The organism is Arthrobacter sp. UYEF20, from assembly GCF_040546335.1.
Lineage (GTDB): Bacteria > Actinomycetota > Actinomycetes > Actinomycetales > Micrococcaceae > Arthrobacter.
This window is the reverse complement of sequence record NZ_JBEPNP010000002.1, coordinates 229,184-284,277: the sequence shown is the minus strand read 5'-3', so window position 1 is coordinate 284,277 and position 55,094 is coordinate 229,184. Positions and strand designations below refer to the sequence as shown.

Annotated in this window: 54 protein-coding genes and 1 pseudogene (1 of these 55 cut by a window edge); 24 read left to right on the top strand and 31 right to left on the bottom strand. The window is 68.1% G+C overall.

What is annotated here, in order from left to right; translation table 11 throughout:
• Window position 1 precedes the first annotated feature (1 nt).
• The gene (locus ABIB26_RS03815; RefSeq protein WP_354239734.1) at window positions 2–841 is read right to left on the bottom strand and encodes a hypothetical protein; all 840 of its coding nucleotides are present in this window, start codon (window positions 839–841) and stop codon (window positions 2–4) included.
• A 148-nt stretch (window positions 842–989) separates the two neighbouring features.
• Between ABIB26_RS03815 and ABIB26_RS03810 the strand changes: the two genes are divergently transcribed.
• A complete protein-coding gene (locus ABIB26_RS03810) occupies window positions 990–1,664 on the top strand; it encodes a DUF1684 domain-containing protein (RefSeq protein ID WP_354239732.1) in 675 nt (224 codons plus the stop codon).
• Window positions 1,665–1,668: 4 nt separating this feature from the next.
• Window positions 1,669–2,151 carry a GtrA family protein gene (locus ABIB26_RS03805; protein WP_354239731.1) on the top strand — a complete coding sequence of 161 codons (483 nt, stop codon included), beginning with the start codon at window positions 1,669–1,671 and terminating at the stop codon, window positions 2,149–2,151.
• Between the two features lie 78 nt (window positions 2,152–2,229).
• On the opposite strand, the gene ABIB26_RS03800 is transcribed toward ABIB26_RS03805, so the two are convergent.
• From ABIB26_RS03800 to ABIB26_RS03780, 5 genes are read right to left on the bottom strand one after another with little or no spacing between them, the layout of a single operon-like run.
• Complete coding sequence (locus ABIB26_RS03800; RefSeq protein ID WP_354239729.1) at window positions 2,230–3,390, bottom strand: cysteine desulfurase family protein; 1,161 nt, start codon at window positions 3,388–3,390, stop codon at window positions 2,230–2,232.
• An 8-nt stretch (window positions 3,391–3,398) separates the two neighbouring features.
• Entirely contained in the window at window positions 3,399–4,364 is a 966-nt protein-coding gene (gene nadC, locus ABIB26_RS03795) for a carboxylating nicotinate-nucleotide diphosphorylase (RefSeq protein WP_354239727.1), read from the bottom strand.
• Window positions 4,361–6,244, bottom strand: coding sequence for an L-aspartate oxidase (locus ABIB26_RS03790; protein WP_354239725.1), 1,884 nt, complete (start codon window positions 6,242–6,244; stop codon window positions 4,361–4,363). Before ABIB26_RS03790 ends, nadC begins: the two co-directional genes overlap by 4 nt.
• Window positions 6,241–7,566, bottom strand: coding sequence for a quinolinate synthase NadA (gene nadA / locus ABIB26_RS03785; RefSeq protein ID WP_354239723.1), 1,326 nt, complete (start codon window positions 7,564–7,566; stop codon window positions 6,241–6,243). The genes ABIB26_RS03790 and nadA overlap by 4 nt, the downstream gene beginning before the upstream one ends.
• Entirely contained in the window at window positions 7,563–8,273 is a 711-nt protein-coding gene (locus ABIB26_RS03780; RefSeq protein WP_354239722.1) for an NUDIX hydrolase, read from the bottom strand. Before ABIB26_RS03780 ends, nadA begins: the two co-directional genes overlap by 4 nt.
• 240 nt (window positions 8,274–8,513) lie before the next feature.
• On the opposite strand from ABIB26_RS03780, the gene ABIB26_RS03775 reads away from it, so the two are divergent.
• Window positions 8,514–9,128, top strand: a complete 615-nt coding sequence (locus ABIB26_RS03775; RefSeq protein ID WP_354239720.1) for a maleylpyruvate isomerase N-terminal domain-containing protein — start codon at window positions 8,514–8,516, stop codon at window positions 9,126–9,128.
• 21 nt (window positions 9,129–9,149) lie between these two features.
• Here the strand turns inward: ABIB26_RS03775 and ABIB26_RS03770 are convergent, their stop codons facing one another.
• Window positions 9,150–9,623: an Lrp/AsnC family transcriptional regulator gene (locus ABIB26_RS03770; RefSeq protein WP_354239718.1), complete on the bottom strand. Its 474-nt coding sequence runs from the start codon at window positions 9,621–9,623 to the stop codon at window positions 9,150–9,152.
• Window positions 9,624–9,810: 187 nt separating this feature from the next.
• Here ABIB26_RS03770 and ABIB26_RS03765 point away from each other — a divergent pair, with 187 nt between their 5' ends.
• The 8 genes from ABIB26_RS03765 (at window position 9,811) to ABIB26_RS03730 (ending at window position 17,465) form a co-directional block, all read left to right on the top strand.
• Complete coding sequence (locus ABIB26_RS03765) at window positions 9,811–11,223, top strand: amino acid permease (protein WP_354239717.1); 1,413 nt, start codon at window positions 9,811–9,813, stop codon at window positions 11,221–11,223.
• Window positions 11,224–11,496: 273 nt separating this feature from the next.
• Window positions 11,497–11,859, top strand: a complete 363-nt coding sequence (locus ABIB26_RS03760) for a PadR family transcriptional regulator (RefSeq protein ID WP_354239715.1) — start codon at window positions 11,497–11,499, stop codon at window positions 11,857–11,859.
• Window positions 11,859–13,208: a permease prefix domain 1-containing protein gene (locus ABIB26_RS03755; protein ID WP_354239853.1), complete on the top strand. Its 1,350-nt coding sequence runs from the start codon at window positions 11,859–11,861 to the stop codon at window positions 13,206–13,208. The genes ABIB26_RS03760 and ABIB26_RS03755 overlap by 1 nt, the downstream gene beginning before the upstream one ends.
• Window positions 13,209–13,806: 598 nt before the next feature.
• Entirely contained in the window at window positions 13,807–14,037 is a 231-nt protein-coding gene (locus ABIB26_RS03750) for a hypothetical protein (RefSeq protein WP_354239713.1), read from the top strand.
• Window positions 14,038–14,225: 188 nt separating this feature from the next.
• Complete coding sequence (locus tag ABIB26_RS03745) at window positions 14,226–15,275, top strand: thiamine pyrophosphate-dependent enzyme (protein WP_354239711.1); 1,050 nt, start codon at window positions 14,226–14,228, stop codon at window positions 15,273–15,275.
• Window positions 15,268–16,311, top strand: a complete 1,044-nt coding sequence (locus tag ABIB26_RS03740) for an alpha-ketoacid dehydrogenase subunit beta (RefSeq protein WP_354239709.1) — start codon at window positions 15,268–15,270, stop codon at window positions 16,309–16,311. Before ABIB26_RS03745 ends, ABIB26_RS03740 begins: the two co-directional genes overlap by 8 nt.
• Window positions 16,304–16,633 carry a biotin/lipoyl-containing protein gene (locus tag ABIB26_RS03735; protein WP_354239708.1) on the top strand — a complete coding sequence of 110 codons (330 nt, stop codon included), beginning with the start codon at window positions 16,304–16,306 and terminating at the stop codon, window positions 16,631–16,633. The genes ABIB26_RS03740 and ABIB26_RS03735 overlap by 8 nt, the downstream gene beginning before the upstream one ends.
• Before the next feature lie 4 nt (window positions 16,634–16,637).
• Window positions 16,638–17,465: an alpha/beta fold hydrolase gene (locus tag ABIB26_RS03730; protein ID WP_354239706.1), complete on the top strand. Its 828-nt coding sequence runs from the start codon at window positions 16,638–16,640 to the stop codon at window positions 17,463–17,465.
• 295 nt (window positions 17,466–17,760) lie between these two features.
• On the opposite strand, the gene ABIB26_RS03725 is transcribed toward ABIB26_RS03730, so the two are convergent.
• The 3 genes from ABIB26_RS03725 to ABIB26_RS03715 form a co-directional block, all read right to left on the bottom strand.
• Window positions 17,761–19,092 carry an MFS transporter gene (locus ABIB26_RS03725; RefSeq protein WP_354239704.1) on the bottom strand — a complete coding sequence of 444 codons (1,332 nt, stop codon included), beginning with the start codon at window positions 19,090–19,092 and terminating at the stop codon, window positions 17,761–17,763.
• Between the two features lie 182 nt (window positions 19,093–19,274).
• On the bottom strand, window positions 19,275–20,729 hold the full coding sequence (hpaB, locus tag ABIB26_RS03720; protein ID WP_354239702.1) for a 4-hydroxyphenylacetate 3-monooxygenase, oxygenase component: 1,455 nt from the start codon (window positions 20,727–20,729) through the stop codon (window positions 19,275–19,277).
• Between the two features lie 81 nt (window positions 20,730–20,810).
• Window positions 20,811–21,350, bottom strand: a complete 540-nt coding sequence (locus ABIB26_RS03715) for a flavin reductase family protein (protein ID WP_502913617.1) — start codon at window positions 21,348–21,350, stop codon at window positions 20,811–20,813.
• Window positions 21,351–21,537: 187 nt separating this feature from the next.
• Between ABIB26_RS03715 and ABIB26_RS03710 the strand changes: the two genes are divergently transcribed.
• Window positions 21,538–22,254 carry an IclR family transcriptional regulator gene (locus tag ABIB26_RS03710; protein ID WP_354239700.1) on the top strand — a complete coding sequence of 239 codons (717 nt, stop codon included), beginning with the start codon at window positions 21,538–21,540 and terminating at the stop codon, window positions 22,252–22,254.
• Window positions 22,255–22,337: 83 nt separating this feature from the next.
• On the opposite strand, the gene ABIB26_RS03705 is transcribed toward ABIB26_RS03710, so the two are convergent.
• The 4 genes from ABIB26_RS03705 to ABIB26_RS03690 form a co-directional block, all read right to left on the bottom strand.
• Window positions 22,338–23,720 carry an MFS transporter gene (locus ABIB26_RS03705; protein ID WP_354239698.1) on the bottom strand — a complete coding sequence of 461 codons (1,383 nt, stop codon included), beginning with the start codon at window positions 23,718–23,720 and terminating at the stop codon, window positions 22,338–22,340.
• 128 nt (window positions 23,721–23,848) lie between these two features.
• Window positions 23,849–26,965, bottom strand: coding sequence for an AAA family ATPase (locus ABIB26_RS03700; RefSeq protein ID WP_354239696.1), 3,117 nt, complete (start codon window positions 26,963–26,965; stop codon window positions 23,849–23,851).
• A complete protein-coding gene (locus tag ABIB26_RS03695) occupies window positions 26,962–28,140 on the bottom strand; it encodes an exonuclease SbcCD subunit D (protein WP_354239694.1) in 1,179 nt (392 codons plus the stop codon). Before ABIB26_RS03695 ends, ABIB26_RS03700 begins: the two co-directional genes overlap by 4 nt.
• Window positions 28,141–28,209: 69 nt before the next feature.
• Complete coding sequence (locus tag ABIB26_RS03690) at window positions 28,210–29,166, bottom strand: MIP/aquaporin family protein (protein ID WP_354239692.1); 957 nt, start codon at window positions 29,164–29,166, stop codon at window positions 28,210–28,212.
• Between the two features lie 198 nt (window positions 29,167–29,364).
• Between ABIB26_RS03690 and ABIB26_RS03685 the strand changes: the two genes are divergently transcribed.
• Window positions 29,365–30,540, top strand: a complete 1,176-nt coding sequence (locus ABIB26_RS03685; protein WP_354239690.1) for an ADP-ribosylglycohydrolase family protein — start codon at window positions 29,365–29,367, stop codon at window positions 30,538–30,540.
• A 70-nt stretch (window positions 30,541–30,610) separates the two neighbouring features.
• On the opposite strand, the gene ABIB26_RS03680 is transcribed toward ABIB26_RS03685, so the two are convergent.
• A complete protein-coding gene (locus ABIB26_RS03680; RefSeq protein WP_354239688.1) occupies window positions 30,611–31,105 on the bottom strand; it encodes a DUF4395 domain-containing protein in 495 nt (164 codons plus the stop codon).
• Window positions 31,106–31,186: 81 nt separating this feature from the next.
• The gene (locus ABIB26_RS03675) at window positions 31,187–32,206 is read right to left on the bottom strand and encodes a 3'-5' exonuclease (protein ID WP_354239686.1); all 1,020 of its coding nucleotides are present in this window, start codon (window positions 32,204–32,206) and stop codon (window positions 31,187–31,189) included.
• 140 nt (window positions 32,207–32,346) lie between these two features.
• Here ABIB26_RS03675 and ABIB26_RS03670 point away from each other — a divergent pair, with 140 nt between their 5' ends.
• The gene (locus ABIB26_RS03670; RefSeq protein ID WP_354239849.1) at window positions 32,347–33,114 is read left to right on the top strand and encodes a VTT domain-containing protein; all 768 of its coding nucleotides are present in this window, start codon (window positions 32,347–32,349) and stop codon (window positions 33,112–33,114) included.
• A 121-nt stretch (window positions 33,115–33,235) separates the two neighbouring features.
• Here ABIB26_RS03670 and rdgB read toward each other — a convergent pair whose 3' ends face one another.
• The 6 genes from rdgB to clpS form a co-directional block, all read right to left on the bottom strand.
• Window positions 33,236–33,898 carry an RdgB/HAM1 family non-canonical purine NTP pyrophosphatase gene (gene rdgB / locus ABIB26_RS03665; protein ID WP_354239684.1) on the bottom strand — a complete coding sequence of 221 codons (663 nt, stop codon included), beginning with the start codon at window positions 33,896–33,898 and terminating at the stop codon, window positions 33,236–33,238.
• A complete protein-coding gene (rph, locus tag ABIB26_RS03660; protein ID WP_354239682.1) occupies window positions 33,895–34,653 on the bottom strand; it encodes a ribonuclease PH in 759 nt (252 codons plus the stop codon). The genes rdgB and rph overlap by 4 nt, the downstream gene beginning before the upstream one ends.
• A gap of 379 nt (window positions 34,654–35,032) precedes the next feature.
• A complete protein-coding gene (locus ABIB26_RS03655; protein WP_354239680.1) occupies window positions 35,033–35,830 on the bottom strand; it encodes an MBL fold metallo-hydrolase in 798 nt (265 codons plus the stop codon).
• Window positions 35,827–36,882: a glutamate racemase gene (murI, locus tag ABIB26_RS03650; RefSeq protein ID WP_354239678.1), complete on the bottom strand. Its 1,056-nt coding sequence runs from the start codon at window positions 36,880–36,882 to the stop codon at window positions 35,827–35,829. The genes ABIB26_RS03655 and murI overlap by 4 nt, the downstream gene beginning before the upstream one ends.
• Before the next feature lie 59 nt (window positions 36,883–36,941).
• Complete coding sequence (locus tag ABIB26_RS03645) at window positions 36,942–37,508, bottom strand: DUF2017 domain-containing protein (RefSeq protein WP_354239677.1); 567 nt, start codon at window positions 37,506–37,508, stop codon at window positions 36,942–36,944.
• Entirely contained in the window at window positions 37,501–37,869 is a 369-nt protein-coding gene (clpS, locus tag ABIB26_RS03640; protein WP_354239675.1) for an ATP-dependent Clp protease adapter ClpS, read from the bottom strand. Before clpS ends, ABIB26_RS03645 begins: the two co-directional genes overlap by 8 nt.
• A gap of 37 nt (window positions 37,870–37,906) precedes the next feature.
• On the opposite strand from clpS, the gene ABIB26_RS03635 reads away from it, so the two are divergent.
• The 4 genes from ABIB26_RS03635 to ABIB26_RS03620 all read left to right on the top strand — a co-directional run bounded on the left by ABIB26_RS03635 (window position 37,907) and on the right by ABIB26_RS03620 (window position 40,754).
• Window positions 37,907–39,235 carry a nicotinate phosphoribosyltransferase gene (locus ABIB26_RS03635; RefSeq protein WP_354239673.1) on the top strand — a complete coding sequence of 443 codons (1,329 nt, stop codon included), beginning with the start codon at window positions 37,907–37,909 and terminating at the stop codon, window positions 39,233–39,235.
• Window positions 39,236–39,940 (top strand): isochorismatase family protein, encoded by a 705-nt coding sequence (locus tag ABIB26_RS03630; RefSeq protein WP_354239671.1) that lies wholly within the window; start codon window positions 39,236–39,238, stop codon window positions 39,938–39,940. It abuts the gene before it with no gap.
• 123 nt (window positions 39,941–40,063) lie between these two features.
• A complete protein-coding gene (locus ABIB26_RS03625; RefSeq protein WP_354239669.1) occupies window positions 40,064–40,414 on the top strand; it encodes a hypothetical protein in 351 nt (116 codons plus the stop codon).
• A gap of 22 nt (window positions 40,415–40,436) precedes the next feature.
• Complete coding sequence (locus tag ABIB26_RS03620; protein ID WP_354239667.1) at window positions 40,437–40,754, top strand: ferritin family protein; 318 nt, start codon at window positions 40,437–40,439, stop codon at window positions 40,752–40,754.
• 745 nt (window positions 40,755–41,499) lie between these two features.
• Here ABIB26_RS03620 and ABIB26_RS03615 read toward each other — a convergent pair.
• Complete coding sequence (locus ABIB26_RS03615; RefSeq protein WP_354239665.1) at window positions 41,500–42,003, bottom strand: MarR family winged helix-turn-helix transcriptional regulator; 504 nt, start codon at window positions 42,001–42,003, stop codon at window positions 41,500–41,502.
• A 96-nt stretch (window positions 42,004–42,099) separates the two neighbouring features.
• Here ABIB26_RS03615 and ABIB26_RS03610 point away from each other — a divergent pair, with 96 nt between their 5' ends.
• The 5 genes from ABIB26_RS03610 (at window position 42,100) to ABIB26_RS03590 (ending at window position 46,224) form a co-directional block, all read left to right on the top strand.
• Window positions 42,100–42,774 (top strand): NADPH-dependent F420 reductase, encoded by a 675-nt coding sequence (locus tag ABIB26_RS03610; RefSeq protein ID WP_354239663.1) that lies wholly within the window; start codon window positions 42,100–42,102, stop codon window positions 42,772–42,774.
• Window positions 42,775–42,820: 46 nt separating this feature from the next.
• Window positions 42,821–43,864, top strand: a complete 1,044-nt coding sequence (locus ABIB26_RS03605; protein WP_354239661.1) for an LLM class flavin-dependent oxidoreductase — start codon at window positions 42,821–42,823, stop codon at window positions 43,862–43,864.
• Between the two features lie 353 nt (window positions 43,865–44,217).
• Window positions 44,218–44,619: a Fic family protein gene (locus ABIB26_RS03600; RefSeq protein ID WP_354239847.1), complete on the top strand. Its 402-nt coding sequence runs from the start codon at window positions 44,218–44,220 to the stop codon at window positions 44,617–44,619.
• 268 nt (window positions 44,620–44,887) lie between these two features.
• Window positions 44,888–45,574 (top strand): hypothetical protein, encoded by a 687-nt coding sequence (locus ABIB26_RS03595; RefSeq protein ID WP_354239659.1) that lies wholly within the window; start codon window positions 44,888–44,890, stop codon window positions 45,572–45,574.
• 362 nt (window positions 45,575–45,936) lie between these two features.
• Window positions 45,937–46,224, top strand: coding sequence for a hypothetical protein (locus ABIB26_RS03590; RefSeq protein WP_354239657.1), 288 nt, complete (start codon window positions 45,937–45,939; stop codon window positions 46,222–46,224).
• Between the two features lie 215 nt (window positions 46,225–46,439).
• On the opposite strand, the gene ABIB26_RS03585 is transcribed toward ABIB26_RS03590, so the two are convergent.
• Window positions 46,440–47,957, bottom strand: coding sequence for a SulP family inorganic anion transporter (locus ABIB26_RS03585; protein ID WP_354239655.1), 1,518 nt, complete (start codon window positions 47,955–47,957; stop codon window positions 46,440–46,442).
• 177 nt (window positions 47,958–48,134) lie between these two features.
• On the opposite strand from ABIB26_RS03585, the gene ABIB26_RS03580 reads away from it, so the two are divergent.
• Complete coding sequence (locus ABIB26_RS03580; RefSeq protein ID WP_354239653.1) at window positions 48,135–48,548, top strand: MerR family transcriptional regulator; 414 nt, start codon at window positions 48,135–48,137, stop codon at window positions 48,546–48,548.
• A gap of 8 nt (window positions 48,549–48,556) precedes the next feature.
• On the opposite strand, the pseudogene ABIB26_RS03575 reads toward ABIB26_RS03580, so the two are convergent.
• The 7 genes and pseudogenes from ABIB26_RS03575 to ABIB26_RS03545 form a co-directional block, all read right to left on the bottom strand.
• Window positions 48,557–49,030, bottom strand: a pseudogene (locus ABIB26_RS03575) (nucleoside/nucleotide kinase family protein); the annotation flags it as partial.
• A 101-nt stretch (window positions 49,031–49,131) separates the two neighbouring features.
• Window positions 49,132–50,919, bottom strand: a complete 1,788-nt coding sequence (locus ABIB26_RS03570) for a DEAD/DEAH box helicase (RefSeq protein WP_354239651.1) — start codon at window positions 50,917–50,919, stop codon at window positions 49,132–49,134.
• Between the two features lie 267 nt (window positions 50,920–51,186).
• Entirely contained in the window at window positions 51,187–51,504 is a 318-nt protein-coding gene (locus tag ABIB26_RS03565; protein WP_426978578.1) for a DUF3039 domain-containing protein, read from the bottom strand.
• Window positions 51,505–51,608: 104 nt separating this feature from the next.
• Window positions 51,609–52,391: a glucosamine-6-phosphate deaminase gene (gene nagB / locus ABIB26_RS03560; RefSeq protein WP_354239647.1), complete on the bottom strand. Its 783-nt coding sequence runs from the start codon at window positions 52,389–52,391 to the stop codon at window positions 51,609–51,611.
• 120 nt (window positions 52,392–52,511) lie between these two features.
• Window positions 52,512–54,083 (bottom strand): transporter, encoded by a 1,572-nt coding sequence (locus ABIB26_RS03555; RefSeq protein WP_354239645.1) that lies wholly within the window; start codon window positions 54,081–54,083, stop codon window positions 52,512–52,514.
• The gene (locus ABIB26_RS03550) at window positions 54,065–54,886 is read right to left on the bottom strand and encodes an ABC transporter ATP-binding protein (protein WP_354239643.1); all 822 of its coding nucleotides are present in this window, start codon (window positions 54,884–54,886) and stop codon (window positions 54,065–54,067) included. Before ABIB26_RS03550 ends, ABIB26_RS03555 begins: the two co-directional genes overlap by 19 nt.
• A gap of 125 nt (window positions 54,887–55,011) precedes the next feature.
• Window positions 55,012–55,094, bottom strand: the end of a protein-coding gene (locus ABIB26_RS03545) for an NADH:flavin oxidoreductase/NADH oxidase (protein WP_354239641.1). 1,018 nt of this gene lie beyond the right edge of the window; the window shows 83 of its 1,101 coding nt (coding positions 1,019–1,101); its start codon lies off the right edge, out of view — the gene reads right to left on this strand; it ends in the stop codon at window positions 55,012–55,014.

Sequence of the window (55,094 nt, the reverse complement as noted above, 5' to 3'; positions counted from 1 at the left end):
ACTAGTTTTTGACCTTCAGAGACATTAGCATCCGCTGGACGTTGGCGAATTCAGAGCCCTGGTTGACGTATTTGGCTGCCTGGCCGAGGGTGTCGAAGGCCTTTGCCGGGGCCACCTTTTGGTCCGGGGCGAGGACCTTCAACACCGTCAGGTCGCCGAAGGAGTAGTCGCCCTTGCCCTCGGGGCCCCGGACCAGGTTCTGCAGCCCGCAGGACTTTCCCCCGGCGCCGCCCACAACGTTGGTGATGCCGTAGGAGCCGAAGTACTTGTAGCCCTGGATCACCCGGAACACGACGTGGGGGTCGATCGTCCCTTCGCCGCCGCGGTGCGGCAGTTCCACCGGCACGCTGCTCACGACGACGTACGGTTTGGCCGCGTCATCGGGGCAGGCCGGGACCGGCTGCGGCTGGAGTCCGGTCTGCAGCGTGGCGACGTAGCCACCCTTGGCGTCCTTGACCTCCACCTTGAGCGCGCCGGGCAGGCTTCCCGGCTCCGGTGTCACGGACTGGGCAATCCATTCCTGCGGGAGCTCGAAGCTCACGGACTTCGCGGGATCGGTGAAGACCTTCCAGGCCGACGCCGTCGAACCGGGGGCCGCCGAGCCGGACGCCGCCGAGCCGGACGCCGTCGAGCCGGTCCCGGGGGCCGTGGCTTCCGGCGAAGCGCCGGGTGAGGCGGTGCCCGCGGACGGATCCGCCGACGCCCTGCTTGCGCCCGGGCTGCCGCCTGCCGTCCAGGCCGGTGTGCCCTTGCCGTCGCTGCTGCAGCCCGAAAGTGTGGCAGCGGCGACCGCCAGCACCGCGGCGATCCGGATCCGGAGGGAAATAGCCGTCCCAGTCATGCTGCCAGCGTAGCCCGGTCCGGGACGGCTCTGGGGAGGCGGCGTCTTGCATGCGCGAAAGTCCATGTCCGGCGGCGTCCTTGCCGGGCCTGAGCCGGGCATTCGGCGCTAGAGAATGCCGCGGAGAAAGAGGGATACGCTTGGGGGCATGGCGGAACAGCATTTTGACGGAACGCATTTTGGGGATCAGGACAGCGTGGCGGACATCTCCGCCGTCGACATCGCGGACTGGCGGCTCCGGACCTTTGCGCTCTATGCCAGCGTGCGGAAGCTCGCCGCGGAGGACCCCGCCGAGGCCCACACCTACTGGCGTCACGAGCGGGACCGGATGTTCGGCACGCACCCCGCTTCGCCGCTCACCGCCGAGGCCAAGTCAAGCTTCGGCGGGCTCAACACCGCCCACTACGATCCGATCTACCGGTTCCACATCCCGCTGACGAGCGAGGGCGCCGGGCGCGAAATGAATGTCGAGACGGGGACTGACGGCCTGGTCCGGTTCGTCCGGCTGGGCACCTTCGACCTTCCCGAGATGGGCCAGCTCGCCGTCTGGAAGCTGACCGGCTACGGCGGTGGCATCTTCGTGCCGTTCCGTGACGCCACGGCCGGGCAGCCCGGCGGCAGTTACGGCGCTGGGCGCTACCTGCTGGACACCATCAAGGGTGCCTTCCACGGCGTCCGCGGATCCGGCCCGGAGGCCGAAATCGTGGTGGATTTCAACTTCGCCTACAACCCGTCCTGCGCCTACAACGAGGCGTGGGCATGCCCCCTCGCCGGCCCCTCCAACCGGCTTGCCGTGGAGATCCCGGTCGGCGAACTGTACTGAGCGGATGGATTCCCAGCTCGCACAGCAGCCCCCTCCCGCCGCCGTCGTCCGCAGCCCGGCCCGCCGCCACCGAGGGATACTCCGCTATCCGCTGGTCCGGCAACTGATCCGGTTCACCGGCGTCGGCATCGTCTGCACCGTCACGTCCCTTGCGCTGTATGCCTTCCTCCGGCCGTGGATCGGCGCCCAGCCGGCCAACGCGGCGGCCCTCATCCTCACCTCGCTGATGAACACCGCGCTGAACCGCCGCCTGACGTTCAAGATCACGGAGCGCCGGCGGATGAAACGCGACCATCTCAACGGGCTGATCGTGATCCTTGTGGCGCTGCTGATCACCGGCGGCAGCCTGGCCATCCTGCACTGGTTCAACCCGGACGCCACCGTGGCCGATGAGCTGTGGACCACCACGCTTTCCGGTTTCGTGGCCACGGCCGTGCGCTTCACCATGCTGCGGCACTGGATCTTCCGGCGGGCCCGGCACCGCTGAGCCTCCTCTTCCCGCCCCCAGTGCCCCCAACTGACTGGCAATTGTTGCCGTTTTGAGCCCCCAAAACGACAACTACTGCTAGCTAGTTGGGCCCAGCGCCCGGACGCTTCCGACGGCGGTGCTGACCGCGGCCGCCGCTTCGTGCAGCTCGGCTGCCGTGATGGTCGAATCGAAGCTGAAGCGCACCGCTGTCTGCGCCACTGCGGCCTCGATGCCCAGAGCGAGCAGCACCGGGGACGGCTCGTCCGAACCCGCCGCGCAGGCGGAGCCGCTCGAGCAGATGACCCCCTGGCGCTCGAGTTCCAGCAGCACGGACTCGCCGCTGGTCCCGGGGAAGCAGAACGACGCCACCGAGGGAAGCCGCTCGGTGCGGTGCCCGGTGAGGACGGCGCCCGGGACACCCGCCAGCACGCTGTCGATGAAGTCATCCCGCAGGGAAGCAACCCGGGCAGCCAGCTCAGGCTGGGACCCCCGGACCAGGGTAAGGGCCGTGGCGAGGGCCACGGCTCCGGCAACGTTCTCGGTGCCCGAGCGACGCCCGCGCTCCTGCCCGCCGCCGTGGATCACCGGTTCCAGCCGGATCCGGCTCCGCACAAACAGGGCGCCGTTTCCCTTCGGTGCGCCGAGCTTGTGGCCGGAAATACTCAGCGCGTCCACGCCGAGCGCGGCGGTATCCAGCGGCAGCCAGCCGGCGGCCTGGACGGCGTCGGTATGGAACGGGATGCCCTGCGCGCGGGCCAGTCCGGCAAGCCGGGCGATGGGCTGCACCGTGCCCACCTCGTTGTTGGCGTACATGATGCTGACCAGGGCGGTCTCCGGCCGGAGCACCGCGGCGAGGGCTTCCTCGGTGACGCGGCCGTAGGGGTCCACCGGGACCACGTCGACGGCGAAGCCGTGCACCCGCTCCAGATACCGGGCCGATTCCTCCACCGCGGGGTGCTCGACGGCGCTGATCACCACCCGGTCCAGCCGCGGGTCCGCGGCGCGGCGTGCCAGGGCAAGGCCCTTGACCGCCAGGTTGTCCGCCTCCGTGCCGCCGGAGGTGAAGACCACCTCGCCCGGGCGGCATCCCAGTGCCTTGGCCGTGGCTGCCCGCGCCCCGGCGAGCGCCGTGGCGGCGGCATCACCGAGGGAATGGTGGCTCGAGGGGTTGCCGAACTCGCCGGTGAGGTAGGGCCACATGGCCTCCAGCACCTCACGGCGGACCGGAGTGGTGGCGGCGGCGTCCAGGAAGATCATGACGGCCCTCAGCCGGCCGTCTGTTCCGTGGCAGGAACGGGCTCCAGCTCGATGTCGAGCCCGAGGTCCAGTGCGGCGACGCTGTGCGTGAGCCCGCCGATCGAGATGACGTCCACCCCGGTGGCGGCGATGCCGGCCACGGTGGCCAGATTGACGTTGCCGCTGGCTTCCACCCGCGCACGCCCGCCGACCAGCGCCACCCCTGCAGCGAGCTCCGCCAGGGAAAAGTTGTCCAGCATGATCGTGTCCACTCCGGCGGCCAGCACCGGTTCGATCTGCTCCATGCTGTCCACCTCCACCTCGAAGTGCGTGGTGTGGCCCAAGCGGGCCTTGGCATCCCGCAGCACCGCCGTGAGCTTCGAGGGGTCTCCCCCGGTGAGGACGGCCAGGTGGTTGTCCTTGGCGAGCACGGCGTCCGAGAGGCTGAAGCGGTGGTTCGCGCCGCCGCCGCAGCGGACGGCGTAGCGTTCCAGCACGCGCAGCCCGGGCGTCGTCTTCCGGGTGTCGGTGATCCGCGCGCCGGTGCCGTCCACAAGCGCCACGAACTCCGCCGTCTTCGTGGCGATGGCGGACATCCGCTGGACCAGGTTCAGGGCCACGCGTTCGGCCAGCAGGACGGCGCGGGCGTTCCCGTGGACCCTCGCCAGCGGCGTTCCGGCGGCAAAGGGCGCACCGTCCGCGACCAGGAGTTCGACGGCGGCGCCGGCGTCAGTCAGCTTCATCGCGGCGGCAAACACCTCGCCGCCGCTGAACACGCCGGGCACCCGTGCGGCCAGCACCGCCGTCGCGCGCGCGCCGGCGGGGATGAGCGTCTGGGAGGTGATGTCCCCGTACGGTGCGTCCTCCTGCAGGGCGGCGCGCAGCACGGCGTCGACGGCGGAGGCCGGCAGCGTGCCGGCGAGCGCCTGCACCGACAGCGGGTCCGGACGGGCAGCGGTGGTTGGGGTGCTTGCAGCGGCAGCGGGTGCGCTCATGAGGAGATCCTTTGCTTGGAACGGGAGCCGGCGGCGTACCGGTGGCCGGACCTGCCTGCCGCCGACGTTGAGTGGGCAGGGGCAGCGAGCACGTCCCGGAGGGTGGCGTTGCCGGTGGCGTCGGCGTTGGCGTCGGCACGGTAGTGGGCACCGACGGAGCCGTTCCGGTTCCGTGCCGCGTCCACGAGCAGTTGCGCGGCCAGCAGCAGGTTGCGGTCCTCGTGCTCACGCGGGTCCCCTGCGTTCGTTACGATCTCGGGACGGACGACGGCGGCCCAGGCAGCAAGGGTGGCCTGGGCTTCTCGCAGTTGCTCGCCGCTGCGCAACACTCCAGCGTGCGCGGTCATCAACCGCCCCAGAGCGTCCCGATAAAACGGCCCGGGACCCGGCACCGACTTCACAACAACCTCGGGGGCAATCGGTGGGGTTCCTCCCTCGGCAACGTCACGCGACAGCGCTGCGGAAGCGTGCGTCCAGGGGAGGCCGCCCGCGGCCGTGGGCCCACGCGATCCGGGTTCCCTGGCCGAGCTTGCGAGGCTAGGGCGATCGTGGGGAGCACGGGGAGCAGTGCCGTCGTGCGACGGTTGGTCACCCAGGAAGTCCTCCACCGCGCGGCGCCCGAAGACGAGGCCCTCCAGGAGTGAATTGCTCGCCAGCCGGTTGGCGCCCTGGACGCCGGTGCAGGCCACCTCGCCCGCGGCGTACAGCCCCGGGACGGAGGTCCGTCCCCAGAGATCCGTGGCCACACCGCCCATCCAGTAATGGGCCGCCGGGGAGACCGGCAGCGGTTCGGTGGCCCAGTCGTAGCCGGCCGCGCGGGTGCCCGCGTTGATGGTGGGGAAGCGCCGGGCGAGGAACCCCGGCCCGCGGGCTGCCTCGACGCCCCGGGCGTCCAGATAGACCGGGCCGTCCGCCGCCGCGCCCGTCGCGGCCAGATGCAGGGCGATGCTGCGGGAGACGACGTCGCGCGGGGCCAGTTCCGCGTCCGGGTGGTAGTCCGGCATGAAGCGGTAGCCGGCCGCGTCAAGCAGCACGGCCCCCTCGCCGCGGACCGCTTCGGAAATCAGCAGGGCCGGGGGCCCGCCCGGGACCTCGGCCGCGGCCAGGGTGGTGGGGTGGAACTGGAAGAACTCAATGTCCCGCACGGCTGCGCCCGCACGCCACGCCAGGGCAAGGCCGTCGGCGGTCGCCACGGAGGGGTTGCTGGTCCGGGCATACAGCCGACCGGCCCCGCCGGTGGCGAGCAGCACCGCGTCCGCGGCCAGCTGCTTGGGTTGTCCGTCGGCGAGGTAGGCGACGCCGGTGGCGCCCCCCGTCCCGCTCCCGGTCAGGAGCTCGGTGACGAAAGCGCCGGTCTCGACCTGCAGCCTTCCCTCGGCTGCCCGCTTCAGGACGGCGGCCACGAGTCCGCGGGCGATGCAGGCACCCGTCGCGTCGCCGCCGGCGTGCAGGATGCGGGGGGCCGAATGGGCGGCCTCGAGCCCCAGTGCCGGGCCGCCGCCGGGACCGGCGTCGAAGTGCACGCCGAACCGCCGGAGTCCCGCGATGTCCCGGACGGCTTCGGTGCACAGGATCCGCACGGCCTCGGGGTCGTTCAGCCCGGCCCCGGCCGCAAGGGTGTCGGCGATGTGGGCAGCCACCGAATCGCCGGGGAAGGCCGTCCCGGGCTCCAGCACGGCCGAAACGCCGCCCTGGGCGTAGAAGGTGTTGCTCTGCTCGAGCGTGCCCTTGCTCAGGAGCACCACCTCGACGGCGGGGCTGCCGCCAGCGGCGTGCCCGGCGTCGGAAGCTGCCGCGTCGGAAGCTGCCGCGTCGGAGGCGAGCAACGCGGCGTAGAGCCCGGCGATCCCGCTGCCGACGATCACCAGCCGTCTGGTCACGGCCGTGCCGCCAGCATGCGCTCGAGGGCAACGCGCGCCGGGGCCGCGACGGCTTCTTCCACGGTGATGCGGTTGATGACCTCGCCCCGGACGAGCGCCTCCAGGACCCAGGCGAGGTAGCCGGGGTGGATGCGGTACATCGTGGAGCAGGGGCAGATCACCGGGTCCAGGCAGAAGATGGTGTGCTGCGGGTACTCCGCGGCCAGCCGGTTGACCATGTTGATCTCGGTGCCGATCGCAAACGTGGTCGGTTCGGTCGCGGCGGCGATGGCCTTGCGGATGAAGTCGGTGGACCCGGCGGAATCGGCGGCATCCACCACCTCCATGGGGCATTCGGGGTGGACGATCACCTGGACACCCGGGAACTCGGCGCGGGCCTTCTGAATCTGGCCCACGTTGAAGCGCTTGTGCACCGAGCAGAAGCCGTGCCACAGGATCACCCGGGAATCGAGCAGGGCCTGCTCGTCGTTGCCGCCGAGGTCCTTGCGCGGGTTCCACATCGGCATCTGCTCCAGCGGCACGCCCATGGCCTTGGCGGTGTTGCGGCCCAGATGCTGGTCCGGGAAGAACAGCACGCGCTGGCCGCGCTCGAAGGCCCACTCCAGAACGGTCGCGGCGTTCGAGGAGGTGCAGACGATCCCGCCGTGCTCGCCGCAGAAGCCCTTGAGGGCGGCGGAGGAGTTCATGTAGGTGACCGGGATGACCGGGACCCGGCCGTCGGCGTCGGGCTCGGCGCCGAACAGTTCCTCGAGCTGTTCCCAGCACTCGGTCACGGAGTCGATGTCCGCCATGTCCGCCATCGAGCAGCCCGCGGCCAGGTTCGGCAGGATGACGGCCTGGTCCGGCCGGGACAGGATGTCCGCGGTCTCGGCCATGAAGTGCACGCCGCAGAAGATGATGGCCTCGGCGTCGGGCCGGGTCAGGGCGGCGTTGGCGAGCTGGAAGGAATCGCCCACGAAATCCGCGTATGCCACCACCTCGTCGCGCTGGTAGAAGTGGCCCAGGACAACGGCGCGGTCCCCGAGCGTCGCCTTGGCGGCCCGGATCCGGACGTCGAGTTCGGCGTCGCTCGCGAGCTTGTACTCCTCCGGGAGCTGGCCCTGCCGCGGGGTCGAGGCCGGGGCGACGTCGGCGCTGGAGGCGCCGGGTCCGTAGGCGGGCACGCCGGCGAGGGCCTCGGCGAGGTCGTAGTCCCAGGGCCCGCGGGCCAGTGCCGGGCTGCAGGTGGAGGCGGCTGTTGCAATGCCCTTGGCGCTGCTGGCGGCCAGCGCGGTGGCCTGTTCGCGCGTGATCAGCTGGATGGCCGTGTTGACGCTGCTCATGGTGTGCTCCTGTTGTCTGGGTCAAGGCCTGGGCGGCCGGAAAAGCGGTAGAGGCGGGGCGGCCGGTGTTTGCCGCCCTGCAGGTACTGGTCGGTTTCTTCGATCTCCGGTGTGGCTTTGACCTGCCGGCGGAAGTTTGCCGGATCCAGCTCGCGGTCCAGGACGGCCTCGTAGACCTCCCGGACCTGGGCCAGGGTGAAGTATTCGCCCAGCAGGTGGTACGCGATGGACCCGTAGGCCATCTTGTTGCGCAGCCGCCAGAGGGCGTAGTCGATGATCGTGTTGTGGTCGAAGGCCAGGCCGCCGAGTCGGTCGGCCCGGAACCACTTGACGTTTTCGGATTCGTCCGCGAGCGCGGCCTCGGTGGGCTGCACCAGGGCCCAGTACACAATCGATACGACGCGCTGGGTGGGCGAGCGGTGCAGGCCGCCGAAGGCGTAGAGCTGTTCGAGGTAGCTAGGCGCCAGGCCGGTGGTCTCGCGCAGGTTCCGGGAGGCGGCGTCCTGCAGCGACTCGGAGTGCGTCAGCGGTCCGCCGGGCAGTGCCCACATTCCCTTGAACGGCTCGCGGATCCGGCGTACCAGCGGGATCCAGAGGGTGGGGCGTCCGGAACGCTCGCTCGGGCGGAGCGCAAAGATCACGGTGGAGATGGCCAACGACGGCGGTGCAAGCTGACGCTCGGCGACGTTGGCTGCTGCTGTGTACACGGTGATTCACCCCGCATCCTTAGGTTCCGGGCGGATCCCTGGGGACTGCCCGGACGGCCCCGGCCCGACCGCCGGAGGAGTTATAGTCAAATTGACTAGAACTAATTCTAGGGCCTGATGGCCCGGGCGCAAAATGTTTCAGCGCACACGTCGCGGGCAGTGCCGCGAGCACAGGGCTTGAACGCAGGGGTTGAGCGCAGGGGTTGCGCCACCCGCCGGCATCCGTATAACTGTTCAGTTATGGACACTGAAGCAATCAAATCCTGCTACCTCGGCGCGGCCTCAGCATTCCTGGAGCTCGTTGAGGCGGTGCCGGAAACCGCTTGGACCAAACCCGCGCTGGGCGAATGGGACGTCCGCGGACTGACCGGCCACACCAGCCGTGCCCTGAGCACCGTCGAGAGTTACCTTTCGACGCCGGCGGCAGGGGAACGCGTGGACGGCCCGGTGGCCTATTTTCTCACTGTCCGAGGCGCCACATCGCCGGCGGCGATCGCGCAGCGCGGCCGCGAAACCGGGGACACCCTGGGCGAGGACCCGGCCGCAGCCGTCAGGGAGCTCGTCCAGCGGGTCGGGGCACTTGTCAGGACCACCCCCGACGATGCGCCCGTCGCCACCCCGGCGGGAGCCATGACGTTGATCGACTACCTGCCCACCCGCACCTTCGAGCTGGCCGTTCACGGCCTGGACCTCGCCCGGGCCCTGAAGCTCGAGGCGCCCGCTGCTTTGACCCCGGCCATCGCGGCGTCCCTGGAACTTGCCGCAGCCATCGGCGCGCACCTGCCCTCGGCGCCGGATCTGCTGTTGCTGCTCAACGGCCGAACCGGGCTGCCCGGAAACCTCAGCGTGCTCTAGCTCACCGGCCTTGGGCGGAGCTCACCGGCCTTGGGCGGCAGCTTCCAGCAGCGGCAGGGTGCGCCCCTGGAAATGGGTGTTGAGCACAATCACCGAGGAGGAGCGCAGCACCGTTCGGGTGGCGATCATCGCATCGAGCACGCGCTGCAGGTCCGGGTTGGAGCGGGCGGCTATCCGGGCCATCAGGTCCGAGCTGCCGGAGACGGTGTGGATCTCGATCAGTTCCGGGATCTGCGCGAGGGCCTCGACGACGGCGTCGTGCCCCAGGTCCTGGTTGATCGTCAGGGAACAGAACGCCACCACCGGAAAGCCGAAGTGCGCCGGGTCCGGCTGCGGCACCCACGAGCCGATGACGCCGCCGTGCTGCATCCGGTCCAGCCGGGACTGCACGGTAGCGCGGGCGACTTTCAGCACCCGCGAGGCTTCCAGCACGGACGCCCGCGGCGAGTCCGTGAAGAATCTGACAATCTTCGCGTCCAGAGCATCAACGTCCATCGGATATCCCTCCTGAAGCAGGTGTGATCAGACAAACCGCTGACACAACCCCCGTTTCGACTGACAAACTGCCACCATGCTCTCACGACGGCGGAGCGGTGACAGCCCTCCGGGGCAGTGCAAAGGCGGTAAATTCAATAGGTCCCATAAGGACCACCGGATCCAAACCACAAGAAGGTTCGCCAGCATGACAATGAAGTCCACCGCGGAGCGCCCCGGCCAGACACTGGGCCACAGCATGAAGCCACGCCAGCTCACCATGATGGGACTCGGCAGCGCCATCGGTGCCGGCCTGTTCCTCGGCTCGGGGGCAGGAATCCAGGCCGCCGGACCGGCGGTACTCATCTCCTACCTCGTCGCCGGAACGCTCATCATCCTCGTCATGTGGGCCCTCGGTGAAATGGCCGCCGCTAACCCCAACAGCGGGGCCTTCTCGGTCTACGCGCAAAAGGCCATGGGCCCGACCGCGGGCGCCACCGTCGGCTGGCTCTGGTGGCTGCAGCTCGTCGTCGTGATTGCCGCGGAGGCCCTCGGTGCCGCCGGGCTCCTGTTCACCGTCTGGCCGGTCATCCCGGTCTGGGCGTTGTCGCTGATCTTCATGGTTCTCTTCACGGCCATCAACCTCGCCGGCGTGAAGAACTTCGGCGAGTTCGAGTTCTGGTTCGCCATCCTCAAGGTGGCCGCCATCGTGGTGTTCCTGGCCATCGGCGCCGCCCTGCTACTCGGCTGGCTGCCGGACGTCCCCTCCCCCGGACTGTCCAACATCACCTCCGACTTTGCCCCCGCGGGCCTCGGCGGCATCGCCACCGCATTGTTTGTCGTGATCTTCGCCTTCGGCGGCACCGAGATTGTCAGCGTGGCCGCCGCCGAGACCGAGAACCCGGAGCGCAGCGTCGCCCAGGCCATCCGCACGGTGGTCTGGCGGATCCTGGTCTTCTACATCGGCTCCGTATTCGTCATCGCCGCCGTCCTTCCCTCCACCTCCGAGGCGCTGAAATCCCCGTTCGCGGGCGTCCTCGACGTGGCCCGCATCCCCGGCGCCGGCGCCGCCATCACGCTCGTGGCCGTCGTCGCGCTGCTCTCGGCCCTCAATGCGAACCTCTATGGCGCGTCCCGCATGGTGTACTCGCTCTCCGAACGCGGCGAGGCGCCGCGGATCCTGTCGAGGCTAAACAAGGCCCGGGTACCCGTGGTGGCCGTCGGCGCCTCGGTGGCCTTCGGCTTCATCGCCACCGTGCTCGAACTGCTGTTCCCGGAGCAGATCCTGCCCGCGCTGTTCCAGCTGGTCGGCTCCACGTGCCTCGTGGTCTGGGGCACGGCCCTCGTGTCCCAGCTGATCCTTCGGCGCCGCGCGGACCGGGACGGCACCGCGCTGCCGCTGCGGATGAAGGGGTTCCCCGGACTGACGATCTTCGGGCTCGTGCTCCTGGCGCTGATCTTCGCGGTCGGCTTCAGCGGCCCGGATTCCAGCAAGCAGCTCTTCAGCACCATGGCGCTGGTCGCCGGGATCGCCGCGGCCTGCTGGATCGGCGCCCGGCTCACCCGCTCCCGCGGCGCCGGGCGGAACGACTCCGCCCCGGACCTGACCCGCAAGCTGTAGCTTCGCCTTGAAGACTGGCTTCATTGTCACAAGAGCAATGGAGCCAGTCTCTGGGGTTGGGAATCGTCATTTGAGGGAAATGACGTGTTGCGTGCCCCCACTGGCCTACGGGGCCACGAGGTCAGAGTAGGTGCCGGGGCTGGGCTTTTCCTTGCCCTTCTGCGGGACAGCCGTGCCCAGGGCGGCTATCTGACGTCCAGCCTGACAATCCCCCTTGATATACCTAGAACTGCTATGGTCCAATACCTTACAGATCTAGGTATAGGAGGCGCGGTGCGCATCGATAAGGACCTGGTCGCCGCTTCGGCCACCCCGCTCGTGCTGGGGATCCTGTCGGAGGGCGATCTGTACGGCTACGCGATCATCAAGCGCGTCAGCGAGCTGTCGGGCGGGGGCATGCAGTGGACCGACGGCATGCTCTATCCGCTGCTGCACCGGCTCGAGCGGCTCGGCTACGTGTCGTCGTCGTGGGGCACGTCCGAGGCCGGGCGCCGGCGCAAGCACTACGCGATCACGCCGGCGGGCCGGGATATGCTCGCCGACCGGCAGGAGCAGTGGACCGTCGTTGCCGACGCACTGCGGCAGGTATGGCAGGCCGCGCAACGGCCGCCCGCCGCGGCCGAGGGGTGGGCGTGATGGAGCTACACGCGGAGCTGGAGGCCCAGATCGACCGGTGGCGCGGGTATGTCCAGCGGCATCAGGCGATCTCCGCCGCCGACGTCGACGAGCTGGAGGACCACCTCCGCGAGCAGATCGCCGACCGGAGGGCAACCGGGCTCGACGACGAGGAGGCCTTCCTCGTCGCGATCAAGCGCCTGGGCAACCTCGACGCCGTCTCGCGCGAGTTTGCCCGCGAGCACTCCGACCGGCTGTGGAAGCAGCTCGTGCTCGTCCCGGAGGGCTCCGGCGACGCTGGGGCACCGCCGTGGCGCGAGCTGGCGGTCGTCCTCACGCTCGCTGTTGGGGCGGGGGTGGCGGCCAAGGCCGGCCTTGCCTGGCTCGACGACGGCGCAGTGCTGGCGCGCAACCTCGGTCTGCTCGTCTTCCCCTTCCTCGCCGCATACTTCGTATGGAAGCGCCGCCTCACCGCGCGCGTGGCGGCGACGCTGCTCGTCCCGTTCGCCGCGCTGGCGGTCGTGCTCAACGCCTATCCGTTCGCCTCCGGCGGTTCCACCGAGGTTCTCGCCACGCTGCACGCCCCCGTCGTCCTGTGGCTGCTGGCCGGGGCGGCGTACGTGGGAGGGAGGTGGCGGTCCGACAGCCGGCGCATGGACTTCGTCCGGTTCACCGGCGAACTCGCGATCTACTACACGCTCCTGGCCCTGGGCGGTGCCGTCCTGGTCGGGCTCACGTTCGCGGCCCTCCAGATCGCCGGCACCGACCTCAGACCGATCCTGCAGGACTGGATCCTGCCGTTCGCCATACCCGGGGCGCTCGTCGTCGCCGCGTGGCTCGTCGAGGCCAAGCAGAACGTCGTCGAGAACATCGCCCCCGTCCTCACGCGGGTCTTCACGCCCCTGACGATTGCCATGCTGCTGGCTCTCCTGGCCGTATTCACGGCCGCCGGCGGCCTCGTCGACGTCGACCGCGACCTGCTGATCCTCATGGACGCGATCCTCGTGCTCGTCCTGGGCCTCCTGCTTTACTCGATTTCCGCCCGCGACCCGCTCGCGGCACCCGGCCCGTCCGATGCCCTGCAGCTGCTCCTCGTCGTCGCGGCCCTCGCGGTCGACGCGGTGATGCTGACCGCGATGCTGACCCGCATCGCCGAATTCGGCTTCAGCCCCAACAAGATCGCCGCGCTCGGCCTGAACCTCCTGCTGCTGGTGCACCTGGTCCGGACGGCCTGGCTCACCGTCGGGTTCCTGCGCGGGCGGCGCCCGTTCACCGCGCTCGAGCGCTGGCAGACACGGTACCTGCCGGTCTACGGTGCCTGGGCCGCCTTCGTGGTGGTGGTCTTCCCGCCCGTCTTCGGCTTCGCCTGATCAGCACGCCCGCGACCAGATGGTTTTCTTCTGGGTATCGACGCGCCGCGGATCGCCAGCGTGACGCCTGGGCGCATCCTTCCCGGATGATGCGGCAAGGGTATGGGTTTCAGGTGCCCACCCTGCCAGATGTGCGAAGCCGGGGCTCATGGCCTATCGAAGGCCAGTACGGCCGTGATGTTCGTGTCGTCGTTGATCGGATTTCAGCCGCGCTGGCTCACGGCGGCCGCTCGGGCAACGATATGGGGACGAACTTCGTGCGGCAGTATCCGCTCGTTACTCACCCACCGTATTGAGGACATGGCGCACCCTTCCAGGTATCCCGTTCGCCACAGCCTGCGATACTCGGTCATGGTTGCGGTCAGTGCCATCCTGATAGGTGCTGCTGCATCCGGATGCACCTCATCCTCGGAGAACGGGGAACCGCCTTGTCTCCCGCCCGCCTTCTCAGTGGAACCGTCGGGCGCAAAAGCCGGCGAAAAGGTCATGGTCACAGCGCCAGACGCCGGCTGCAATCCCCGCTACGGCGAGAACGCCCTCATCCAGGTGATCGTCACCGATGCGACCGGCGAGGCAGTCGTCAAACACGGCTGCCCCGATGAACGACGCCGGCGGATTCACCTACACCTTCGAGGTCCCGGCCCGAACGGCCGCCGGAGATGCGACCGTCACCGCCACGCCCTACAACATCGACTGGTGCGATGACACCGGCAAGAACAACCGTGCCGACGGAGCCGCTGTAACACTTCGACGGGCGTCATGTGCCCCACCAACGAAGCCCTTGGCATCACCGGATAAGGGCCGTCGGCACCTGCCGCCACCCAAGTAACTCGCAATAGTTGCCGTTTTGGAGGCTCAAAACGACAACAACTGCGAGCCAGTTGGGCCAGCCGGGAACGGACGGACGCTGTACAAATTGTCACGCCCGACGGCGGTTCCACCGGCAGGCTTGTGCAGTCTGGTCAGCATTTTCCGCGCTGATTGCCCAGCCGCGCGGTGGTGACTATGGTCACAGGCATGGATACACTCCCGCTTGCGGCTTCCGGCGACGCTGCCGCGCCGCTCAGCCCCGGCCAGCTCCGCGAGCTCTACTCCCTCATGGTGGCCGTCCGCCACCTCGACATCTCCGCCATTGCCTGGCAGCGGCAGGGCATCATCCCCGGCTACGCGCCCGAGCTCGGCCAGGAAGCGGCCCAGGTGGGCAGCGGCTATGCCGTGGACACTACCCGCGACTTCGTCTTCCCCACCTACCGCGAAATGGGCGTCGCCCGGACCATGGGCGTGGACATGGTGGCCTACATGTCCACCCACAAGGCCACCTGGCACGGCGGCCTCTACGACCCGATGGAATCCCGGCTCGCCCCGATCCAGGCGGTAGTGGCCGGTTCGGTGCCGCACGCCGTCGGCTGGGCCCACGGCCAGACGCTCGATAAGAAGGACGGCGGCCCCCTCGGCGTCGCCATGACCTACTTCGGCGACGGCGCCTCCTCGCAGGGCGACGTCCACGAGGCCATGAACTTCGCCGCCGTGATGAAGGCCCCCGTCGTCTTCTTCGTCCAGAACAACGGCTGGGCCATCTCCGTCCCCACGAAACGCCAGGTGGCAGGCGGCTCCGTCGCGGCCCGCGCGGCCGGCTACGGGATCCCGGCGCTGCAGATCGACGGCGACGACGTCGAGGCCGTCGTCGAGGCCACCCGCCGGGCCTTCGCGCATGCCCGCTCCGGCAACGGCCCGGTGCTCATCGAGGCCATGACCTACCGCCGCGGCCCGCACTCCACCTCCGATGACCCGGGCCGCTACCGCTCCCTCAATGAGGAGCGCGACGGCGCCGGAGCGGACCCGCTGGAACGCTTCCGGAAGCGGCTGCTGGCGGACGGGATTGCGGACGAGGCGTTCTTCGCCGAAGCCCTCGCCGCGGCCAAGGCCGAAGAGGAGCAGATCCGCACCGGCATCCAGGCGCTCGGCCCGCGCCCCGGCACCGAAATGTTTGACCTGGTCTTCCAGGAAACCACCCCTGCCCTGCAGGCCCAGGCCGCCAACTGGCGCGAGGAGTCCGAACATGTCTAACTCGATTCTCGAAGGCGCAAGCTCAACCAAGAGCGCCGAAAGCCCCGCAGCCCCAACCATCGTGATGTCGATGCAGCAGGCCCTGAACCGGGCGCTCGACGAGGTGCTGGCGGACAACCCCAAGGCCGTCATCTTCGGCGAGGACTGCGGCCGGCTCGGCGGCGTCTTCCGCATCACCGACGGCCTGCAGGCCAAGCACGGCGCGCTGCGGGTTTTCGACACCCCGCTGGCGGAATCCGGCATCCTCGGCATGTCCGTGGGCCTGGCGATGGCCGGCTTCCACCCCATCCCCGAGGTCCAGTTCGACGGCTTCGCCTACCCGGCCATCAACCAGATCGTCTGCCAGATCGCCCGGATGAACTACCGCAGCCGGGGCACCATGCCGATGCCCATCACACTGCGGGTGCCCAGTTTCGGCGGCATCCGCGCCCCCGAACACCACGGCGAAAGCCTCGAGGCTCTCTTCGCCCATGTCCCGGGGCTCAAGGTGGTCTCGCCGTCGAACCCGCACGAGGCCTACCACCTGCTCAAGTACGCCGCCACGCGGCCGGACCCCGTGATCTTCATGGAGCCGAAGTCGCGGTACTGGCAGAAGGGCGAGGTGGAGGTAAACCACGGCGGCTCCCCCACCGGTGCCAAGGTGATGCGCGAGGGACGCCACCTCACACTGGTCGCGTGGGGCGCCATGGTGGCCCGCTGCCTGCAGGTGGCCGAACTCGCCGCCGAGGACGGGATCGACATCGAGGTCCTGGACCTGCGCTGGCTCAAACCGATCGACGCCGACGCGCTGGCCGCCTCCGTGCGCAAGACGCGCCGCGCCGTCGTCGTCCACGAAGCCCCGCTGACCTCCGGCCTCGGCGCCGAAGTGGCGCAGCTGATCACGCAGGGCTGCTTCGACACCCTCAGGGCGCCCGTGGAGCGCATCACCGGCTTCGACGTCCCGTACCCCTCGGGCGATCTGGAAGACGAATACATCCCGAACATTGACCGGATCCTCTTCGGCATCCAGCGAGTATTGGAGTACAAACGTGGCTGAAATTTCCTTCCCGCTCCCCGATCTCGGCGAGGGCCTGATCGAGGCAACCGTGCTGGAATGGCTGGTTTCCCCGGGCGAGCAGGTGGAGCGCAACCAGCCGCTCGTGGAGGTGGAAACCACCAAGTCGGCGGTTGAATTGCCCAGCCCGCAGGCAGGTAAGGTAGTGCGTATCTACGGCGGGCCCGGCGACACGATCAATGTCGGCGAGCCCCTGATTGTGTTTGAGGTGCCGGACAACACTGCCGGCATCGTGGGCACCGTCCCGAAGGAAGAGGCACCGAAGCGCCGGGTCCGCCTGAGCGCCGTACTTGATGAGGACTGACAGCATGAGCGGCAGACACACCGGCGACCAGCACTCCCACACCGTCGAAGGCACCGACCCACAGCTGTATGTGGAGGTGCACGATCCCCAGGACGACGCCGGGCTGCGTCCGGTGCTGCTGCTGCACGGCTTTTCCTCCTCCTCGAAGCTCAACTGGGAAGACTCCGGCTGGATCGCGGCCCTGCTCGACGCCGGCCGCCGGGTCATCACCGTGGACCTCCCCGGCCACGGCCGCAGCGGCGCGCCCGAGGACATGGACTCCTACGCCCCCGGCCGGATCCGCGCGGACCTGCTCCAGATCGCGTTCGACGCCGGAGCCCGGCCCCTGCGCGACGGCGACCCGAGCAGCGGCCTGGATGTGATCGGGTACTCCCTGGGCTCCCGGCTGGCCTGGGAATTCGGTGCCACCCAGCATGAGCTGGTGCACCGCCTGGTCCTGGGCGGGCCGAACGTCGCCGATCCCCTGGCCGACTTCGATCTGGTGGCCGCGCAGCGGTACCTGGCCGACGGTACCCCGATCGCGGACGAATCGACCGCAGGGCTGCTGAAGATGGCCATGCTGCTGCCCAGCAACAACATCTTCGCGTTGCTCTCGCTGGTCGAGGCGATCAAGACCGAGCCGTTCGACCCCGCCGAAGCCGTGCCGCACATGCCGATGCTCCTGGTGGCCGGGGAAAACGACGAGCGCGCCGCCTCCATGCCGGAGCTCGCCGCGCTGGGAGCCAAGGCCGGGGCCATGGTCGAGCAGCTCGTCCTGCCGGGCCGGAACCACACCAACGCCGTCACCAGCCGCGCATTCAAGCAGGGGGCGATCGGCTTCCTTGGCGTCTAGGCCGCGCCGGACGTAGGCCGGCCCGGGCACGCGCGGGCCAGCAGGCCGGGCCTGCGGCAAGACGCTCATCCTGGCCGACGACGGCGTGGCCACCGGCGCGGGCATGCGGGCCGCCCTCGACGCGGTGCGCGAAGCAGCCGCCGCGATGGTCGTCGTCGCGGTGACGGTCGCCTCGCCGGCACGACTGGCCCGGGCGCGCCATCCGGGGGCACTTTGACACGGACGCGCCGGTGAATCCCGGTGCGGCCGCCGAAAAATCCCTCAAAGTGCCCCGGCACTGAGCCATAAAAGCGGTTTAGTGCTTGCTGACTCCGAGCGGACGGCCCTTGGTTTCCCCGGCCAGGAGGACGCCGACGGCGGAGATGACGCAGAGGATCATTATGTAGATGCCGATGGAACCGGTCCACTTGGTGCTCTGCAGCAGGGCCTCGGCGATGGTCGCCGCGAAGGCGCCGCCGAGGATGGCCCCGAAGGCGTAGCCGATCGAGATTCCCGAGTACCGGACGTTGGCCGGGAACATCTCGGCGTACATGGCCGACATCGGGCCGTAGGACAGGCCCAGGCCGATGGTCAGGACGAACAGGGCGACGCCGTAGAGCACGATGTCCTTGGTGTCGATGAGCGCGAACATCGGGATCATCCAGGCGAAGACGATGCCGTAGCCGATCAGGAAGGTCTTGACCCGGCCGATCTTGTCCGAGAGCCAGCCGCCTACCAGGGTGAAGACCAGCCAGCCGAAGGAGGCCAGGGTGGTGGCCAGCAGGATCTGCGGGGTGGGCATCTTCAGGGACTTGGTGGCGTAGGAGATGAAGAACGCGATCAGCAGGTAGCCGGCAGCGTTGTTTCCGATGAAGATCATCGTCGAGTAGAGGACTGCCTTCTTGTGCTTCCGGATCAGCTCACCGAGGGGAGCCTTGCTCTCTTCCTTGCGGGCTGCCATCTCCTTGAAGACGGGGCTCTCGGCAACCGCGCGGCGGATGAGGTAGCCCACCACGATCAGCACGATCGAGAGCAGGAACGGCACGCGCCAGCCCCAGGACGCGAAGTCTTCCTTGGACATGCTGGTGTTGAGGAAATACAGCAGGCCGGTGGCGAGGATCATGCCGACCGGAACGCCGATCTGCGGGTAGGCGCCGAACAGGCCGCGCTTGCTCTTGGGGGCATGCTCCACTGCCATCAGGGCCGCGCCGCCCCATTCGCCGCCGGCCGAGAAGCCCTGGATGACACGGAGCAGGATGAGCAGGATCGGAGCCCAGACGCCGATCTGGGCGTACGTCGGCAGCATGCCGATCAGCGCTGTGGCGGCACCCATCATGATGAGGGTGAAGACCAGCATGGCCTTGCGGCCGAGGCGGTCACCGAGGTGGCCGGCGACGATTGCGCCGAGCGGGCGGAACAGGAAGCTGATGCCGATGAGGGCGAAGGACAGGATCTGCGCCAGGCCGGGGTTTGAGGCGTTCAGCGGAGCCAGGAAGAGCGGCGACAGCAACGTCGCCGTGAGCTGGGCGAAGATGAAGAAGTCGTACCACTCGATGGTGGTCCCGACCAGCGTCCCCGCGAGGACCTTGCGTTCCTCATGCTTGCTGCTGGGGCCCGTCTCGGAATCGACGGTTGAAGTTGCGGTCATTGAAACTCCGTTGCTGGGGGCAGAGGTACTGCCCTGGGTGGGTGCAAAGTGAATAACTGACTGCCTCGTGAATTACTGATCGAACGGTCAGTTAGTATCCAACATGCTACTACGGAACGTGTGATAGAGCACACAACTTTCGAAAACCCTTCGCCGCCCCCAATAAATGACGGCGAAGCCGGTCAGTCCTCGCGGGTGAGCAGTTCGCGGATCCGGGCCCGGAGGGGCTCGCGGTCATAGCTGTTCACCATGGCACCGGCCATCCGGACCGGGTCTCCGAAGAAGAAGTACTCGTACAGCGACTGGCGGCCGGAGAAGCCCGAGACCGAGGCATCGAAGGCCAGCTTGAACAGCCGCACGCGCTCGGGTCCGGTGAGGCTCTTGCCCTGCAGGTACATCTCGATGTCCGCCCGGGCCTCGCTGTTGACATCCGCCTCACCGGGCAGCGCCATGAGGCCGGAGGCGCAGAATTTGCGGATGATCTGCGGGAAGCGCTGGGCGATCTTGGGGTACCAGTTGCGCGCGGCGTTCAGCGTGGACCATTTCGGCAGCATGACGCCTGCCTCGTTCAGCTGGGCGTCAACCTCGGAGGCGCGGATCAGCGCCCGGCCGATTTCGACGTCGACAATCAGTTCCGCGATGTCCTCCTGGATGTGCTGGAAGCCGTCGATGCCGATGGACTCGGCCAGCTCGGAGGCAAGGCCCAAGAAGAACTCGCTCTTGGCGATGGTGCGGGTGACCACCTGGTGCGTCATGAGCGCCCCGGCGCCGGTCTCCGAGTAGAAGCCGTTGCAGAGCTGGGGGTTGCCGAGCATGAAGATGCGCTCGTTGGGGACGAAGACGTTGTCGAAGATCGCGACGGCGTCCATTTCCTCGTAGCGGGAGGCGAGCGGTTCGTCGTGGGTGCTGCCGCCGTTGTACAGCGAGGTCCGGCAGAGGTAACGCAGGCCCGGCGCATCGTTCGGGATGGCGAAGGCGTAGGAGTAGGGCGCATCCTCGGGTGTGCCGCGGAGCACCGTGGAGGGGAAGACCAGCAGTTCGTCCGCAATCGGGGCGATGGTGGCGAGCATCCGGGCTCCGTGGATGACGATGCCGTCCTCGCGCTCCTCGACAATCCGGGCCGACAGTTGGCCGCCGAGCTGTTCGGAGCCGGACACCGAGCGGTTGACCTGCGGCGGGATCAGGGTGTGGGTGGCGAGGACGTCGTTTTCCCGGGCCCACTCGTAGTACTTGCGGATGTTCTCGCCGAACTTGGGGTCCGCCTGGGAGAACCACTTTTCCGCCGTGCTCAGGGCGGTGAGCGAGGAGTTCATGTAGTCGCCGGAGCGGCCCAGGAAACCGTTGGAGGACTCCGCCCAGGTGGAGATCGCGCGGCGGCGGCGCTCGAGGTCCTCGACGGTCTTCGGCACCAGGAACGAGGCATTCACCAGGTCGCCGGTGGTGGGCGACGTGTACGTCAGCGCCTCCTGGTACTTCGGGTCATGCTGCATGTCGAAGAGCTTGGCGTAGGACCGCGCGACGTTGCGGAAGGCGGGGTGTTCGGCGATTTTGTCGCTGACCACCTCGCCGTCGATCACCACATGCGGGCTCATTGCGTTGAGCTTGTCCAGGTACTGCTGTCCGGTACGGATACCCATTGTTGTGTCTCCAGTCGTCTTTGAGCTGTATTGTCTTGAAGCTGTGTCGTCATAGCGGTGATGCCTTGAGGCGGTGGGGCGTCAGAGCAGGTCTTCCATGCCCAGCTGGCTTTCCGGGATGGTGGTGAAGGTGCTGTTGGCGAAGGCCAGGGCGTCGCCGTTGCGGTAATTGAAGTCCACCACCTCGCCGATGTACAGGGTGTGGTCGCCGCCGTCGTACGCCGCCCAGGGCTTGCATTCGAAATAGGCAAGCACATTCGAGAGCCGCGGGGCCGTTTCGCCTTCCACCCAGAGCGGTTCGGTGCCGGGACGGCCCGCGAAGTGCATCGCCAAATGGCGCTGTTCGGCACCGAGGATGTTGACCGTGAAGGGCCGGCCGGCGAGTTCGTCGTGGGCCCTGGTGGTGCGGGCGATGCTCACCAGCACCAGTGGCGGGTCCATGGAGACCGAGGTGAAGGCATTCACGGTGATGCCGTGGCGCTTGGTGACGCCGTCGAACGTCACGATCGCGACGCCGGTGGCGAACCGTCCCAGGCTGCCGCGGAAGTGATTGGCGCGGGGTGCGGCGCTGCGGCCCGGGACGGCCGCAACAGGCTCGGCGCGGGGCTTGGCAATCATCATCGATCCCTTGCAATTGGTGATGGTCTCGTGGGGCTGCGTTCTCACATCAGTCTGTTCTAAATCCGAATCTGTTCTATAATTGAACACGTAGTTCCCATATAGAACGCTAGCGCACTGTGAGCGGGAACACAAGGGTCCGCTCACGGCGTCCCCGGCACCGCGAAAGCCCGCCCCTAGGATGGACCCCATGACCCCGAACGCCGGCAGTGCCCAGGCCTCCCCGTCCCAGACGCTGTCCCGCGGCATCCGCGCCCTGGAAATCCTTGCCGAGGCCCAGCAGCCGCTGACCATCGCCGAACTCGCCGGCGCCATGGGCGTCCACCGCTCCGTGGCCTACCGCATCCTCCGCACCCTGGAGGACCACTCCCTGCTGGTGCGCGACGACGGCGGCCGGGTCCAGCCAGGTCCCGGGCTTGCCGTGCTGGCCCGGGGAGTCTCGCGCAGCCTGCAGACGGCGGCCCTGCCGGAACTCACCCAGCTCGCCAACGCACTGACCATGAGTGCCTTCGTGGCGGTCTGGGACCACGAGGACTGCGTCACGCTCGTCACGGTGGATCCGCGGCATACGGGGGCCACCGTGGTCCAGCACCCCGGCTCCCGGCATCCGATCAGCGCCGGCGCCCCCGGCATCGCCATCCAGTCGGCGCATTCCGAGCAGGAATGGAACGCTGCCGCGCCCGGGGTCCCCTACCGCGCGGAGGCCGCCGAGGCCCGCCGCCGGGGCTACGCCGCCAGCCATGACGAGGTGATAGCCGGGGTATCGTCGCTGGCCGTGCCGATCCGGGTGCCGGGCGGACGGCCGGCAACCCTCGCCGTCGTCTACATCCGCTCATCCCAGAACCCTGAGGAGGTTGCCGCGGCCCTGACCGCGAGCGCCGCGCGCATCGAAAGCCAGCTGGGCTGACGGCCCAAGAGTTCGCCGTCCCCCCTCCCAACTGGCTCGCATTAGTTGTCGTTTTCAGGGCTCAGAACGACAACTACCGCTGGCTAGTTGGGGGCCTGGGGTGACGGCGTCGTCCTCTTGCTGTGGAGGACGACGCCGGCCGCGGCACCCAGCAGGAACAGCGCTGAGGCGGCGCAGACCGGCACGAGGAAGGCGGTGGAGTAGCCGTGGTTTTGAGCCAGCTGCCCGGCAATGGAGGATCCCAGCGCGGTGCCGGCGACGATGCCGCTGGCCAGCGCGGTCATGGTCGTGCCAAGTTTTCCGGCCGGGGCCACCAGCCCGCCGATGGCGAAGACGGTGACCATGAGCGGGCCCACGGGCAACCCCAGGACCAGCAGCACCAGGACCATGGGCAGCGCCGTCGAGGGCAGCAGCAACAGCAAGGCGAGGCCGGCCATCAGCGCCGCACAGGCCAGCCAGCGGGCATTGACCGTGAACCGCCGGGGCCAGTAGGCGACCGAGAGCGCGGTCGCGGCCGAGCTCAGGCCCATCACCGCAAACAGCAGCCCGGCCAGTTCGGAGGTGGCAAAACTGGCGGAGAAGGAACTCAGCGAGGTCTGCGTCGAGCCAAAGAAAGTGCCCATGCAGACCATCGCCAGCACGGGAAGGGCGACGGCGGCGAAGCCCCCCACCCGCTGGCGGACCGGCATGGCGCTGCGGCGCTGTTTCTCGTGTGCCGAAGCGGCCGGGGTGCGCGCCGGCGTCCGGATGACCGCGTGGTGGGTGTGGTGCACGGCGAACGCCGGGACCAGGGTGATCGTGAGCGCGGCGGCGAGCGCCAGCGGCAGCCAGGGTGCGATCAGGCTGGCGAGGATCCCCACCAGCGCGGGGCCCAGCACGAAGGTCAGTTCGTCTGCGGTGCTTTCGTAGGACAGTGCCGTGTCCAGATCGGCGGAGTTGGCTTCGCGTCCGCCCCGGGAGGTCAGGGCCATCCAGCGGACCCGGGCCAGCGGGCCCACCTGCGGGCAGCTGGCACCGGCCACGAACGCGGCGGCAAGCACGGGGACGGCCGTGGCCATCTCCTGTCCGCCGGGGATCAGGTAGGCGGCGAGGATCAGCGCGATGACGGCGACGGTGTTGAAGATCGCGGCAAACACCAGCACCGGGCGCTGGCCCAGCCGGTCTGCCAGCGCGCCGAGAACGGGAGCGCCCAGCGCGGAGCCGATGCCGACCGCGCCGGCTGCTGCTCCTCCGACGGCATAGGAACCGGTCACGGCCGTGACCAGGGTGAGGGCCCCGACGGTCAGCATGGCGAGGGGAAGCCGGGCAAAGAGTCCCAGCGGGATGAAGCTGCGGCCTGCCAGCAGCGGGAGCCGGGCGAAGCGGCCGGTGCGGGGCGTTGACTCAGGCGCGGGCTCAGGGTCATGGGAGGCTTCGGGAGCGGGCGGTGTGGAAGCGGGCGCCAAGGGAGACGTTGAAGGGTTCATGATTCCGGGTTCGTTCAATGATGCGCATCGTCCCTCCTCCCGATGCGCGCGACCCGGTAACCCTCCGATTATAGCCGAGCCGGCGGTCCTAAGCTAAGAGCTGGGCGGTCCTAAGAGCTGGGAAGTCATCAGAGCTGGGCGTCGTCGGAGATGTGGAGGGTGGAGCCGTTGCGTTGCTTGACCACCTGCAGCTGGGTGCTGATGCGCTGCTTCATCTCCGCCACGTGACTCACCAGCCCGACCACCCGGCCGCCGTCCCGGAGCCCTTCGAGGGCGTCCATCACCTGTTCCAGGGCCTGTTCGTCGAGGCTGCCGAAGCCCTCGTCCACGAAGAGGGTCTCGATGTCCACGCCGCCGGACTCCTGCTGCACCACGTCCGCCAGCCCGAGCGCCAGCGCGAGCGAGGCCATGAACGACTCGCCTCCGGAGAGCGTCGCAGTGTCGCGGCGCTGCCCCGTCCACTGGTCCACGACCTCCAGGCCAAGCCCGGATTTGGCCCCCCGGGCTGCCCTGGCGTCCGTGTGCTGCAGGGTGTAACGGCCATCGCTCATGCCGATCAGCCGTTCCGAGGCGGCGACAGCCACCTGTTCGAGCCGGGCCGCGAGCACATAGCTGTTCAGGCTCATCTTGTAGTTGTTGTCCCCCGCACCGCGGGCCGCGTCGGCGACGGCGTTCAGCAGTGCCGCCCGCTCCCGCGGCTCCCGGCCGGCGGCGGCAAGCTCCGCATAGGCGGCCGCAATCCGCCCCACCGTCTGCAGGGATTTCTCCGCGAGACCCGAGGCGAGAATTGCCTGCCGTGCAGCGATTTCCGCGGTGGCTGCGCCGGAGCGGAGCTCTGCCAGGAACTCGTCCCCGAGGGGGCCGTCGGATTCCAGCTCACGGACGGCGAGCGCCAGTTCCTCGCCGGCGAAGAGTTCCTCGATCCGGGCAGCCTCGTCCTGGGTCGCCCGGACGGAGGCTTCGAGGCCTGCGGCATCGCCCGCAGGGAGCATGACGGCCCGGGCCGCCTCCGCGGACTCGAAACCGGACGACGGCAGTGCCTGCTCCAGCTGTGTCCGGGCCTCCCCGGTGCGGGTCTCGGCCTGTTCCAGCCTGGTCCGCCCCTCCTCCGCCCGTTCAAGGATGGCCGCGGTCCCCTTGAGCGCGGTGATGCGCCCGCCCAGGGTGGCATGCCCGGCACGGCGTTCACCGAGCGCGAGTTCGAGGGCATTCGCCTGTTCTTGGACTTCGGCGATCATGGATTCCGTCTGGGCCGTCCCGGACGCGGCGGCCACCAGTGCCGATTCGGCGGCGGTGATTTCTTCTTCGAGCTCCGCCTGCCGGGCCCGGCTTGTTGAAAGCTCCTGTGCCGCCCGTCCTGCCGCGGCCGCGCGTTCCGCTGCCAGCGCCGCCTCGACCCGGGCGTCCTCGGGCGCCGTGTTGCCACCCTGGGCCGCCAGTACGGCAACTTCCTGCTGGGCGTCGGCCAGTTCGCGTTCGAGCGCGGCCAGGGTTGTTTCCGCGGCCTCGCACGCGTCCTGCGCCGCCTGCTCCGCTTCGGCGACGGCCAGGGCGGAGGCTGCGGCCGGGGCGGGAGCCGGGTGTTCGGGGCTGCCGCAGACTGCGCAGGGGATGCCGGGCTGCAGCTGGGACGCGAGCTCGGCGGCGGCGTTGGCAAGCCGTTCCTCACGGAGATCAAGCCAGCGCTGGCGCCGGTCCTGGTGCTCGTCCCGCGCGAGGCGGTGGCGTTCCGTGACCGCGCCGCAGGCAGCCAGGGCGGCGGCGTAGCGCCCGACCATGATGACAAGTTCCTCGGCGGCGGCGGCTTCCTTGCTGCGCACTTGGAGTTCTGCCGCGAGCTCTTCGAGTGGGCGCAGTCCGACGAGCAGGGCGTCGGATTCAGCCCGGAGCGTCTGCAGAGCCAAAGCGCCGGCGCGGCGTCCTGCTTCCAGTTGCTGCAGCGTCATGCGCAGCTGGGTGGTGCGAGTCTTCAGCCCGGCAAGCCTGCCTTCGTCGGGCAACCGTTCCTCCAGCACCGCCCGGACAGACCGGAGACCCGCAAGGGAGGTCCGGAGGCCTGTACTGTCGATGAGCCCGACGGTGAGCCCGACGGCGGGACTGCCGCTGAGACCGCGGCCGGGGGTACCGCCGGCACCCGGGGGATTGTCCGTGGCTCCGCCCCGGAGGGAGGACAACTCGGGGTCGGTGAGCGCCGCGGTGCGCAGTTCTTCTGCCGCACCGGTCATGGCCGCGGCTGCGAGCTCCTCGGCCGCTTCGGCACTGTCCACGGCCTGCAGCTGTCCGCCGAGCACTTCCGCCTTGCGGTGCAGGCCCAGCTTCTCGATCTTGACCGTCAGCAGCGGGGCGGCGGACGCTGCTTCGGCCCGGCGGCGTTCTGCGGCGGCGAGTTTCGCGTGGCGGGCGGCGCGAGCGGTGGCGGCGTCCAGCTGGGCCGCGTGTTCGACGCGCAGCCGCTCGGCCTCCGCGGCGGCCGTCTGGCGCTCAGCCGCCGCTGAGGCGGCATTGGCCTCGAGCCAGGCCAGGAACTCGTCGGGATCGGCCCGGTCCGGTGCCTCCGCGGTGCAGAGCTCGAGGGCCGCCGTCTCCGCCTCGGCCTGGGCAAGCAGCAGTTCCAGCTTGCTGTTGAGACCGGCAACCTCGACGCCGGCGGCCTTCGCCTGCCGTGCCAGTTCCTGCTCCACGGACTCGAAGCGTTGGGTACCGAACAGGCTCTGGAGCAGCTCAAGGCGGTCCGTCGGCTTGGACCGGAGAAAGGCCGCGAAGTCGCCCTGCGGCAGCATGACCACCCGGGTGAACTGTTCCCGCTTCATCCCCAGAATGTCCGCGATCTCGGCGCCGGCCTCGTCGTTGCGGCCGGACTTTTCGATCCATTCGCCGTCGACCCGTTCGCGCAGCAGCGTGTTGGCCTGCTGCACGGTGAACCCGCTTTTGCCCCGGGCGCTGGGTTTGTCCCAGGCGGGCGAGCGGGAGACTTCGAAGTGCCGGCCGCGGGCGGAGAACTCACACGTGACGCGGGGCTCCGCGGCGGCCTCGGCGTGGTCGCTGCGCAGCCGTTTGCCGTCCTGGCGGGCGCCGGGCACCGAGCCGTAAAGCGCGAAGCAGATGGCGTCCAGGACACTGGTCTTTCCGGCGCCGGTGGGCCCGTTCAGGAGGAACAGCCCGTGCGTGCTGAGGCGGTCGAAATCGATGTGTTCGGTGCCGGCGAACGGGCCGAAGGCGGAGATTTCGAGTCGGTGGATCCTCACAGCGATGTTCCTTCCAGGCGCACGGCTTCCAGGGCTTCGGCGAGGACGGCGGATTCGGCGTCGTCGGCGCCACGGCCGCGGACGTGCTCGAGGAAGCCGCAGCAGATGGACAGGTCGTCGTCGGCCTCAGCGAGCCGGCTGCTGTAGCTGGTCCTGGCGGCGGCGCCGGCTCCTTCCGGGTCGAACCCCAGCACCAGGGTGTCGGGGAAGCGGGCACGCAGCCGTTCCATGGCCTGCGCCGGACGCTGCGCGTCGGTCAGGGTGATCTGGCAGTAAGCGGTTTGGGCCCAGGCGAGGCCTTCGGCGGAGAGGAGCTCGTCCAGTTTGCCGCGCAACACCGCCAGGGCCCGGGGTGCTTCCCAGAGCACTTCGCGGGCTTCGCCGATTCCGGCGGCGTCCACCTCCACGAGCCAGCTGCCCTTCCTGTGCTTGGCCTCGGAGAAGGAGTAGGCGAGCGGCGACCCGGAGTAACGCACGGCGGAGGACAGTTCCTGCCGGCCGTGCAGGTGGCCCAGCGCCGTGTAGCCGAAGCCGTCGAAGAGATCCAGCGGGACGGCGCCGACTCCGCCGATGCTCAGGTCCCGCTCGCTGTCCGAGCTGATGCCGCCGCTCGCGAAGGTGTGCGCCAGGACCACGGAATGGACGGTCCGGGTCCCGGCCCGGGCTGTAATATCGGCCCGGATGCGGGCGGTGGCGGCCCGCGTCACCTCGAAGTGGCTGGCGGTCTCGACCCCCAATTGTCCGGCCACGAGCCGTGGCTCCAGCCAGGGAATGCCGTAGATAGCCAGCACGGGCCCCGTAGCGTCGCTGGCGCCGTCGAGCGGGAACAGCACGGGTTTGTCCAGCTCGGCCAGGCGCGTGCGCAAGTGCACTCCGCCGCGTTCCAGCAGCCTGGAGGCGAACCCGAGCCTGATGGCCGAATCGTGGTTGCCGCTGGTCAGCACCACCTGGGCGCCGGTACCGGTCAGGCGCACGAGGGCGTCGTCGAGCAGGCCGACCACGTCCACCCCGGGCAGGGCGCGGTCGTACACGTCGCCGGCGATGAGGACGACGTCGACCGATTCATCCCGCACGAAGGTGACGAGCTGGTCGATGAACGCGCGCTGGGCGTCAAGCATCCCGACGCCATGGAACGACCGGCCCAAATGCCAGTCCGAGGTGTGCAATAACCGCATGGTCCTACGGTATCGGCTGCCACCGACAGTATTGTGCCACCGCTATTGTGCCACCGCTCAGGATGGGGACTACCCGCCGGCCTTGCCGCGATTTCCGCGCTTGCCGTCGAAGAAGTCACGCGCGTCGTCGCTGCCGCCCTCCACGTCCGCGGTCCCCACCCCGGCCGTGCCGGCCGGCTCAGTGATGCCGGCGTCCCCGGTGTCCGGCTCGTCGTCGTCGATTTCCGGCTCCGGTGCTGCGTCCGGCACCGAGGCCGTGGCGGGTCTGGCCTGCGCGAAGCCGCGGAAAACCAGTCCCGCGAGGACCGCGCCCACCAGCGGAGCCGCCCAGAACAGCCACAGCTGGCCGAGTGCGTCCGCGTTGCTGAAGATCGCCGAGGCGGTGGCGCGGGCCGGATTGAAGGGGGTGTTGCCGATTGCCTGGCCGAGTTGCAGCAGTACGGCCATGGTCAGGCCGACGGCGAACGGTGCCGCTGCCCGGGACGGGTTCCGCCCCGAGGCGGTGCCGAGGTAGACCGCCACCAGCAGGGCGGCGCCGAGGACCTCCACCAGCAGGGCGCCGGCCATCGGGGCCTGGATGACGGAGTGCCCACCGAACCCCGCGGTGACGGTGTCAAACGCGGCCCGGGTGTCGCTGATCGTGGGGATGGTGCGCAGGATGCCGAAGAGCGTGACTACACCGAGCAGCGCGCCGAGCAGCTGGCCGCCCAGATAGGCCGCTGCGTCCGTGAGGCGGATACGGCCGGCGATGGCGTTCCCCACCGTGACGGCGGGGTTGAAGTGGCCGCCGGAGAGGTAGCCGAAGGCCAGCATCGACGCGGTGAGGGCCAGGCCCGCGGCCAGGGAGGCGGAGAGCGGGTTCGACTGCGGAATGGTGAACAGCGGAACGCCCAGGCCGGCAACCACCACGAACAAGGTCCCGAAGGCCTCGGCGGACACCCGGGCCAGGAGTCCGGGCGGCTGTGGATCGTCAAGGGCGGCGGACGGCCGGGCGGCCGTCCCGGGGGCTGACGCGGGCGTGCTCATGTCCAGGAAGTCCTTCGCTTGGGGTCTGCGGTGCGGTCTGCGGGCCTGCAGCCCGCACGCCGCCCGGCGCGCGGCAAGCCGACGTCCGGGAGTATGGTCTGCGAGCCAGTCTGCCAGCGGAGTCTGGACGTTGTCCGGGTGTGCCGGCGCCCGGCCTGTCCTCAACAGCACCCTACCGGGCGGGTAAAATTGGAAGCCATGAGCAACGAGCCCCGCACCACCCCCGCAGCGGCCCCCGCGCCGCCACCCGCCCCGACCCACGAATCCCGCATCCACGGCTGTCTGCTGGGCGGCGCCCTGGGTGATTCACTCGGCTACGCCGTCGAGTTCGACGACATCTCCGCGATCCGGGCGAAGTTCGGCCCCGAGGGGCTGCAGGACTTTTCAGCGCTCGACGGCGGCAGCCACTTCTCCGACGACACCCAGCTCACGCTCTACACCGTGGACGGGCTGCTGGAGGCACTGGAATGGGCGAACTCGGGCGTGGGCGCAGACACCAATGCCTGCCTGTGGCTCGCCTACCTGCGTTGGCTCGGCACCCAGGGCGTCCCGGTTCCGGAAGCGGCCCCGTTCCAGCCTCCCCGCTGGATCGATTCGCACGAGGTCCTCAAGCACCGCCGCGCCCCCGGCAACGCGTGCCTGAGCGGTCTGGCCACCGGTGAGATGGGAACGTTCTACCGGCCGGTCAATCCGGAGTCCAAAGGCTGCGGCACGGTGATGCGCTCGGCACCGTTCGGCCTGGTCCCCTACATCGCCGCCGAAGCCGTCTACAAGCTCAGTGCCGATGCCGCCTCGTTGACCCATGGGCACCCCGCGGCGCGGCAGAGCGCCGGCGTTTTCAGCCTGGTCATCCATGCCCTGACGGCGGGCAACGGCCTCCGCGAGGCCGCAGACTTCGCGCTGGGACAGCTGGACGCAGGTCACCTGCGCAAGGGTGAAGAGCCTGATCCGGACCTCATCGCCCGGCTCGAAGCGGCCTTGCACCTGGGCGAGGCCAGGGAACTCCTGGACCCCGAGGAACTGGTCCGGGAACTCGGTGAAGGCTGGGTGGCAGAGGAGGCACTCGCCGTCGCACTCTACGCGGTGCTCGCCACCGCACCGGATCCCACCGAGCCTTATCAAAGCGAGCCTTATCAAAGCGAGCCGGACCCGACGGCGGCGGCCGCCGGCCGCCCGGAGGCCCACTTCCGCGCGGCGATCGCCCTCGCGGTGAACCACAGCGGGGACAGCGATTCGACGGCCTCTATTGCCGGAAACATCCTGGGCACGTTCTACGGCGAGGAGTGTCTGCCGGAAGCGTGGCTTGAGGCATTGGAAGCCCCGGACGTCATTCGGGGCATGGCCTCGCGGCTGGCAGCGGTCACCGGCCCCTGACCCGGCGCCGGTTGTCCAAACCGGCTTGATGCACGCGGTTTGATGCCCGCGGCGTCTGTGGTTGATGTATCTAAGCGCGGAGCGAGATGTTGTTGCAGGCCTCGCACACGCCATCGGGGATCAGGCCGCGGCGCTGCAGGAAGCCGAAGATGGCGCAGCCGAGGCAGAAACCGGCGAAAGCCTCCAGGGACGCGGCCACAATCAGGAGGCCCAGCAGGATCCAGGCGGCCGGCGCCAGTCCGGCGGCCAGCAGGATGGCGGCCGCGGTGGACATAGCCGCACCGATGCCCTGCGCGAAGCGCTTCGGCGGCCCGGGAACCAGCCGGGTCTTCCCCAGCAACGGCGTCAGGACCTTGACGGAGAGGATCCCGAACGGCGAGATCCGCGGGCCGAACCCCAGGCGCAGCCAGAAGCCGACGGCGATCACTGCCAGTCCCCAGCCGAAGCCGGTCAGCAGGGTCACCACGGAGAGCAGCACAACGAGTGCGGCCGTGATGCGCGCGGAGTACTCGTTGACGGGATTGGGGAACGCGAACACCGTCCGCCAGTCGATCAGTTCGCTCATCACCCAAGGCTAGGAGCGGGTGGACCCGGGGGAAATGTTTGTTGCGCCGTATGACCCATCCCGCCATCCTCGACCGCGGCTTCAGGCGATCGTCACCGGGGCCACGTGGCCTCCGACCATCTGCAGGAATTCACCTTCGGAGAGGACTTCGATCCGCTGGCCCCGCTCGTGCAGTTCCAGGACCCGCCGGGCCTTGCCGGTGATCCGTCCGGAGCGCAGGTCGGCGGCCACGAAGCCGTCACCCACCACCAGGACGGTGGTGCGGGCGGTGACGCGGCTTTCGGGCCTGGCGCCCAACTCGGCGGAGCGGACCTTGGCCTCGGGGCGGGGAATGGCCAGTTCACCGGTGAACACCACGGTCTGGCCGAACAGCGGGTGGCCGTGCTCGGCGTCGGCGTTCGGGAGCGGGTTGGCGCCTTCCTCGGGCCAGCCGGGCTGGAACGCCCGGACCGCGGGGGCCAGGCCCGGTCCGGCGGCGAGCGCCTCGAGGGCCGACTGGCTGGCCTTGGACAGCGGGTCGCGCAGCGGATCGAAGGCCGGCTGGCGGGACACGGTCAGGCCCAGGGAGAGGTAGAGTTCCGCGATGCTCCCGGCGCCGTTCCGGGCGGCGATGTCAATCAGGATGCCGGCGCAGGCGCGGGCATCCTCGGCGGCGTCGTGGTGGTTCACCAGCGGGACGCCGGCTTCCTCGGCCGCGTAGGGCAGGGAGTTGGACACCAGCGAGTAGCAACGCCGGGACAGCATCACGGTGCAGACGTAATCGTAGGCGGGGCCCGGCATCCCGGAGACTTCCAGGCCGGAGCGGATCACGCCGAGATCGAAGGCGGCGTTGTGGGCCGCGAGCACGTCGCCGCCGATGAAGGCGCCGATCTCCGGGAACAGCTCGCCGAAGCGCGGAAGCCCGGCCACCTGCTCCGGACGGATGCCGTGGATCCGGACGTTGTGGTGGTCGAAGCGGTCGTGGTTTTCCGGCGGCCGCATCAGCCAGGACGCTTCCTCGACCACCACGCCGCCGCGGACTTTGCTGAGGCCAACGGCGCACGGTGAACCGCGGAAGCCGTTCGCGGTCTCAAAGTCGATCGCCGTAAAGTCCAAACCCACGCCTCGACTTTACCGCCCGCCGGCCCTCCCGCGCGCATCGACGGCGGGTCCGTCGCCCCGGCCGCCGGTGCCTCTGGAGAACGCCGGCGCAACGCCCGACGCCGGCCGTCAAGTACCCTTAACGGGTGAACCTTTTAGCTATCAGCGACTTTGCCGTGTCCACGATCGGCGGGGCCGGCCCGGTGCAGCCACACCTTTCCTCGCTCCTTCCCGACTGGCTCAACCCGCAGGTCTTTCTGGCTGATCCGGCCCTCGCGCCCTGGGTTGTGCTGCTGGTCTGCGGCATCATCTTCGCCGAAACGGGCCTGCTCGTCGGCTTTTTCCTGCCGGGCGACTCGATGCTGTTCACGGCCGGACTCCTGGTCGCGACAGACACGATCAAATTCAACATCTGGGCCTTCGCGGCCCTGATCATCGTGTCCGCAATCATCGGCAACCAGGCCGGCTACCTGATCGGTTCAAAGGCCGGGCCGGCCATCTTCAACAAGCCAGATTCCAAGCTGTTCAAGCGCGAGAACGTGGAAAGCGCCCACGCCTTCTTTGAAAAGCACGGCGGCAAGGCCCTCATCCTGGCCCGCTTCGTCCCCATCATCCGGACCTTCGTCCCGGTGATCGTGGGCGTGGCCCAGATGGACAAGCGCAAGTTCTTCCTCTTCAACGCCATCGGAGCAGTGCTCTGGGGCGGCGGCGTCACCCTGCTGGGCTACCTGCTCGGCGACAAGGTGCCGTGGGTCCGGGAGAACCTGGACATCATTTTCATCCTCATTGTGCTGGTCTCGGTCATCCCGATCGGCATCGAAGTGATCCGCGGCTTCATCGCCAAGCGCCAAGCCGAGAAGTACGGCACGGATCCCGTGGAAGAGTTCGTCGAAGAGCACGAGCCCGAAGACGAACGCAACACCCCGTAAGCCACGTCCTTAGACACGGAAGGCGCCCTCACCGAGGGGGCGCCTTCCGTGTTTAACCAATGAACGCTGTTTTAGCCAACGATCACTGAGTTGAACCAATGATCGCTGAGCCGTGGCCAGGCTACTTACCGGCCAGCGCCTCCACGATCGCCGGGAGCAGCGCCCGGAAGGCCTGGCCGCGGTGGCTGATGGCGTTCTTCTCCTCGGGGCTCAGTTCCGCGCAGCTGCGGTCCAGGCCGCTCGGCTGGAGCACCGGATCATAACCGAACCCGCCGGCACCCCGGGGCTCGCGCAGCAGCGTCCCTTCCAGCTGCCCGTACTCCACCACCTCGCGGACCTCCTCCGGGGAGGATCCGGGGACGGCCAGCGCCGCAGCGCAGACGAACGCGGCGCCCCGGTACTCGTCCGGCACATCGGCCAGCTGGGCGAGCAGCAGCCGCAGGTTGGCGGCGTCGTCCCCGTGCCGGCCGGACCAGCGGGCCGAGAAGATGCCCGGTGCGCCGCCGAGCACGTCCACGGCGAGCCCGGAGTCGTCGGCGATCGCGACCAGCCCGGTGGCCTGCGCCACGGCACGGGCCTTCAGCAGCGAGTTTTCGGCGAAGGTCACGCCGGTCTCGGCGACGTCGGGGGCTCCGACGGCGCCGGCATCCACCACCTGGGTGTCGACGTCGAGCCCGGGCACCTGGCCGCGCAGCAGTTCGCGGAGCTCACGCAGCTTGCCCTTGTTGTGCGTGGCCAGCACCAGAACCGGTGCCGGCCCCGGTTGGTCAGGACTTGCTGTCACGGGGCTTCCGCCAGCGTTTCGCGCTGGATGGCGGCGAGCTGTTCGGTGCCCAGCAGGGCCAGGTCCAGCAGCTTGTTCAGCTCGTCGCGGTCGAACGGGGCACCTTCGGCGGTGCCCTGGACCTCCACGAACTTGCCGGAGCCGGTGACCACGACGTTCATGTCGGTCTCGGCCCGGACGTCCTCGACGTACGGCAGGTCCAGCATCGGGATGCCGTCGATGATGCCGACGGAGACGGCGGCGATGGTGTCGATCAGGGGCTCGGCGTTGCGGGCGAGCATCTTGTTCTCGCGGGCAAAGCGGATGGCCTCCGCGAGGGCCACGTACGCGCCGGTGATGGCGGCGGTGCGGGTGCCGCCGTCGGCCTGCAAGACATCACAGTCCAGCACGATCGTGATCTCGCCCAGGGCCTTGGTGTCGATGATGGAGCGCAGCGAGCGTCCGATCAGCCGGGAGATCTCGTGGGTGCGGCCACCGATCTTGCCCTTGACCGACTCGCGGTCCGAGCGGGTGTTGGTGGCGCGGGGCAGCATGGCGTACTCGGCAGTGACCCAGCCGCGGCCCTCGCCCTTGAGCCAGCGCGGGACGCCTTGGGTCAGGGAAGCCGTGCACAGCACCCGGGTGTTGCCGAATTCGATCAGGGCGGAGCCTTCGGCCTGCTTGGACCAGCCGCGGGTGATGCTGATCGGCCGGAGTTGGTCGGGGGTGCGGCCATCGGCGCGGATGACGGGGGTAACAAGGGCTTCGGAAGTCATGCCTTTAGCTTATCGACTTAGCGCGGGGCCCCGGCGCGCCTGCGGTGCGCAAGCCCGATCGCCGCCTGCTCTGACCCACCCGCCGCTCCCTCCGATCCCGCACGGTTTCACCCGACGCTGCCGCAGATACCGCACGTTTTCACCCGACGCTGCCGCAGATCCTGCTGCATGATGACGGACGCTCCCTCCGATCCCGCACGGTTTCACCCGACGCTGCCGCAGATCCTGCTGCCCGATGACGGACGCTCCCGCACATCGCGTGAGGGAGCGTTTGAGTGTTTCCTGCCAAATGTGCGGGAGGACCGGTGGTTTTCCTGCAAAAAGTGAGGGAGGGTGCTGTGGGGCCCTGCCGAGGAAGCGCGGCGGGCCGGATGGCGGCTCAGACCGTGTAGTGCACGCCCGCGACGGCGACGGCCACGTCTTCGCCGAACACCGGCCTGGCCTCCGCCATGACAGTGCTCGCGGACGTCCAGACCGGAATGTGGGTCAGGAGCAGGCGGCGGGCACCGGCGGCCTTGGCCGCTTCCCCGGCGCGTTTGCCGGTCAGGTGGACGTCCTTGATGCCGTCGTCGCGGCCCTCCTCGAAGGCTGCTTCGCACAGGAACAGGTCGGCGTCCCGCGCTGCGTCCTCAAGCCCGCTGCAGGAGTCCGTATCCCCTGAGTAGCTCAACACACGGCTGACCGCGGTGCCGTCCTTGCCCGGCTCGGTGACCTCGACACGGAGCGCATACGCCTCCTGGACTGGGTGGTTCACCGCGTAGGGCGTGACGGTGAACGGCCCCATCCTGACGGGCGTGCGCTCGGCCCAGTTGCTGAAATCGAACTCCTCGTGCATGCCCGGGTCCAGCTCCAGGCCGTAGGCGGTAGCCATCCGGTCCGCTGTCGCTGCCGGTCCCCAGACCGGGATCCGGCCCCGACCCCAGCCGCCCGGCTTCCAGCGCACCGCAACGTGCAGCCCGCACAGGTCCATGCAGTGGTCCGGGTGCAGGTGGGTGAGGAAGATCGCGTCGATGTCCTCGAGGTCCGTGTACCGCTGGATGGCGCCGAGCGCGCCGCTGCCGAGGTCCAGGACGATCTTCCAGTTCCGCTCGCCGTCATTGGCGGTGAGCAGGTAGCACGACGCCGGCGAGCCGGGGCCCGGAAAGGATCCGGTACAGCCAACGATGGTCAGCTTCACAGGCCTGGCCCCCGCAGGGAAGACGGCGCCACGAAGTTGGAGATCCGCGGCCGGCCCGCGCCGGCCTGCGCGGCGGCGATCATTTCCGGGGTGATCCTGGCTAGGCTTCCGGTGGGGTACTGCGCCGCGACATGGTCCACGTGCCGGACGCTGAGGACTTCCGGGCCCAGGAAGCGCCGGGCGAGGTGCTCAAACTGCGCGGCGTCCCCGGTGGCGATGAAGGTGTGGGACGGGGCCGTGGCATCGGTCCGCTCCAGCCCGCGGGACGCCAGTGCACGGTAGACGTCCTTGGCAGTTTCCTCGGCGCTTGAGACCAGGGTGACGTCCTCCCCCAAGACGAAAGAGATGACGCCGGTGAGCAGCGGATAGTGCGTGCAGCCAAGCACCACGGTGTCCACTCCGGCGGCCGTGAGCGGTGCGAGGTATTCGCGGGCGACGGCGAGCAGCTCCGGCCCCGTGGTGATGCCTGCCTCCACGTAGGGCACGAACGCCGGGCAGGCCACGGAGGTGATCTGCAGGTCCGGGGCGGCCGCGAAGGTGTCCTCGTAGGCGCGGGATCCGACCGTGGCCGAGGTGCCGATCACGCCGACGCGGCCGCTGCGGGTGGCCGCGACGGCGCGCCGTACAGCCGGCTGGATCACCTCGATCACGGGGATCCCGTACCGGGCGGTGTAGCGTTCGCGGGCGTCCCGCAACACGGCGGCGGAGGCCGAGTTGCAGGCGATAGTCAGCAGTTTGACGCCGGAGTCCACCAGCTCGTCCATCACGCCCAGGGCGTTGGCACGCACCTCGGCGATGGGGAGCGGTCCGTAAGGGCCATGGGCGGTGTCTCCGACGTACAGGATGGATTCGTTCGGCAGCTGGTCGATGATGGAGCGGGCAACGGTGAGGCCGCCGACGCCTGAATCGAACACCCCGATGGGCCGCGATCCCAGCTGGCTGGTTGCGGTGCTGCTCACCCGGGAGTCCGCAACAGCTTCCGCTGCCGGATCAATGTTCGAAGCTGTTGTCATGATTATTCGAGGATAGGGCTTAGCCGGGGGTGCGGCCATCACATTGTGGCGTGCGACTCATGTCTAGTGAGTCACAGGACGTGCGCAAACGCGCCCGTTCAGCCGCGCGGTTCGATCGACTGCAGCATGGCCTGGACCAGGGACTCCTGCAGCCAGGTGGTGAAGTTGTAGACGAGGGCCAGGTAGCTTTCCACGTCTTCGGCCTGCGACCAGTCCTGCATGAGGTGGACATGCTCCGCGTCCGCGTCGTCGCGGATGTCGAGGCGTTCGGCCAGCACCAGCCGGACGTCGTTGAGCGCCGTGGACCAGTGCCGGGCATCGGCCGGGGTGAGGAGCAGTTCGTCCTTGTCCAGGCCCAGGGCCGCGGCCTTCAGGGCGCCGATCTTGTTCTCCCGCAGCGAGCGCTCGGTGTACCGGCGGAACTCGAGGGAGGCGTCGTCGTCGTTCTTCATGACGTTGGGAAGCAGCCGCTTCAGGGCGCGGTCCGAGGGTTCGCGGGCCTCGGTGTCCAGCCCCACCAGCGCGGCGAGGGGGTCCTGGTTGGCGCGCTCTTCCGGCTCCAGCATGGAGATGACGTCGTCGAAGAGGCTGCGCAGCAGTTCCCGTTCGGCCGGCTCCAGGTAGCCGGTGATGCCCTTGAGCCCGTAGGTGAATGCCTTAGCCACGTTTTCCTTTGCCCCTGCCTGATCCTGTGCCGTCGCCGCCGCCGGTCGCCTTTTCCACCGTGGCCCAGAGCCCGTAGCCGTGCATGGCGACCGCGTGCTGCTCCACCTGTTCCTTGCTGCCGTGCGCCACGATTGAGCGGCCCTTCTTATGGACCTCCATCATGAGCTTGTTGGCCTTGGACTCCGAATAGCCGAAATAGCTGCGGAAGACGTAGCTCACATAGCTCATCAGATTTACCGGATCGTTCCAGATCACGAGGTTCCAGGGGATGTCTGGGGCGGTCAGGACGTCGGTGGACGCCGCTGTTCCGGTCTTGGTGCCCGCCTCTGTATCAGGGCCGAGCGCAACGCTAAGGGTCATCTGTCCATTCTATGGGGATGCGCACTAGAGTGAATTTGTGAGTACCTCAGCTGGCCGGGACCGTCCCCGCACGTCCCTGTACACCGACCATTACGAGCTGACCATGCTGCAGGCCGCGCTGCATTCCGGCGCCGCCCACCGCAAGTCAGTGTTCGAGGCCTTCGCCCGGCGCCTGCCGGACGGCCGGCGCTACGGGATTGTCGCCGGCACCGGCCGCCTGCTGGAGGGCATCGCGGACTTCCGTTTCGGCGACGCCGAGATCGACTTCCTGCGCCGTACCAAGGTGGTCAACGAGCGGACCCTGGAGTATCTGGCAGGCTTTTCCTTCTCGGGCGATATCTGGGGCTACGCGGAGGGCGAGGCGTACTTCCCCAACTCCCCCATCCTCATTGTCGAATCCACCTTCGCCGAGGCCTGCATCCTCGAGACGTACGTCCTCTCGATCCTCAACCACGACAGCGCCATCGCCTCCGCGGCCTCGCGCATGATCACCGCGGCCGGCAGCCGGCCCTGCGTGGAAATGGGCTCGCGCCGGACCCAGGAAGAGTCCGCCGTCGCGGCCGCCCGTGCCGCCATCATCGCCGGCTTCGACAGCACCTCCAACCTGGCGGCCGGCCTGCGCTTCGGGCTCAAGACGGTGGGCACGGCCGCGCACTCCTTCACCCTCCTGCACGACACCGAACGCGAGGCCTTCGAGGCACAGATCGCCTCGATGGGAGCCGGCACCGCCCTTCTCGTGGACACGTACGACGTCGAGGCAGCCGTCCGCAGCGCCGTCGAACTCGCCGGGGACAAACTCGGCGCGGTGCGCCTGGACTCCGGGGACCTCGTGGCGCAGGCGCAATGGGTCCGCCAACTCCTCGACGAACTCGGCAATGAACGCACCCGGATCATCGTCACCTCGGACCTGGACGAGTTCGCCATCGCGGCGCTGCAGTCCGCCCCGGTGGACTCCTACGGCGTCGGCACCTCGCTGGTGACCGGCTCCGGCGCCCCGACGGCGAGCATGGTCTACAAGCTGGTCAGCCGCACGGACGACGCCGGCGAGTTCGTCCCGGTGGCGAAGACCGCCAAGAACAAGACCAGCAAGGGCGGACGTAAATACGCCCTGCGCAAACTCAACGAACGCGGCACGGCAACGCAGGAAATCGTGGGCGTCGGCCGTCGGCCGGAAGATGACGGCAACGACCGTCCGCTGCTCCAGCAGTTCATCAAGAACGGCGAGCTCCTGCCCGGCTGGACCGGACCGGACGGCGTAGTGCGCGCCCGCCGCCGCCACGCGGACACCATGAGGGAGCTTCCGGCCGTGGTCAACCGGCTGCAGCGCGGCGAACCGGCCATCCCCACCATCTACGAGGAGTACTGAATGTCCCGCGCCCTGATCATCGTTGACGTGCAGAACGATTTCTGCGAAGGAGGCTCGCTGCCGGTCGGTGGCGGGTCGGAGCTTGCCGCAGAGATCAGCGAATACGTCGACTCGCACCACGGCCAGTTCGACCACATTGTCGCCACCCAGGACTGGCATATCGAGCCGGGTGCGCATTTCTCCGAGGAGCCGGACTTCGTGGACAGCTGGCCGCGGCACTGCGTGGCAGGAACCCGCGGGGCCGAGCTGCATCCGGATCTGGACACCGAATACATCCAGGCCTACTTCCGCAAGGGCCAGTACACGGCGGCCTACTCCGGCTTTGAGGGGCTGCTGGCCCCGGACGACGCCGTCCCCACCGGCGACCGTAAGCCCGGCGGCATGCCCGTCTCCGGAATCGGGGCCGGCAGTGACGTGGCTGGCACGGCCGACGCCGGCAGTGACGTGGCCGGCAGTGACCTCGCCGGCAGTGACTTCGCCGCTGGCGAGGATGCGATCGGACTCGACGACTGGCTGCAGAGCCACGACGTCGAGGACGTCGTGCTGGTGGGGATCGCCACCGACCACTGCGTGAGGGCCACCGCGCTGGACGGCGTCCAGGCCGGGTACTCGGTGACGGTGCTGCGCGCCCTGACCGTGGGGGTGGCCGAAGACCTTGACGATGCCGTTGCCGAGATGGAACTCGGCGGAGTTGACATCATTTGAGACCAGTCACCAGCAGTCCTTGGCGTGCAGCATTGTTGCGACGCCGGGCCGGAAGAAGCTGTCCCCCACAGTAGACTCGACAAACTGCCACTATCGTCTGACCCGTGAAACCCGGAGTACACCATGAAAAAGACCCTCACCGTCCTGATCGCTGCCGCGGCCCTGCTCGGCGCCGCCGGCTGCTCGGCCGCCCCGGCAACGAGCAACGAGGAGACCTGCACCCGGATCCAGTCCGTCGGCTCGGGCCCGACGTCCAACTCGGACAAGGCCGGCATGACCCGTCTCGCCAACCGGCTCAGGCCCGTCGCAGCGACCGCCTCGGATGAGCTGAAGGCTCCGCTCAAGTCCATCATCGAGTACCTTGATGAGTCTGCGAAGGCCAACCCGGACTCCGCGAAGGTCCAGGATCTTCAGGCCCAGTACAGCGCTGCCGGCCAGACCCTCGGCACGGTCTGCGGCGGCGGAGGCCAATAACAGCCGGGAGAAGGAGATACGAATGGGCGCCGACCAGTACCACGAACCACCCGAGGAACTATCTGCAGAAACCCGCACCTTTGCGCGGATGTGTGCGTCGCTGAGTGAAGAAGCCGAGGCGATCGGCTGGTACGTGCAGCGAATCTCGGTTGAGCCTGATGCCGAAGCGCGCGCCATCATGGAGGACTCCCTGGGTGAGGAGTTCAAACACTTCAGCATGGAGCTCGAGTTCCTGCTGCGACGCACGCCGAAGTGGCGCGAAACAGCCAACGGCATCCTGTTTAAGACTGGTGACATCGTGGAACGGGGCGAAGCCGCGGAAGAAGCTGCTTCGGACTGAATCGCTAGCGGTCATTTTCTGTAACTCGTCGGGGGTTGAGGCCCAGTCTTCGGGCCCGGGAGGACATGCCCAGTTTTCGCGCCCGGGACCGGGCATGCCCAGTCTTCGCGCCCGGGACCGGGCATAACCCGAATATGCCCATTCGCCGGCCCCCGCGCGGGGCATGTCCTGATCCGGGGGCACGTGCAGTGGCTCCGCCGGGGCCTCGGGCCACTTCCCCAGGAGGACATGCCCAGTCTTCGCGCCCGGGACCGGGCATGACCCGAATATGCCCATCGGCCGGCCCCGGCGCGGGGCATGTTCTCACGGCCTGCGGCCTCTACCCCAACGACCGCACCACCTGGACCTGACCCCCGACGAACTAACGAAAATACCCGTTAGAGGCGACGCGGCAGGTCCTCCGACAGATCTCCGTACAGCGATCCCCTCTGTAGGCTGATTAAATCGCTAGCCGGACGTTATAGTGGGCGTCCCGATCCGCGGATGCATTCAATGCAAAGTAATGCCTTCCCGGCCGTGAGTTCCTGCCGGACACCCACATCAAGGACCACTCAAGGGCGCAAATAGAGTCGAAAACGCGCAATTGAGTACGTATGCCGTTGCGGTCGCTGATCCCGGGCGCCGAGGACACTGGCTCCCATCTGCCAATAACTCTTGCCCAACCAATTCCATGGGGCGGGCATACTTCTCCAGAAGAGTGGGAGCCCCGGGAGCCGGGCTCCTTCGGCACCTAGATGACAGCGGCCTAGAGATTGTCCATCGCTTCGCAGGGGCTGGCCCCGGGCTGGGTGCGGTGGACATTTTTTGCCAGCCGGCCGATCAGGACACCAAGGGAACGGGCATCGTCGTCTTCGAGTCCGGCCAGGAGATCAGCTTCCGCGGCCGCCACTCGGTCCTCATAGACGGCCAGCGTGTGCCGGCCGCTTTCGGTGGCGATGATTTTCCGGGCCCTGCGGTCGGCCGGGTCGGGGATGCGTTCGACGACGGCGGCAGCCACCAGAGTGTCGATCAGGTAGGTCAGGACGGTCCTGTCAATAGCCAGATGCGCCCCGAGGGCCTGCTGGTTCGGCGGATCCTTGTGCACGACGGCAGACAGCACCTGGAAACCCCGGATGCCGGCCGGCATCTCTGCGACGGCGGCCTCGAAGCGGGTCTGGTAGCCGCGCAGCACCATTCCCAGATGCCACCCCAGGTCACCCGGAACGGCCGCCGTCGTGGTCCCGGGGCGGCCCTGTGTGCTTTCGGTCATGAACACATCATACCGGCAGACGTGAAGTTGTGCAGATGTTCTGTTGGGAATATAGTCTGTCTAGCAACATAAATTGATCTCGGAAGGACCAGCAGCATGAGCGTTCCGCAGAACCAGCCGGCAGAAGCCCGGACCATTGGAATCCTCGGGGCCGGCCGGGTCGGGACCGCCGTCGCCCGGCAGGCTCTCAAAGCCGGCTACGACGTCAGGATCGCCACCACAAAGCCGGCGGACGAAATCGCCCTGCTGGTGGAGATCATTACCCCCGGCGCGGTGGCCGTCGCGGCCGCCGATGCGGCGGGGGCGGACATCGTCGTCGTGGCGGTACCGCTGCACAAGTACCGCACCCTAGACCCGGATCTGCTGGCCGCCCGGACGGTCATCGACGCAATGAACTACTGGGCACCGGTCGACGGGGAGATTGAGGACTTCGAGACCGATGACAGGACGAGTAGCGAAATCGTTCAGGCCTACCTGGCCGGCGCAAAAATCGTGAAGACGCTTAATCACATCGGCTACCACGATCTCGAAGAAGACGGCCGGGGGCCGGGTTCCGAAGGCCGGCGGTCCCTGGCCCTGGCCGGCGACAACCACGACGCGAAGGCCCTCGTTGCCGGCTTCATCGACCGTCTTGGCTACGACCTGGTGGATGCGGGTCCGCTCGCAGCCGGACGCGCCTTCCAACCGGGCACCGAGATTTTCAACGGCAGCCACCCGGCGCACCGGCTGCGCGCCATCCTGGGCGCGGACCGCGAGCCCGCCCGCGCCTGAGCCCGGTCGTTCAAAAACCCCGCAGCACTGCACACAGGAGAACATCATGGAACTCGGCGCCTACAGCTTCGGCGACACCCAACGCAACCCCGACGGAAGCCTCCGGCCCACCGCCGAGGCCATCGGCAACCTCTTCGAGGCGATCGTCCTCGCCGACCGGAACGGGCTGGATTACTTCGGGGTGGGCGAACACCACACCCTCGACATGCCGGCCTCCTCCCCGGGCACCGTGATCGCCGCCGCGGCGGCCGCCACGAAGCAGATCAAGCTCGGCAGCGGCGCGAGCATCATCAGCACCGACGACCCTGTGCGGGTGTTCCAGCAGTTCGCCACCGCCGACGCCGTCTCCGGCGGCGGCCGGGTGGAAATCACCGCCGGCCGCGGATCCTCGGTGGAGACGTTCCCGCTCTTCGGCTACGACCTGAAGGACTACGACCGGCTCTACGCCGAAAAGCTGGACCTGCTGATGACCATCAACAACAGCACCACCGAAAACGTGACCTGGTCCGGGACCGTTCGGCCCGCCCTCCACGACCTGGCCGTCGTGCCCCGGCCTGTCAACGGCAGGCTGCCCCTCTGGCTCGCGACCGGCGGCAGCGCCCCGTCCTCGGTCCGCGCCGGAAAGCTCGGCCTGCCCATCTCCTACGGCATCATCGGCGGAGCCCCCGCCAGGTTTGCCCCGCTGGCAGAGCTGTACCGCGCCTCCGCCGCGCAGGCCGGACACAAGGGCGAGGACGTCAAGGTCTCCGTGGCGGCACTCGGCCTGATCGCACCGACCAAGAAGGAAGCGCTGGAACGCTTCTATCCCGGCTGGTACAACCTGAACATCGAAATGGGCAAGCTCCGCGGCTGGCCGGCACCGGACAAGCGGCAGTTCCTGGCGCAGGCCGAGGCCCCGGGCGCATACTACGTCGGAGACCCCGACGAGGTCGCCGCACGCATCGCGGACCTGCACGGCCACATGGGACACATGCGCCACTTCCTGCAGATGGACATCGGCGGCCTGCCCCAGGAACACTTCCTCGAATCCCTGACCCTGCTCGCCACCGAGGTCAAGCCCCGCGTGGAACGCCTCCTGAAGAACCTGTAGGGAAACATCCGCCGTACCCGTGCAGATCACAGCCATTATGTGTCCGTATGGGGAACCCTGTGCGGGCGCCGAGAACGCGTCCTCGGCTGCCTGAAGCCATCTCCTTCGGCAACTCAGAAGATCAGTGCGGCATAACTATGGATAAGTTGCTAAGCGTTGGTATGCTCGTGTCGCTTCGACGCCGAAGTAGGTCAGTTCGCGGCACCATTCGCATCCATTCTCCTGCGTACCGAAAGCGCCGCCAGCTCAGAAATTGAGAACGTCACCAGCGCGGGGCACGACAGATCGCCTTGGCGGAGCTCGGCCAGCACGCCTCGAAGAAGGCGCAGCTGATCGTGGGCAACGTGAGAGCCATGCAAGCTGCTCTCGCCCTGTCCGAAAAGACGGCGATCGCCCATGCTCAATTCGAAACGATCCACCCGTTTCCCGACGGCAATGGCCGGGTCGGCCGCGCACTTATCCAGGCGATGCTGCGCGGTGGACAGCTCACTCGAATCGTCCCGGTTCCAGTTTCGGCGGGGCTGCTCCACAACACTGGTCGATACTTCGATGCTCTGGGTGCGTACAGGTCAGGGAATATCGCCCCGATTCTCAGCTCTGTCGCTGAGGCATCATTCGCGGCGATACACAACGGTCGTATCCTCGTCAACGACCTGGAAGCCGTCCAGGTCGAATGGCGCGAGCGCATTAGGGCGAGAAGAGACTCTGCGGCCTACCGGTCTCGTGGATATCCTCCTGCGCCAGCCAGCTATTGACAGCGGCGCCGCCGCAACCCAACTTGGTATCTCAGTCGTCAACGCTCAGGTCGCTATCGACCGTCTTGTTGATGCCGACGTCCTGACTCAAATCACTGACGGAAGGCGCAACCGCATTTGGCTGGCGGAGGATGTTGTGAGGGTTCTTGACGAGTTCGGCGCTCGGGCCAAGAGACGCCGATAGGGGAACGGTCACCGGACCGGTGGGCGGCAATCTCGTCCCCATGTATATAGGCTCCCGACCATGTGTGCGGTTCATAATCGAGGCATGAGAGTGGCTGGAATTCTCCCCGAAGACGCGCCCAACCCTCGTGTCGAGCAGGCTGAGCGCCTGAAACTCATGCCCATACCGGTGATGGGACTCGTGTCCCAGCCCTCGCTGGAGGACACGGATACCGTCGGTCTGGGATACGGTCAGGACGCTCGTGGATACAGTGAAATGACAGCGAGCGTCACCTATACAGTCTGGCGAAACCCGATTGACCGTTCAGACCCTGTGAACCTCGCGGACCTCGACGAGCAGACGCGGAGGGCGATCGAGGATGTTCCACCAAGGCCGCGACCCGCGTGGCTGGTCGAGCAGGTGCAGCGAATGCGATACCCGCAGCTGTGGGATGCCGTGCGAACTACCTGGCACCGCGACTCATCCGAGCGTTCTTCGGCCCGCAGCATGCTGGTCGACCACGTCAACTACATCCTCATGAACCAGTACCGGCAGGAGCTCGGGCCGAGCGGCAACCCCTGGGACCAACCCGCACCCGCACTAACCGACCTGATGGTCAATGGTCAGGTCAGAGTCCTCGTCAATGGAGTCGAAGTGCCCGGCACGGAGGTCGATACGGACCCGTTCGTATACGGCATCGGCGCAGAACTGGCAGGCGGTGGCATCGTGACCTCCGTGCTTCCACGCGCCGAACTCAAGCGCATCCAGATCCAGTTCACGACGCGGAGATAACGACCACACCCCGGTGCGGTGACGCCTACGATTGTCTGGGCCGGACCGCCCCGCCGTCGGCAGGCGCTCGTCCGCTCATAGTGCGCGCCGGATAAGCTCTCGGGAATCGATCTTTGATGGGCTCCTGAGCGGGTAGTTTTGAGCCCCCGTGAGCCGCAAGGAGCCCTGTGTCAGGCACACTCTGGCGATCACTTTTGTTGGAGGCTGGTCTGACTGCCGAAGGGGTAGCTGAGCCGAAAATCCCAGCTACCGCCGGCCATACATTCTCTGGCCAAGCACTCAAATCCGTTGCCGGTCCTGACGAACAGCGCTAAACCTGACTTACGTATCCGACCAGGCTCGTCTCGTCACAGGAGAATGTCATGGCAATCGCAGTGATATTGGATTTTCCCGGCGCCACACTCGAACAGTTCGTACAGGCCCATGAACAGATGGGCCATACTTTGGGCGGCCCGAATGCCCCAGGAAGCCTATTCCACTGGGCAGCGGCCACCGACGGCGGCATACGCGTCACCGATGTCTGGAAGAGTCGCGAGGAGTTTGACGCTTTCGCCCAAGAGCAGATAGGTCCCATAACGGCGGAAGCTGGGATGCCCACGCCCACAACGACCTTCTACGAGGTGGATTATTACCTGACTGCAGGGCAGTGAACAGCCACAAGGGCGAACTGATCGAATGCCTGGTGGGGCTCGCGGGCGAACTGCTTCACTGATGGCCGAACTCTTCGCGGTCGCTCAAGGGCTCAACCGCCTACCGCGCCATCAAGCGCGCCGGCGACACCTCCGCCCGGAACCGAGAGATTCCGCCATCAGAAGCCGGAATTCGCACCGCCGCCCCTCAAAGTGAATTTCCGTACCGATCCTCCTCAGGCCCCGAGTTTGCCGCCGAGGCGTTCGCGCATGAGGATGCTGGCGTCGTTGAGGCCGATGATCAACACGTCCTTGCCGTGGTGGTGGTACTTCTCGGTGATTGCGTCCAGTGCGGCGATGGTGGAGGCGTCCCAGAGGTGGGAGGCGTGCATGTCGATGACGACGTGCTCGGGGTCCTGGGCGTAGTCGAACTGCGTGTACAGGTCATTGGAGGAGGCGAAGAACAATTCGCCGTCCACCACGTAGCTCGCCGTTTCCCGGCCGTCGATCGTCTTGACGGAGCGTTCCACAGTGACGAAGTGAGAAACGCGGCGGGCGAACATGACCATGGCCACGAGCACGCCGACGCCTACGCCGATGGCGAGGTTGTGGGTGGCGACTACGACGATGACGGTGGCGACCATGACCAGCGTTTCGCTCTTCGGCATCATTTTCAGGGTCCGCGGGTGGATGCTGTGCCAGTCGAAGGTGGCCCAGCAGACAAAGATCATCACTGCGACCAGGGCGGCCATCGGGATCAGCGCGACGACGTCGCCCAGGGCCACCACGAGGATGAGAAGGAAGGCGCCGGCCAGGAAGGTGGGGATCCTGGTGCGGGCTCCGGAGGCTTTGACGTTGATCATGGTCTGGCCGATCATCGCGCAGCCGCCCATGCCGCCGAAGAAGCCGGTGACGATGTTGGCAACTCCCTGGCCCCAGGCTTCCCGGCTCTTGTGGGAGCGGGTGTCCGTGACGTCGTCGACGAGCTTGGCGGTCATGAGTGATTCGAGCAGTCCGACGAAGGCCACTGCCAGGGCGAACGGGAAGATGATCTGCAGAGTCTCAAGGCTGAACGGCACGTTCGGGATGAACAGGGACGGCAGGGAATCGGGCAGTTCGCCCTTGTCGCCCACGGCCGGGACGGCGACGGCGGCCAGCACCGTGATGATGGTCAGGACCACGATGGCCACGAGCGGGGCCGGAACTGCCTTGGTCAGTTTCGGCAGCCCAAACACGATGGCAAGGCCCAGGGCAACCAGCGGGTACACCAGCCAAGGTACGCCCAGGAGTTCAGGGACCTGGGACATGAAGATCAGGATCGCGAGGGCGTTAACGAAGCCCACCATCACCGAGCGCGGAATAAAGCGCATCAGCTTCGCCACTCCGGACAGACCCAGGATGACCTGGAAGACGCCGGCGAGGATGATGGCGGCGATGAAGTAATCAATCCCATGGGATTTCACCAGCGGAGCGATCACCAGGGCCACTGCGCCGGTCGCGGCGGAAATCATGGCGGGGCGGCCGCCCACGAAGGCGATCGTGACGGCCATGGTGAAGGAGGCGAAAAGTCCCAGCCTCGGATCGACACCGGCGATGATGGAGAAGGCAATCGCTTCCGGGATCAGGGTCAGCGCGACCACGAGTCCCGCCAGGACCTCGGTCTTGAGCCGGCGCGGTGACATCAGGGTGCCCCGCACGGACTGCAGTTGTTCAGGGGTGAAGGCGGAGTGGTCCCCGGCGGTTTTGACGGCCATTGCTGCTCCTCGCATGGTCAAGAAGACGCACTGGGGCGCCGTCGTTTTTCTAAGGATTAAGGGGGCGCTGCGCCAAGCCGGGAAGAGCGGGATTTCTTCTTAAAGGTCTCACCGCACTCCTTAACCCTACCCTAACGTGATGGTAGGGTTTAACGCGGAACAGGATTGGAGACCCGAATGGCGGCAAAGACCAGCAGCAACACCATGCACATCGGTGAACTCGCCGACAGGACGGGGCTCTCGCTGCGGACTATCCGTCACTACGACGACGTCGGTCTGCTCCCTGCCACCGCCCGCACCGATGGCGGCTTCCGCGTGTACTCAGCGGACGACGTCAAACGTCTCATGGTCATTAAGCAGATGAAGCCCCTGGGATTCTCGCTGGAGGAAATGGCCGAGATCCTCGGCATCCTTGCCTCGCAGCACCCGGCGGATCCGAGCCCAGCGGAGCCGAACCCAGCGGAGCCGGCCAGCGATGGGACGGACAGAATCGCCGAATTTCTGGAGAGGGCCATTCACCAGCGGGCCAAGATGGCCCACAACCTGGCCCAGGCTGACGAATTCATCCAGAGACTCAGCGTCCGCAGCTAAGGGACTGTGCGTTGGTAGGCGGCACGGAACGAGTTCAGATCATCGAGGGTTTCCGCGTCCGTGCCGCGTGCCGACACTCTTCGGTGTGCCAGCTCAGGGTCAAGGACGAGGTGGATGACCAGGTCAGGCTTTGGAAGCTTCCGGAGGAGGAAAGGAAGAAAACGTCCCCGGGGAAGGCCCCGGGCCTTGCGCAACGCCAGCTGGCAGTGCAGGTGCCGGTCCATGATGACCAAGCCCGGATACCGGTGGGCCCTGGCATGGGAAATCAGCACATTCGCAGTGCGGATGATTGTCTCCCAGGCATCCGCCAGGCGTGGATGGAACTGTACGCCGCACCTCGCGCTCAGCAGGGACATCCGGCGCCGGCCGGCATAGTTGCTGAGCAGGAGCGCGTCCCTGCCTGCCCGGCGGGAGGCAGTAACCGTCGCCCGCGCGGCCGTTGTTTTTCCTGAGCCATCAATTCCGGTCAAGACAATCAGCAAACAAACTCCTTCTTCAAAACGCGGCGTTCGAGCATCCGCCTACTACTTCAACGGTCGATGCCGCCGAATCGTCCCTGGAGCGTATTTGTTCGGACAGGAGGCTACTTCCGGCCGATGAACCAGTCCTGGAGCTTCCGCAGCCGGGTCTGCAGCTGCGCCTCGTCGGCCTGCGCCACGGCCGGGCCGCCGCAGACCGTCCGGAGCTTGGTGTGGATGACCCCATGCGGCGTGCCGGTCCGGGCGGACCAGGCCGCCACGTTCTTGGCCAGCTCCGTGCGCAGGTCCATCAGCATCCGGTGGTCCGGGACGGCCGGTGCCGCGGCGGCAGCAGCAGCTGCCTGCGGGGCGCGCGCGTTCTTGCGGTTCAGCTGCTCGTGCTGGCGCTGGCGCAGCAGCGTGCCGACCTGTTCGGCGTCGAGTAGGCCGGGGATCCCGAGGAAGTCCAGCTCGTCCTCCGAGCCCACCTCGCCGCCGGTGCCGAACTCGCCGCCGTCGAACAGCACGCGGTCAAAGGAGGCCTGCGAGTCCAGGGCCTCGAACTTGCCCTTCGTGAGGCTGTCGGAGGCCTTCTCCTCCCGGTTCGCCTCGTCCATGAGCGAGTCTTCGGGATTGAACAGGCCATCGCCGTCTTCCTTTTCCGGGCGGTCCAGGGCATGGTCCCGCTCGGCTTCCATGGAGTTCGCCAGCGCCATCAGTTGCGGCACCGAGGGCAGGAAGACCGACGCCGTCTCACCGCGCTTGCGGGCACGCACAAAGCGCCCCACGGCCTGGGCGAAGAACAGCGGAGTGGAGATGGAGGTCGCATAGACCCCGACGGACAGCCGCGGGACGTCCACGCCTTCCGACACCATCCGGACGGCCACCATCCAGCGCTTCTCGCTGGCGGTGAATTCCTCGATCTTGCTGGAGGCCTTGGCGTCGTCGGAGAGGATGACGGTGGGCGATTCGCCGGTGATTTTCTTCAGCTGGCCGGCGTAGGCGCGCGCGTCGTCGTGGTCGGTCGCGATCACCAGGCCGCCGGCGTCGGGAACGGTCCGGCGGACCTCACTGAGGCGCTTGTCGGCCCCGGCGAGCACCGCGGGGATCCACTCGCCCGTGGGATTCAGCGCGGTGCGCCAGGCGTGGGCGGTCACGTCCTTGGTGACGGCGGATTCGCCGAGCGAGGCCGCCATTTCCTCGCCGCCGCTGGTGCGCCAGCGCATCTGGCCGGAGTAGGCCATGAACATGACCGGACGGACCACATGGTCGCGGAGCGCCTTGCCGTAGCCGTAGGTGTAGTCGGCCTTGGAACGCCGGATGCCGTCGCGGTCCTCGGCATACTCCACGAACGGGATCGGCGAGGTGTCGGAGCGGAACGGCGTTCCCGTCAGGGAGAGCCGGCGGGCGGCGGGCTCGAAGGCCTCACGGAGCCCGTCGCCCCAGGACAGGGCCTCGCCGCCGTGGTGGATTTCATCCAGGATGACCAGCGTGCGGGCCGCCTCGGTCTTGGCCCGGTGCAGCATCGGTTTGCTGGCCACCTGCGCGTAGGTGACCGCGACGCCGATAAAGCCGCGGCCATGCTGGCCGTCGGCGTTCTTGAAGTTCGGATCGATGGCGATGCCCACCCTGGCGGCGGCGTCGGCCCACTGGCTCTTCAGGTGGTCGGTGGGCGCCACGATGGTGATGCGGTTGACGACGCCGGCCTCGATCAGCATCGATGCCACCCGCAGCGCAAAGGTGGTCTTGCCGGCGCCCGGCGTAGCGACCGCGAGGAAGTCTTTCGGGTGCGTGCCGAAGTAACTGTCGAGCGCCTCCTGCTGCCAGGCACGGAGCTTCGGCGCGGTGCCCCAGGCGGCCCGCTCCGGATACGCGGGAGGCAGCGTGGGGCCGCCAAAGAGTGTCTCTGTCACCTAGGTGCCCTCCATCCCGCGAATGTCTGCCGCTGCCGGAGAAACCCAATTAAGCACAAAAACACCAATCTTTTTCGGATGAACCGTCAGCATGTGCCGGGAGCGTGCCCCGGACACCGTGAACCACGCAGCACTTCACAACGCCGTGCGCAACTGCGCAACGGAAGAATAAATGGCCGGCCCGGGGAGATCCCTCAGCCGGGGGCGGTCATGATGATCACGCGCGGAAGCGGGGCGGCGGGCTGCGCGGCTCTGGGCGGGGTCCGCCTATTTGTCGCCGGAGCCCTTGCCGCCGTCACTGCCCGGGCGGAGGCCGTCATAGACCTCTTTGCATTCCGGACAGACGGGGAACTTCTTCGGGTCACGGCCGGGGGTCCACACCTTGCCGCAGAGAGCGATGACAGGCTCCCCCGACAGTGCGGATTCCATGATCTTTTCCTTGCGCACGTAGTGCGAGAAGCGGTCCCGGTCACCCGGTTCCACCTCCTGGCGCAGTTCCTCGCGCTCGATCGTGGCCGTCGACGTTCCGGCTCCGGAGAGCTCGCGCATCGGGTCGTTTTCGAGAGGATCGGTCATGCTAGTCATGACACCCATCCTAGCCGCTGGAACGGAAAGAATTGCGACGGTATTCCACCGGCATCCCGGACGGTACTCCGCCGGTAGCGCGCCGGTACTCCAACAAAAGGGCCCTACAGGCCCTGCCAGGAGGGCTTGTTGTCATAGCTGTGCCGGTAATAGTCGGCGAGCCGGAGCGAGGATGCGGCAGCCTCGTCCACCAGGATCGTGGCATGCGGATGCAGCTGCAGCACCGAGGCCGCGCAGATGGCAGCGACGGGGCCTTCCACCAGGTCACGGACGGCCTGCGCCTTTTGCGCCCCGGTGGCAATGAGAATCACATGCCGGGCGTCCCGGATGGTGCCCAGCCCCTGGGTGACGACGTGGTGGGGCACCTCGGCGAGGCTTCCGAAGAACCGCGCGTTGTCCCGGCGCGTCTGCTCAACCAGGGTCTTGATCCTGGTCCGGGAAGCGAGTGAGGAACCCGGCTCATTGAAGCCGATGTGGCCGTCCGTGCCCACGCCGAGGAGCTGGAGATCCACTCCCCCGGCCTCCCGGATGGCATCCTCATAGGCCTGGCAGGCGGCAGGGATGTCCGCCGCCGCGCCGTCCGGGCCGTGCACGTTGGCCGCGCCGATGTTCACCCGCTCAGTGAATTCGCGCCTGATGACCTCGCGGTAGGACTCGGGATGCCCCGGGGGCAGGCCCACATATTCATCGAGGGCAAAGCCCCGTGCCTGGCTGAAGTCCAGGCCGTCCCGCTCATGCCGCAGCGCGAGCTCAGTGTAGACGGGAAGCGGGGAGGAACCGGTGGCCAGGCCCAGGACGGCACCTGGCTTGCGCCGGAGCAGCGCCTCGATCGCGTCCGCCGCGAGCATGGCGATCGCCTTGCTGCCGGGAAGGATGACGACTTCCATGGTCCGGGCCCCTCTCCTGGTGTTCCGCTGCCTCGCAGCCATAGATCGCTGCATCTCGGGTGTCTTGCGTTACTGGCAGGCTATCCCACGGCGGTTCAACGGCACAGCCGTCCAATACCGTCAACGGTTGACGGCCAGCTGTGCCAGCAGCTCCGGGCCCCGTCCGTCGAGCCACTTGCCGCCCAGCCGGATGCCGCCCGCAAACAGCGCCAGGCCCAGGACCGGCCCGAGGACCAGGTTGATCCAGCCGGGCACCGCGCTTCCAGTGACGAGCTGCGCAGCCATGAGTGCCGCTTCCGGGGCCACCAGGAGCAGGAGCACCCCCACGCCGCCGAACTGCACGGCCATGGTCTGCGCCACGTTGCCCGGCGGCTTCTTGAAGGGGCTGTCCCCCGGCAGCGGAACGGCGACGGTGTAGCGCGCCGAGACCACCGAGGACAGGCCCATGCCGCTGAACAGGATGCCGAGGGAGAGTCCCAGCAATCCCGGCAGCAGGACCCAGTCCCCGCTGAACAGGAAGGGCAGGACGCTGAAGGCCAGCACCACCGGCAACGCAAACAGCAGGCATGCCAGCGCCCGGCCGAGGCGGTCGGAAATTCCGCGCACCCCGCTGGAGAGGTGCAGGGCGAAGGCCGTGCTGTCATAGCTGACATCCGAGGAGAGGGACCACGCCAGCAGGAAGGCCGTCATTGGCCCGACGACGACGAGCAGACCGTAGGATCCGGACTGGCCGGCCTGGAACAGCAGGAGCACCGGCAGCAGCGGAACGATGACGACGGCGCTGGCATAGCGGGGGTCCCGCAGCCAGTAGATCAGGCAGCGGGCGGTCACCGCGCCGGTCGGCGTCGCCGGGAACAGGGCGAAGAGTCCCAGCCCGCCCGTCCGCTTCTTGGCGCTGCCGGCGAAGGGCGGCGTGACGAGGGCCCGCTGCAGCAGGACCCTCCAGCACAGGGCCAGCCCGGCGACGGTGGCCAGCGCGATGACGAACTTCCACGCCGCGGCCCCGTAACTGCCCGCGGCCAGCTCGCCGCCGAGCGACCAGGCAGCCCCGGCGGGAGTCCAGGACAGCGAACCGGCCAGTTCTGCCAGGAAATCGCCGGAGCCGGCGATACCTTCGGCGACGCCGGCCACGATGGGCCCCATCAGCACCAGCGGGATCAGGAAAACGATGGCGCTGACGTCCTTGAAGCGGCGGGAAGCGGCCAGTCCTGCCGTCGCCGTGGTGACCACTTTGGAGAGCAGAACGCAGCTCAGCACGCCGAGGACGGCCCCCGCGAGGGCGCCTGCCGCGGCAGGGACACTCCGGGACCAGGTCGCGACGGTTGCCAGGGCCACGAGCGAGGTCGCGAAACCGGGGATGCCGATCAGCCCGCCCAGGGCCAGGCCGGCCAGCAGCTGCGGCATCGGCACGGCGGAGGTGGTGAACCGTGCCGGGTCCAGGGTCATGTCCACGGCGGAGACCGCCACCGGGATGACGGCCCAGCCCAGCATTGCCGCCGCACCGCCGAGCACCACGACAGTCTGGGCCAGCCCGGCGTCGGCCCCGCGGAGCAACACCAGCACGGCGATGCCCAGCCCCACAATTCCCAGCGCATACAGGGCCCCGATGCCGAGGCCCACGAGCTGCCAGGGGCTGCGCCGGACGCTGTTGCGCAGCAGGGTGAGCTTGAGCCTCAGAAGGTGCGCAACCATTCCAGCCCCTCTGTGTGGCTGCGGCCGCCGACCAGCTGGACGAAGCGGTCCTCCAGGGACTCGCCGGCCCGGACCTCGTCCACGGTGCCGGCCGCGAGCAGCCGGCCCGCGGCCACGACGGCGACGTGGTCGCACATCCGCTGGACCAGGTCCATGACATGGCTCGAGACAATGACGGTGCCGCCGGACGCCACGTAACGGTCCAGGATGTCGCGGATGTTTGCTGCGGAGACGGGGTCCACGGATTCGAACGGCTCATCCAGCACCAGCAGCCGCGGCGCGTGGATCAGTGCCGAGGCGAGGGCAATCTTCTTGGTCATGCCGGCGGAGTAGTCCACCACCAGCGTGCCGGCGTCCTGGCCCAGGTCCAGGGCGGAGAGCAGCTCCTTGACCCGGGACGCCACCACGTTCTTGTCCATGCCGCGCAGCAACCCGGCGTAGCTCACCAGCTGTTCGCCGGTCAGCCGGTCGAAGAGCAGCACGCCGTCGGGCAGGATCCCCATCAGTTTCTTGGCGTCCAGGGGGCGCTGCCAGACGTCGACTCCGTGCACCAGCGCCGTGCCGAACTCGGGCCGCAGCAGCCCCGTGGCCATGGACAGCGTGGTGGTCTTGCCTGCCCCGTTGGGGCCCACGATTCCGTAGAACGAGCCGGCCGGAACGTCCAGGCTGATGCCGTCGACGGCGATCTTCTCGCCGAAGCGCTTGGCGAGCCCGCGCAGCGACAGGGCGGGAACCGGCGGGGCCGACGGATTCGACGCCGGCAGGTTCCCAGGGGCATGAGGATCCGGTTGCTGAAAAGTCATGTCGTTAGACTAACTGCCGCCGGGCGGGAAAGGATCGTCCGAAAGGCGTACTCCGTGCGGTCCTTACCGGGGCGTGTTCCGCTGCGGACGCAGACGCCGGAACCGGTCTCCCGGTCCCGTACATATTAGAACGAGTGGCGCGGCCTGGCCCGCTCGTACTGCGGAGGCCAGGCCAGCTCGTGGCCCAGCTCAAACGCCGCCCGCATCC

What these genes read in the sequence shown, in the direction of transcription:
- ABIB26_RS03815 (WP_354239734.1), bottom strand. Translation starts at nt 841, where the DNA reads ATGACTGGGACGGCTATTTCCCTCCGGATCCGGATCGCCGCGGTGCTG.
- ABIB26_RS03810 (WP_354239732.1), top strand. Translation starts at nt 990, where the DNA reads ATGGCGGAACAGCATTTTGACGGAACGCATTTTGGGGATCAGGACAGC.
- ABIB26_RS03805 (WP_354239731.1), top strand. Translation starts at nt 1,669, where the DNA reads ATGGATTCCCAGCTCGCACAGCAGCCCCCTCCCGCCGCCGTCGTCCGC.
- ABIB26_RS03800 (WP_354239729.1), bottom strand. Translation starts at nt 3,390, where the DNA reads ATGATCTTCCTGGACGCCGCCGCCACCACTCCGGTCCGCCGTGAGGTG.
- nadC (WP_354239727.1), bottom strand. Translation starts at nt 4,364, where the DNA reads ATGAGCGCACCCGCTGCCGCTGCAAGCACCCCAACCACCGCTGCCCGT.
- nadA (WP_354239723.1), bottom strand. Translation starts at nt 7,566, where the DNA reads ATGAGCAGCGTCAACACGGCCATCCAGCTGATCACGCGCGAACAGGCC.
- ABIB26_RS03775 (WP_354239720.1), top strand. Translation starts at nt 8,514, where the DNA reads ATGGACACTGAAGCAATCAAATCCTGCTACCTCGGCGCGGCCTCAGCA.
- ABIB26_RS03770 (WP_354239718.1), bottom strand. Translation starts at nt 9,623, where the DNA reads ATGGACGTTGATGCTCTGGACGCGAAGATTGTCAGATTCTTCACGGAC.
- ABIB26_RS03765 (WP_354239717.1), top strand. Translation starts at nt 9,811, where the DNA reads ATGACAATGAAGTCCACCGCGGAGCGCCCCGGCCAGACACTGGGCCAC.
- ABIB26_RS03755 (WP_354239853.1), top strand. Translation starts at nt 11,859, where the DNA reads ATGGAGCTACACGCGGAGCTGGAGGCCCAGATCGACCGGTGGCGCGGG.
- ABIB26_RS03750 (WP_354239713.1), top strand. Translation starts at nt 13,807, where the DNA reads ATGAACGACGCCGGCGGATTCACCTACACCTTCGAGGTCCCGGCCCGA.
- ABIB26_RS03745 (WP_354239711.1), top strand. Translation starts at nt 14,226, where the DNA reads ATGGATACACTCCCGCTTGCGGCTTCCGGCGACGCTGCCGCGCCGCTC.
- ABIB26_RS03740 (WP_354239709.1), top strand. Translation starts at nt 15,268, where the DNA reads ATGTCTAACTCGATTCTCGAAGGCGCAAGCTCAACCAAGAGCGCCGAA.
- ABIB26_RS03730 (WP_354239706.1), top strand. Translation starts at nt 16,638, where the DNA reads ATGAGCGGCAGACACACCGGCGACCAGCACTCCCACACCGTCGAAGGC.
- ABIB26_RS03725 (WP_354239704.1), bottom strand. Translation starts at nt 19,092, where the DNA reads ATGACCGCAACTTCAACCGTCGATTCCGAGACGGGCCCCAGCAGCAAG.
- hpaB (WP_354239702.1), bottom strand. Translation starts at nt 20,729, where the DNA reads ATGGGTATCCGTACCGGACAGCAGTACCTGGACAAGCTCAACGCAATG.
- ABIB26_RS03715 (WP_502913617.1), bottom strand. Translation starts at nt 21,350, where the DNA reads ATGATGATTGCCAAGCCCCGCGCCGAGCCTGTTGCGGCCGTCCCGGGC.
- ABIB26_RS03710 (WP_354239700.1), top strand. Translation starts at nt 21,538, where the DNA reads ATGACCCCGAACGCCGGCAGTGCCCAGGCCTCCCCGTCCCAGACGCTG.
- ABIB26_RS03705 (WP_354239698.1), bottom strand. Translation starts at nt 23,720, where the DNA reads ATGAACCCTTCAACGTCTCCCTTGGCGCCCGCTTCCACACCGCCCGCT.
- ABIB26_RS03695 (WP_354239694.1), bottom strand. Translation starts at nt 28,140, where the DNA reads ATGCGGTTATTGCACACCTCGGACTGGCATTTGGGCCGGTCGTTCCAT.
- ABIB26_RS03690 (WP_354239692.1), bottom strand. Translation starts at nt 29,166, where the DNA reads ATGAGCACGCCCGCGTCAGCCCCCGGGACGGCCGCCCGGCCGTCCGCC.
- ABIB26_RS03685 (WP_354239690.1), top strand. Translation starts at nt 29,365, where the DNA reads ATGAGCAACGAGCCCCGCACCACCCCCGCAGCGGCCCCCGCGCCGCCA.
- ABIB26_RS03680 (WP_354239688.1), bottom strand. Translation starts at nt 31,105, where the DNA reads ATGAGCGAACTGATCGACTGGCGGACGGTGTTCGCGTTCCCCAATCCC.
- rph (WP_354239682.1), bottom strand. Translation starts at nt 34,653, where the DNA reads ATGACTTCCGAAGCCCTTGTTACCCCCGTCATCCGCGCCGATGGCCGC.
- murI (WP_354239678.1), bottom strand. Translation starts at nt 36,882, where the DNA reads ATGGCCGCACCCCCGGCTAAGCCCTATCCTCGAATAATCATGACAACA.
- clpS (WP_354239675.1), bottom strand. Translation starts at nt 37,869, where the DNA reads ATGACCCTTAGCGTTGCGCTCGGCCCTGATACAGAGGCGGGCACCAAG.
- ABIB26_RS03630 (WP_354239671.1), top strand. Translation starts at nt 39,236, where the DNA reads ATGTCCCGCGCCCTGATCATCGTTGACGTGCAGAACGATTTCTGCGAA.
- ABIB26_RS03625 (WP_354239669.1), top strand. Translation starts at nt 40,064, where the DNA reads ATGAAAAAGACCCTCACCGTCCTGATCGCTGCCGCGGCCCTGCTCGGC.
- ABIB26_RS03620 (WP_354239667.1), top strand. Translation starts at nt 40,437, where the DNA reads ATGGGCGCCGACCAGTACCACGAACCACCCGAGGAACTATCTGCAGAA.
- ABIB26_RS03615 (WP_354239665.1), bottom strand. Translation starts at nt 42,003, where the DNA reads ATGACCGAAAGCACACAGGGCCGCCCCGGGACCACGACGGCGGCCGTT.
- ABIB26_RS03610 (WP_354239663.1), top strand. Translation starts at nt 42,100, where the DNA reads ATGAGCGTTCCGCAGAACCAGCCGGCAGAAGCCCGGACCATTGGAATC.
- ABIB26_RS03605 (WP_354239661.1), top strand. Translation starts at nt 42,821, where the DNA reads ATGGAACTCGGCGCCTACAGCTTCGGCGACACCCAACGCAACCCCGAC.
- ABIB26_RS03600 (WP_354239847.1), top strand. Translation starts at nt 44,218, where the DNA reads ATGCAAGCTGCTCTCGCCCTGTCCGAAAAGACGGCGATCGCCCATGCT.
- ABIB26_RS03595 (WP_354239659.1), top strand. Translation starts at nt 44,888, where the DNA reads ATGAGAGTGGCTGGAATTCTCCCCGAAGACGCGCCCAACCCTCGTGTC.
- ABIB26_RS03590 (WP_354239657.1), top strand. Translation starts at nt 45,937, where the DNA reads ATGGCAATCGCAGTGATATTGGATTTTCCCGGCGCCACACTCGAACAG.
- ABIB26_RS03585 (WP_354239655.1), bottom strand. Translation starts at nt 47,957, where the DNA reads ATGGCCGTCAAAACCGCCGGGGACCACTCCGCCTTCACCCCTGAACAA.
- ABIB26_RS03580 (WP_354239653.1), top strand. Translation starts at nt 48,135, where the DNA reads ATGGCGGCAAAGACCAGCAGCAACACCATGCACATCGGTGAACTCGCC.
- ABIB26_RS03565 (WP_426978578.1), bottom strand. Translation starts at nt 51,504, where the DNA reads ATGACTAGCATGACCGATCCTCTCGAAAACGACCCGATGCGCGAGCTC.
- nagB (WP_354239647.1), bottom strand. Translation starts at nt 52,391, where the DNA reads ATGGAAGTCGTCATCCTTCCCGGCAGCAAGGCGATCGCCATGCTCGCG.
- ABIB26_RS03555 (WP_354239645.1), bottom strand. Translation starts at nt 54,083, where the DNA reads ATGGTTGCGCACCTTCTGAGGCTCAAGCTCACCCTGCTGCGCAACAGC.
- ABIB26_RS03550 (WP_354239643.1), bottom strand. Translation starts at nt 54,886, where the DNA reads ATGACTTTTCAGCAACCGGATCCTCATGCCCCTGGGAACCTGCCGGCG.